The organism is Microbacterium sp. MMO-10 (assembly GCF_037148715.1).
Lineage (GTDB): Bacteria > Actinomycetota > Actinomycetes > Actinomycetales > Microbacteriaceae > Microbacterium.
Map to the genome: position 1 here is coordinate 112,915 of NZ_JBBCSV010000003.1, position 57,671 is coordinate 170,585.

42 protein-coding genes (2 of these 42 only partly in view) are annotated in these 57,671 nt (G+C 71.6%); 27 read left to right on the forward strand and 15 right to left on the reverse strand.

Annotated elements, in window-relative coordinates; genetic code table 11:
* The 3 genes from recQ to WFJ17_RS09345 all read left to right on the forward strand — a co-directional run.
* A protein-coding gene (recQ, locus tag WFJ17_RS09335) for a DNA helicase RecQ (protein ID WP_251447376.1) crosses the window boundary here: on the forward strand, positions 1-1,380 show its 3' portion. The gene continues 666 nt to the left of window position 1, outside the view; only the last 1,380 of its 2,046 coding nucleotides appear in the window; its start codon lies off the left edge, out of view; the stop codon is at positions 1,378-1,380.
* A 210-nt stretch (positions 1,381-1,590) separates the two neighbouring features.
* Complete coding sequence (locus WFJ17_RS09340) at positions 1,591-4,281, forward strand: aminotransferase class I/II-fold pyridoxal phosphate-dependent enzyme (protein WP_251447373.1); 2,691 nt, start codon at positions 1,591-1,593, stop codon at positions 4,279-4,281.
* Positions 4,282-4,448: 167 nt separating this feature from the next.
* A complete protein-coding gene (locus WFJ17_RS09345) occupies positions 4,449-6,512 on the forward strand; it encodes an acyl-CoA dehydrogenase family protein (RefSeq protein ID WP_336648251.1) in 2,064 nt (687 codons plus the stop codon).
* 119 nt (positions 6,513-6,631) lie between these two features.
* Here the strand turns inward: WFJ17_RS09345 and WFJ17_RS09350 are convergent, their stop codons facing one another.
* Both WFJ17_RS09350 and WFJ17_RS09355 read right to left on the reverse strand, forming a co-directional pair.
* A complete protein-coding gene (locus WFJ17_RS09350; protein WP_336648252.1) occupies positions 6,632-7,591 on the reverse strand; it encodes a nucleoside hydrolase in 960 nt (319 codons plus the stop codon).
* Between the two features lie 58 nt (positions 7,592-7,649).
* Positions 7,650-9,038 (reverse strand): MFS transporter, encoded by a 1,389-nt coding sequence (locus WFJ17_RS09355; protein WP_336648253.1) that lies wholly within the window; start codon positions 9,036-9,038, stop codon positions 7,650-7,652.
* A gap of 152 nt (positions 9,039-9,190) precedes the next feature.
* Here WFJ17_RS09355 and WFJ17_RS09360 point away from each other — a divergent pair, with 152 nt between their 5' ends.
* The 3 genes from WFJ17_RS09360 to WFJ17_RS09370 are packed head-to-tail and all read left to right on the forward strand — an operon-like array spanning position 9,191 to position 11,463.
* A complete protein-coding gene (locus WFJ17_RS09360; RefSeq protein ID WP_336648254.1) occupies positions 9,191-9,970 on the forward strand; it encodes a GntR family transcriptional regulator in 780 nt (259 codons plus the stop codon).
* A 40-nt stretch (positions 9,971-10,010) separates the two neighbouring features.
* The gene (locus WFJ17_RS09365) at positions 10,011-10,853 is read left to right on the forward strand and encodes a PfkB family carbohydrate kinase (RefSeq protein ID WP_336648255.1); all 843 of its coding nucleotides are present in this window, start codon (positions 10,011-10,013) and stop codon (positions 10,851-10,853) included.
* A gap of 46 nt (positions 10,854-10,899) precedes the next feature.
* Positions 10,900-11,463 (forward strand): DNA-3-methyladenine glycosylase I, encoded by a 564-nt coding sequence (locus WFJ17_RS09370; protein ID WP_336648256.1) that lies wholly within the window; start codon positions 10,900-10,902, stop codon positions 11,461-11,463.
* 39 nt (positions 11,464-11,502) lie between these two features.
* Here the strand turns inward: WFJ17_RS09370 and WFJ17_RS09375 are convergent, their stop codons facing one another.
* The 4 genes from WFJ17_RS09375 to WFJ17_RS09390 form a co-directional block, all read right to left on the reverse strand.
* Positions 11,503-11,796, reverse strand: a complete 294-nt coding sequence (locus tag WFJ17_RS09375; RefSeq protein WP_251447351.1) for a hypothetical protein — start codon at positions 11,794-11,796, stop codon at positions 11,503-11,505.
* Between the two features lie 2 nt (positions 11,797-11,798).
* A complete protein-coding gene (locus WFJ17_RS09380; RefSeq protein ID WP_336648257.1) occupies positions 11,799-13,256 on the reverse strand; it encodes a TFIIB-type zinc ribbon-containing protein in 1,458 nt (485 codons plus the stop codon).
* 9 nt (positions 13,257-13,265) lie between these two features.
* Complete coding sequence (locus tag WFJ17_RS09385; protein ID WP_292887691.1) at positions 13,266-14,501, reverse strand: SPFH domain-containing protein; 1,236 nt, start codon at positions 14,499-14,501, stop codon at positions 13,266-13,268.
* A 140-nt stretch (positions 14,502-14,641) separates the two neighbouring features.
* Entirely contained in the window at positions 14,642-15,160 is a 519-nt protein-coding gene (locus tag WFJ17_RS09390) for a hypothetical protein (protein WP_336648258.1), read from the reverse strand.
* 435 nt (positions 15,161-15,595) lie between these two features.
* On the opposite strand from WFJ17_RS09390, the gene WFJ17_RS09395 reads away from it, so the two are divergent.
* The 18 genes from WFJ17_RS09395 (at position 15,596) to WFJ17_RS09480 (ending at position 45,373) form a co-directional block, all read left to right on the forward strand.
* Entirely contained in the window at positions 15,596-16,933 is a 1,338-nt protein-coding gene (locus tag WFJ17_RS09395) for an HNH endonuclease (protein ID WP_336648259.1), read from the forward strand.
* A gap of 333 nt (positions 16,934-17,266) precedes the next feature.
* A complete protein-coding gene (locus tag WFJ17_RS09400; protein ID WP_336648260.1) occupies positions 17,267-23,368 on the forward strand; it encodes an Ig-like domain-containing protein in 6,102 nt (2,033 codons plus the stop codon).
* Positions 23,369-23,429: 61 nt separating this feature from the next.
* Entirely contained in the window at positions 23,430-24,398 is a 969-nt protein-coding gene (locus WFJ17_RS09405; RefSeq protein WP_251447336.1) for an AAA family ATPase, read from the forward strand.
* Positions 24,399-24,524: 126 nt separating this feature from the next.
* Positions 24,525-25,793: a DUF58 domain-containing protein gene (locus WFJ17_RS09410; RefSeq protein WP_292887686.1), complete on the forward strand. Its 1,269-nt coding sequence runs from the start codon at positions 24,525-24,527 to the stop codon at positions 25,791-25,793.
* Positions 25,790-28,201 carry a transglutaminase family protein gene (locus WFJ17_RS09415; RefSeq protein WP_336648261.1) on the forward strand — a complete coding sequence of 804 codons (2,412 nt, stop codon included), beginning with the start codon at positions 25,790-25,792 and terminating at the stop codon, positions 28,199-28,201. The genes WFJ17_RS09410 and WFJ17_RS09415 overlap by 4 nt, the downstream gene beginning before the upstream one ends.
* Positions 28,198-29,556, forward strand: coding sequence for an RDD family protein (locus WFJ17_RS09420; protein WP_336648262.1), 1,359 nt, complete (start codon positions 28,198-28,200; stop codon positions 29,554-29,556). The genes WFJ17_RS09415 and WFJ17_RS09420 overlap by 4 nt, the downstream gene beginning before the upstream one ends.
* Positions 29,553-30,392 carry a PP2C family protein-serine/threonine phosphatase gene (locus tag WFJ17_RS09425; RefSeq protein ID WP_336648263.1) on the forward strand — a complete coding sequence of 280 codons (840 nt, stop codon included), beginning with the start codon at positions 29,553-29,555 and terminating at the stop codon, positions 30,390-30,392. The genes WFJ17_RS09420 and WFJ17_RS09425 overlap by 4 nt, the downstream gene beginning before the upstream one ends.
* Complete coding sequence (locus tag WFJ17_RS09430; protein ID WP_336648264.1) at positions 30,392-31,963, forward strand: FHA domain-containing protein; 1,572 nt, start codon at positions 30,392-30,394, stop codon at positions 31,961-31,963. The genes WFJ17_RS09425 and WFJ17_RS09430 overlap by 1 nt, the downstream gene beginning before the upstream one ends.
* Complete coding sequence (locus WFJ17_RS09435) at positions 31,960-33,630, forward strand: serine/threonine-protein kinase (protein ID WP_336648265.1); 1,671 nt, start codon at positions 31,960-31,962, stop codon at positions 33,628-33,630. Before WFJ17_RS09430 ends, WFJ17_RS09435 begins: the two co-directional genes overlap by 4 nt.
* Positions 33,627-34,373: a hypothetical protein gene (locus tag WFJ17_RS09440; protein ID WP_251447316.1), complete on the forward strand. Its 747-nt coding sequence runs from the start codon at positions 33,627-33,629 to the stop codon at positions 34,371-34,373. Before WFJ17_RS09435 ends, WFJ17_RS09440 begins: the two co-directional genes overlap by 4 nt.
* Before the next feature lie 126 nt (positions 34,374-34,499).
* Complete coding sequence (locus tag WFJ17_RS09445; RefSeq protein WP_336648266.1) at positions 34,500-35,960, forward strand: RDD family protein; 1,461 nt, start codon at positions 34,500-34,502, stop codon at positions 35,958-35,960.
* Between the two features lie 58 nt (positions 35,961-36,018).
* Complete coding sequence (locus WFJ17_RS09450) at positions 36,019-40,524, forward strand: FtsK/SpoIIIE domain-containing protein (protein WP_295034832.1); 4,506 nt, start codon at positions 36,019-36,021, stop codon at positions 40,522-40,524.
* A gap of 123 nt (positions 40,525-40,647) precedes the next feature.
* Positions 40,648-40,944: a WXG100 family type VII secretion target gene (locus WFJ17_RS09455; protein WP_251447307.1), complete on the forward strand. Its 297-nt coding sequence runs from the start codon at positions 40,648-40,650 to the stop codon at positions 40,942-40,944.
* A 154-nt stretch (positions 40,945-41,098) separates the two neighbouring features.
* Complete coding sequence (locus WFJ17_RS09460) at positions 41,099-41,326, forward strand: hypothetical protein (protein WP_336648267.1); 228 nt, start codon at positions 41,099-41,101, stop codon at positions 41,324-41,326.
* Positions 41,323-43,062: an ABC transporter substrate-binding protein gene (locus WFJ17_RS09465; protein ID WP_336648268.1), complete on the forward strand. Its 1,740-nt coding sequence runs from the start codon at positions 41,323-41,325 to the stop codon at positions 43,060-43,062. Before WFJ17_RS09460 ends, WFJ17_RS09465 begins: the two co-directional genes overlap by 4 nt.
* A gap of 132 nt (positions 43,063-43,194) precedes the next feature.
* Positions 43,195-43,866 carry a WXG100-like domain-containing protein gene (locus WFJ17_RS09470; RefSeq protein ID WP_336648601.1) on the forward strand — a complete coding sequence of 224 codons (672 nt, stop codon included), beginning with the start codon at positions 43,195-43,197 and terminating at the stop codon, positions 43,864-43,866.
* On the forward strand, positions 43,866-44,477 hold the full coding sequence (locus WFJ17_RS09475) for a hypothetical protein (RefSeq protein ID WP_336648269.1): 612 nt from the start codon (positions 43,866-43,868) through the stop codon (positions 44,475-44,477). The genes WFJ17_RS09470 and WFJ17_RS09475 overlap by 1 nt, the downstream gene beginning before the upstream one ends.
* Positions 44,474-45,373: an SseB family protein gene (locus WFJ17_RS09480; protein WP_336648270.1), complete on the forward strand. Its 900-nt coding sequence runs from the start codon at positions 44,474-44,476 to the stop codon at positions 45,371-45,373. Before WFJ17_RS09475 ends, WFJ17_RS09480 begins: the two co-directional genes overlap by 4 nt.
* Positions 45,374-45,376: 3 nt before the next feature.
* On the opposite strand, the gene WFJ17_RS09485 is transcribed toward WFJ17_RS09480, so the two are convergent.
* A complete protein-coding gene (locus WFJ17_RS09485; RefSeq protein WP_292886814.1) occupies positions 45,377-45,862 on the reverse strand; it encodes a recombinase family protein in 486 nt (161 codons plus the stop codon).
* Between the two features lie 137 nt (positions 45,863-45,999).
* Between WFJ17_RS09485 and WFJ17_RS09490 the strand changes: the two genes are divergently transcribed.
* Positions 46,000-47,040: an NAD(P)-dependent alcohol dehydrogenase gene (locus WFJ17_RS09490; RefSeq protein WP_251439347.1), complete on the forward strand. Its 1,041-nt coding sequence runs from the start codon at positions 46,000-46,002 to the stop codon at positions 47,038-47,040.
* 132 nt (positions 47,041-47,172) lie between these two features.
* On the opposite strand, the gene WFJ17_RS09495 is transcribed toward WFJ17_RS09490, so the two are convergent.
* Positions 47,173-48,165 carry a malate dehydrogenase gene (locus WFJ17_RS09495; RefSeq protein ID WP_336648271.1) on the reverse strand — a complete coding sequence of 331 codons (993 nt, stop codon included), beginning with the start codon at positions 48,163-48,165 and terminating at the stop codon, positions 47,173-47,175.
* Between the two features lie 85 nt (positions 48,166-48,250).
* Here WFJ17_RS09495 and ypfJ point away from each other — a divergent pair, with 85 nt between their 5' ends.
* Positions 48,251-49,141 carry a KPN_02809 family neutral zinc metallopeptidase gene (gene ypfJ, locus WFJ17_RS09500; protein WP_295034082.1) on the forward strand — a complete coding sequence of 297 codons (891 nt, stop codon included), beginning with the start codon at positions 48,251-48,253 and terminating at the stop codon, positions 49,139-49,141.
* A gap of 156 nt (positions 49,142-49,297) precedes the next feature.
* Here ypfJ and WFJ17_RS09505 read toward each other — a convergent pair whose 3' ends face one another.
* The 3 genes from WFJ17_RS09505 to WFJ17_RS09515 form a co-directional block, all read right to left on the reverse strand.
* On the reverse strand, positions 49,298-51,022 hold the full coding sequence (locus tag WFJ17_RS09505; RefSeq protein WP_251439344.1) for an aldehyde dehydrogenase family protein: 1,725 nt from the start codon (positions 51,020-51,022) through the stop codon (positions 49,298-49,300).
* A gap of 26 nt (positions 51,023-51,048) precedes the next feature.
* Positions 51,049-52,446 (reverse strand): MFS transporter, encoded by a 1,398-nt coding sequence (locus WFJ17_RS09510; RefSeq protein WP_336648272.1) that lies wholly within the window; start codon positions 52,444-52,446, stop codon positions 51,049-51,051.
* A gap of 64 nt (positions 52,447-52,510) precedes the next feature.
* On the reverse strand, positions 52,511-52,774 hold the full coding sequence (locus WFJ17_RS09515; protein WP_251439342.1) for a glutaredoxin family protein: 264 nt from the start codon (positions 52,772-52,774) through the stop codon (positions 52,511-52,513).
* A gap of 169 nt (positions 52,775-52,943) precedes the next feature.
* On the opposite strand from WFJ17_RS09515, the gene WFJ17_RS09520 reads away from it, so the two are divergent.
* Positions 52,944-54,113, forward strand: coding sequence for a glycosyltransferase family 2 protein (locus WFJ17_RS09520; protein ID WP_336648273.1), 1,170 nt, complete (start codon positions 52,944-52,946; stop codon positions 54,111-54,113).
* A gap of 84 nt (positions 54,114-54,197) precedes the next feature.
* Here the strand turns inward: WFJ17_RS09520 and WFJ17_RS09525 are convergent, their stop codons facing one another.
* The 4 genes in view from WFJ17_RS09525 to WFJ17_RS09540 are tightly spaced (at most 54 nt apart) and all read right to left on the reverse strand, a layout consistent with a single transcriptional unit that may run on beyond the window.
* Positions 54,198-55,364 (reverse strand): polysaccharide deacetylase family protein, encoded by a 1,167-nt coding sequence (locus WFJ17_RS09525; RefSeq protein WP_295034084.1) that lies wholly within the window; start codon positions 55,362-55,364, stop codon positions 54,198-54,200.
* A 54-nt stretch (positions 55,365-55,418) separates the two neighbouring features.
* Positions 55,419-56,051, reverse strand: coding sequence for a response regulator transcription factor (locus tag WFJ17_RS09530; protein ID WP_336648274.1), 633 nt, complete (start codon positions 56,049-56,051; stop codon positions 55,419-55,421).
* A complete protein-coding gene (locus WFJ17_RS09535; protein ID WP_336648275.1) occupies positions 56,048-57,292 on the reverse strand; it encodes a sensor histidine kinase in 1,245 nt (414 codons plus the stop codon). The genes WFJ17_RS09530 and WFJ17_RS09535 overlap by 4 nt, the downstream gene beginning before the upstream one ends.
* Before the next feature lies 1 nt (position 57,293).
* Positions 57,294-57,671, reverse strand: the final stretch of a protein-coding gene (locus WFJ17_RS09540; protein WP_251439333.1) for an ABC transporter permease. It continues 441 nt past the right edge of the window; only the last 378 of its 819 coding nucleotides appear in the window; its start codon lies off the right edge, out of view; the stop codon is at positions 57,294-57,296.

Below are 57,671 nucleotides of genomic sequence, written 5' to 3' on the forward strand. Positions count from 1 at the left end.
CACGACTTCCGCCCCGACTACCTCGCGCTCGGGGGCCTGGCCGAGCGCTTCCCCGGCGTCCCCCGCATCGCGCTCACGGCGACCGCGACGCGCGAGACGCATCGCGAGATCACCGAGCGGCTGCACCTGCCGCAGGCGAAGCACTTCGTCGCGAGCTTCGACCGGCCCAACATCCAGTACCGGATCGACCCCAAGGTCGACGTCCGCAAGCAGCTCGTCTCCTTCATCCGGAGCCAGCCCGAGGGATCCGCCGGCATCGTCTACGCGCTCAGCCGCTCCTCGGTCGAGCAGACGGCCGAGTACCTCAGCGCGCAGGGGCTCGACGCGATCCCGTACCACGCGGGGCTCGACGCGGGTACGCGCGCGGCGCACCAGTCGCGGTTCCTGCGCGAGGACGGCGTGATCGTGGTCGCCACGATCGCCTTCGGGATGGGCATCGACAAGCCGGACGTGCGCTTCGTGGCGCACGTCGATCTGCCGAAGTCGGTCGAGGGGTACTACCAGGAGACCGGTCGCGCGGGCCGCGACGGCGAGCCCTCGGTCGCGTGGATGGCGTACGGCCTCGGCGACGTGGTGCAGCAGCGCCGCTTCATCCAGCAGGGCGAGGGCGACCGCGCGACCAAGCAGCGGCAGAACCAGCACCTCGACGCGATGCTCGCGCTCTGCGAGACGGTCGACTGCCGTCGGCAGAACCTGCTCGGCTACTTCGGCCAGGCGGCGGAGCCGTGCGGCAACTGCGACACCTGCCTCACCCCTCCGGACAGCTGGGACGGGCTGATCCCCGCGCAGAAGCTCCTCTCCACGATCGTCCGGCTGCAGCGCGAGCGCCGCCAGTCCTTCGGGGCGGGGCACCTCATCGACATCCTCCGCGGCGCATCGACGGAGAAGATCCGCAAGTTCCGGCACGACGAGCTCGCGACCTACGGGATCGGATCCGACCTCACCGACGCGCAGTGGCGCTCGGTCGTGCGGCAGCTGCTCGCCCAGGGACTCATGCAGGCGCAGGGCGAATACGGCACCCTCGCCGTGAGCGAGGCGAGCGGCGGCGTGCTCGCCGGGACGACCCCGGTGAAGCTGCGCCACGATGTCGTCTCCCGCGCGGGTTCGGCCGGGGGAGGGCGCTCCGCCAAGAGGAACGCGGCCGAGGCGCTCGCCGAGGCAGATCGGGGGCTGTTCGAGGCGCTGCGGGCCTGGCGTGCGCAGACCGCGCGCGCACAGGGCGTGCCGGCGTACGTCGTGTTCGGCGATGCGACCCTGCGCGCCCTGGCCGAGCATCGCCCGGCGCAGGCGTCCGACCTGGTGGGCATCAGCGGCATCGGCGAGAAGAAGCGCGAGGCGTACGGCGAGGCCGTGCTCGAGGTCATCGCGGCCGAGGGATGACCCCGCCCGGCGGCGAGGGCCTTCGGGACTCACCGCGGCAACAATCGGCCGTGCGCCCGCGGCGAGGAGGTCGGGCCCGCGCCCGAGGGGACCTCCTGTCGTCACCTCGGTGAAACACACTCGCGAGGGCGTGCGCGACAGTGACACCATAGGGGTCCACCCCGAGCCCGATCGTCCGGCCCGGCGGTGCAGCACAAGGGGGTGCCGCCGATGATCCGCATCGCCGACAAGCAGCGGGAGCCCGGTCCGGGGATGCCGGTCAGCACGTGGCGGCTGCGTGCCGACGCCTGGGAGTTCCTGCGGTTCGCGGTGAAGCGCCTCGCCCTCGAGGGCGAAGCCCGCGACGCCGTCGCGAACGCCGAGGAGATCCGGCGCAACCTGCGGGCGCTCGAGACGATCGAGCTGTACTGGGCGGGTTTCGGACAACGCTACGTGCGCCGCATCGGCGAGCTCATCGAGCAGGGCGACCCGGCGGGCGCCCTCGATCGCATCGGCCGGGTCGTGCACCGCCTGCGCCGCACCTCGGTGCCGGGTGCGACGGAGCCGACCGCCGACGAGATCGAGCTGGCCGAGCAGCAGGACGACCACGATCCGCGGACGCGGTTCGAGGTGCTGCTGATCGACGAGACCACCGAGGCCGACCGCGACGGAGCCCATGCCGAGATGCGGCGGCTGCGCAGCGACGCCGACGACTTCATCTACGACCTGGTGATCGTGCCCTCGGCCGACGACGCGATCGCGGCGCTGCTCACGAACCCCGGCATCCTCGCCTGCATCGTGCGGCCGGGGTTCAGCGACCGCACGCGCCAGCCGCTCAGCCCCGACCTGCACGCGACGGTCGACCTCGCCCACGCGCAGGCCGCGGCAGCCCCCGCCGCGGCGCGCAGCTCGATCCCGTCGGTGCAGCGGGTGCTCCGCCTCGCCGACACCCTGCACGCGCTCCGTCCCGAGGTGGATCTGTACCTCGTCGCGGGCGCCCACATCGAGGATCTGGCGGGCGCGCTCACGCACCGGTTCCGCCGCGTGTTCCGCCGCGAGGACCAGCTCGAGCTGCACCTGTCGCTGCTGCGCCGGGTCTCGCACCTCTACGACGCGCCGTTCTTCGCGGCCATCCAGAACCACGCCCGCCGCCCGGTCGGGGTCTTCCACGCGCTGCCGGTGGGCCGTGGCGGCTCGGTCGTCAGCTCGAAGTGGATCCGGGATCTCGCCGACTTCTACGGCATGAACCTCCTGCTGGCCGAGACCTCGGCGACCTCGGGCGGGCTCGACTCGCTGCTCGCGCCGACCGGGGCCATCAAGAAGGCGCAGGATCTGGCCGCGCGCGCGTTCGGCGCGCAGCGCACCTTCCTCGTCACGAACGGCACCTCGACGGCGAACAAGATCGTCCATCAGGCCCTCGTCGAGCCGGACGACGTGGTGCTCGTGGACCGCAACTGCCACAAGTCGCACCACCACGCGCTCATGCTCACCGGCGGCAGGACGGCCTACCTCGAGGCCTACCCGCTGAACGACTTCGCCTTCTACGGGGCCGTGCCGATCGACCGGATCAAGCAGGTCCTGCTCGACTACCGCGCCGCGGGGCGGCTGCACGAGGTGCACCTGATCACGCTGACCAACTGCACGTTCGACGGCATCGTCTACGACCCGGCCCGGGTGATGGCCGAGTGCCTCGCGATCAAGCCCGACCTGGTGTTCCTCTGGGACGAGGCGTGGTTCGCGTTCGCCGCCTTCCATCCGATCACCCGCCAGCGCACCGCGATGGCGGCGGCGAAGCGCCTCGAGGAGACGCTGCGCTCCGCCGGGCACGCGGCCGCGTATCGGGCGCAGCGGGAGCGTCTGATCGATCCGGCGACGGGGGACCCCCGCGACGACGACGCGTGGAGGAGCGAGCAGCTGATCCCGCCGCCGGACGCGCGCATCCGGGTGTACGCCACGCAGTCGACGCACAAGACCCTCACCGCGCTGCGGCAGGGATCCATGATCCACGTCTACGACCAGGACTGGGCGCTGGAGGCCGAGTATGCCTTCCACGAGGCGTTCATGACGCACACCTCGACATCGCCGAACTACCAGATCCTGGCCTCGCTCGATCTGGGCCGGCGTCAGGTCGAGCTCGAAGGGTACGAGCTCGTGCAGCGCCAGCTCGACCTGGCGACCAGCCTCGCCCAGTCGGTGGCGCGGCATCCGCTGCTGCGGCGCACCTTCCGGGTGCTCACCGCGCGCGACCTCATCCCGCAGCAGTACCGGCAGACGCGGCGGCCGATGCCGCTGCGCGACGGGTTCTCCGAGATGTGGCGCGCGTGGACGCAGGACGAGTTCGTCATCGATCCGAGCCGGGTCACGATCGAGATCACCGGCACGGGCGTCGACGGCGACACCTTCAAGCACACGCACCTGATGGACCAGTACGGCATCCAGGTCAACAAGACCAGTCGCAACACGGTGCTGTTCATGACGAACATCGGCACCTCGCGCAGCGCGATCGCCTACCTCGTCGAGGTGCTCGTCAAGCTGGCGCAGCGGTTCGAGCGCGAGCGCGCCTCGGGGGAGCGTCCGCCCCTCGAGGAGGGACCGGCCATGCCGCCGCTGCCCGACTTCAGCGCTTTCGCGCCGGCGTACGCGGCGGGATCCGGGCTCCCGGACGGCGATCTGCGGGCGGCTTTCTACGACGGGCAGCGCCGCGGCCTGATCGAGTACGCGACCCCGGAGGCGCTGCGCGAGCGGGTGGCGCACGGCGAGCGCCCCGTCTCGGCGGGATTCGTGACGCCGTATCCGCCCGGGTTCCCCGTGCTCGTGCCCGGCCAGATCGTCACCGCCGAGGTGCTCGACTTCATGGCCGCGCTGGACACCCGGGAGATCCACGGCTTCGACCCGGTGCGGGGCTACCGCCTGATCCGCTGAGCCGCCGGGCCGCTCGGGGATCGCCCGCACCGCGATCCTGTGGGGAGCCGACAACCACCCGGATCCTCGTCCGGCTGCTCCGTTGGGGGATCTCCACAGCGGCCTTCGCCTCACGTTGTGTCAGACCTACCATGAAGACATCCCCGAAACCTCACGAGAGGATCCTCATGGTCGACGCCGCCGTTCGGACGAACACCGCGAAAAGCACCCAGGACGACACCGCGACGCGCATCGACGTCGACGCGGTCGGAGACCTGCTGCTCGGCACCTGGGCCGACACCCGCCGTGAGGCCCGCGAGATGATCAAGGATCCGGCGTTCTGGCGCGACGACTCGCTCGGCAAGGACGAGCACCGCGAGCGCGTGCTGAGTCAGATGCACCTCCTCGTGCAGAACAAGGCCGTGCACCGCGCCTTCCCGAAGCGGCTCGGCGGCGAGGAGAACAACGGCGGCAACATCGCCGGGTTCGAGGAGCTCGTGTCCGCCGACCCGAGCCTGCAGATCAAGTCGGGCGTGCAGTGGGGACTGTTCGGATCCGCCGTGCTGCAGCTCGGCACTGCGGAGCACCACGACCGGTGGCTCCCCGGGATCATGAGCCTGGAGATCCCGGGCGCCTTCGCGATGACGGAGATCGGGCACGGCTCCGACGTCGCCTCGATCGGCACCACGGCGACGTACGACCCTGCGACCGAGGAGTTCGTGATCAACACGCCGTTCCGCGCGGCGACCAAGGAGTACCTCGGCAACGCGGCGCTGCACGGCGTCGCGGCGACCGTGTTCGCCCAGCTCATCACCGATGGCGTGAACCACGGCGTGCACTGCTTCTACGTGCCGCTGCGCGGCGAGGACGGCGTCGACCTCCCCGGCATCGGCCGTGAGGACGACGGGCTCAAGGGCGGCCTGAACGGCATCGACAACGGCCGGCTGAGCTTCGACCACGTGCGCGTGCCCCGTACCAACCTGCTCAACCGCTACGGCGACGTCGCGGCCGACGGCACCTACACGAGCGCGATCGACAGCCCCGGACGCCGCTTCTTCACGATGCTCGGCACCCTGGTGCAGGGCCGGGTCTCGCTCGACGGCGCCGCGTCCTGGGCCTCGGCCCTCGGCCTGTACATCGCGATCACCTATGCCACGCAGCGCCGCCAGTTCAACGGCGCGAGCGGCGAGGAGACCACGCTCCTCGACTACGGCAAGCACCAGCGCCGTCTGCTCCCGCGCCTGGCGACCACCTACGCGCAGCTGTTCGCGCACGACGAGTTCCTGCAGAAGTTCGACGGCGTGTTCTCCGGTCGCACCGACACCCCGGACGATCGCGAGGATCTGGAGACGCTCGCGGCGGCGCTCAAGCCGCTCTCGACCTGGCACGCGCTGGACACCCTTCAGGAGTGCCGCGAGGCCTGCGGCGGCGCCGGCTTCATGTTCGAGAACCGTTTCGTGGGCCTGCGGGCGGATCTCGACATCTACGTGACGTTCGAGGGCGACAACAACATCCTGCTCCAGCTGGTCGGCAAGCGGCTGCTCACCGACTACGCGCGTCAGTTCACGGGCGCCGACGCCAAGGCTCTCGCGAAGTTCGCGGTCGAGCAGACCGCGGGACGGGTGTTCCGCGGTGCCGGGCTGCGCCAGTTCGGGCAGGCGGTCGCGGATCTCGGATCCACGGCGCGCTCGGTCGAGAACGGGCTGCGCGCCGAGCAGCAGCACGAGCTGCTGTCCGACCGGGTGCAGCAGATGGTCGCCGACATCGCGGGGCGGCTGCGCGCCGCGGGCAAGGACAAGGAGCTCGGCGAGAAGCTGTTCAACGAGAACCAGGCCGAGCTCATCGAGGCGGCCCGCGCGCACGGCGAGCTGCTGCAGTGGGAGGCGTTCACGGACGCGATCGGCCGCATCGAGGACGAGGACAGCAAGACCGTGCTCACCTGGCTGCGCGACCTGTTCGGCCTGCAGCTCATCGAGAAGCACCTCGCCTGGTACCTCATCAACGGGCGTCTGTCGACGCAGCGCGCGGCGTCGGTCTCGCGCTACATCGACCGGCTCTGCGCGCGTCTGCGTCCGCACGCCCTCGATCTCGTGAACGCGTTCGGCTACGAGCCCGAGCACGTGCGGGCCCCTCTCGCCTCGGGCGCGGAGCAGATCCGCCAGGACGAGGCCCGCGCGTACTACGCCGACCTCAAGGCCTCGGGCGAGGCCCCGGTCGACGAGAAGGCGCTGAAGAAGGCCCGCCAGCTGTAAGCACTTCCCCTCCGGGGTCGTTGAGCGAGCGCAGCGAGACGAAACGCGGTGCCCCGTCGGAGCACCGCGTTTCGTCTCGGTCGCCTGCGGCGTCCTCGCTCAACGACCCCGTCGCGGACTCACTCCCCGGCGACGCGGGCGGTGAGGTGCTCGGCGAGCGGCAGATCGGTGGCGAGCACGACGCGCACGGTCGCGCCGTCGTGGTCGACCGCGCCGAGACGCTGTCCGCGCAGGTCGAACACCGTCTGACCGCGGCCGGGGCCGGAGGTGGTGTCGACCAGGGCGGGCACCGCGGGGGCGACCGTCGGCACCACCGTGCCGACGGCGATCGCCGCGGCGAGCGGGTCGTGCAGGGCGCTGCACCGGCGTCCGTAGGTGGGACGGTAGAAGTCCATGTAGAAGTCGAGCATCCCGGCGACCGAGCGCGCGACGGCGGATCCGGAAGCCGCGAGGCGGTCGCGGTGCGACTCCTCGAACACGTTCTCCATCGTCACGTCCAGCGGCACGACCACGACGGGCCATTCCGCGGCGAAGACCGCGGCCGCGGCCTCGGGGTCGTTGCCGATGTTCGCCTCGGCGAGCGCGGTGATGTTGCCCGGCACGAGCGCGGCCCCGCCCATGAGGGTCACCCGGGAGATCCGGGAGGGGAGCGTCGGATCCTGCGCGAGCGCGGCGGCGAGGTTCGTGAGCGGCCCGACCGCGAGCACCTGCAGCGATCCGGGGTGCTCGTGGGAGAGGCGGATCAGCAGATCGGCCGCGGTGCCCTCCGCGACCGCGCGCGCGGGCTCGGGGAGGGCGACGCCGCCGACGCCGTCGTCGCCGTGCACGTGCGGAGCACCGCCGTCGTACCCGTGGCTGAGGAAGTCGTGCGCGCCGATCGCGACGGGGACGTCATCGCGATCGGCGAGGGCGAGCAGGCCCAGGGTGTTGCGCGCGGCCTGAGCCGCGGTGGTGTTGCCGCTGACCGTGCCGATCCCGGTGAGGACGATCTCGGGCGAGGCCAGCAGGTAGGCGAGCGCGAGCGAGTCGTCGATGCCGGTGTCGCAGTCGAAGTACAGCGCGGTGGGGGTTTCGGTCATCGGATCCTCCTCGGGATGCGGACGGGTCGGGGGCTCGGGGCGGCGTCGGGCGCGCGGGTCAGTCGGTCTTGGGCAGCAGGAACAGGCTCGCTACGAGGGCGAGCACGCTGATCCCCACGGAGATCCACAGTGCCACCCCGAAGCCGCCCGACACGACGAACGGTGCGACGACGGCGATGCCGAGGCTCGCGCCGAAGCCGAACGCGGTGCCGTTCATGCTGGGCAGGACCGCGGGGGCCTCGTTCGGCGACTGCAGCACGCCCAGTCCGTTGGTCGTCGTGAGCACGACGCCGTTGTAGGTGACGCCGAGCAGTGCGAACATCGCGAAGACGGTCCAGGGGCTGAACGGGAACAGCGCGATCACGATGAGCGCGGCGATCGAGAGCGCGAGGCCGATCCGCAGCATGGGGATCCAGCCCACCCGGCCGGCGAGCCAGCCCGACAGCGGGGCGGCGGCGAGGCCGATGAGCGCGGGCGGGGTCAGGTACAGCAGCGCGGACGTCGAGGCGTTCAGGCCGTAGCCGACCGCCTGGTTCTGGCTGAGGATCACGATGGTGAAGTTGATCACCGCGAACACGCTCGACAGGGTCAGCACCGTCACGACGAGCACCGGCCAGACCTGACGCGAGCGCAGGTGCTGCACGGCGACGAGAGGGGTGCGGCGGCGCTTCTCGATCATCACGAAGGCGCCGAAGGACACGGCGGTCCCCGCGAGGAGCAGCAGCGCGGGCGGCGAGAACCAGCCCTGGCCCGACCCGGTCGACACGAAGTAGGTGACGCAGATGAGGCCGATCGACAGTGCGGCCGCGCCCCACCAGTCCATGCGCCCGGACGAGGACGGCTCGCCGTCCCGAGGCACGGCGAACAGGACGGCGACGATGGCGACCACCGCCACGACGAGGATCACGACGAACAGCGAGCGGAAGCCGTAGGCGTCGGCGAGCAGGCCGCCGATCCAGCCGTCGACGCCGCCGACGCCGCCGTTGATCGCGGTGAGCACGCCGAGCACGGTCGGGAAGACCGCGGCGGGCAGGGTCTCGGCGAGGATCACGTAGGAGATCTGGAACGCGGCGCTCGAGGTGCCCTGCAGCACCCGGCCGACGAGCAGCACGGGGAGGTTCGGGGCGACGAGGCACAGCACCGTGCCGAGCGCGATGAGGGCGAGCACGATGAGCAGCGCGCGCTTGCGGCCGATGAAGTCGCTCCAGCGGGCGAGCACGATGCCGCCGACCGCCCCGGCGAGGAAGAAGAGCGACGACACCTGGGAGACCGCGTCCATGGGGGCGCCGAGCTGCTTCGAGATGTCGGGCAGCGCGGGGCTGATCATGCTCGAGTTCAGCTGGAAGGCGACGACCGTGAGGATCAGGGTCGCCACGAGCAGGACGGAGCGGCCGCCGCGGAGAGGCTCGGGCCGGTCGAGCGCGGCAGGGGCGGGGGAGAGCTGCACAGTGACTCCTTCGTCAGAGAGGGGCATCGCCACCTCGGGTTATATGATGTTATACCTCTGAGGTAGAACATCTGCAAAGTGTGATCCCATGCTTGAATGAACGGCGAGCGCGACCCGACGACGGGCCGGCTGTGCGCGGTGGAGGAGATCCGATGACGGGCGTGGAGCAGTTCCTGGGCAGGCCGCTGACCGCGCCCGTCGGCCAGCCGCTCCGCGTCGCGGTGTACTCCCGCCTCGCCGACGGGATCCGCTCGGGCGTCTTCGCCCTGGGATCCGCGCTGCCGAGGGAGACCGAGCTCGGCGTCGCGCTCGGGGTCTCCCGCACCGTCGTCCGCGAAGCGCTCATGCTGTTGGAGGAGGACGGACTGATCCGGACCCGCCGCGGGATCGGGCGCTTCGTCGCCGAGGACCTCCCTCTCGTGGGGCTGGAGGAGCTGCGCCCCCTCGAGGCCGCGCTCGCCGAGGGCGGCGACGACGTCGTCGTGCGCCAGACCGAGTTCGTCGTGCAGCCGACCACCGACTACGTCTCGAGCCACCTGGGCCTCGATGAGGCGGCGAACACCTGGTTCCGGGAGAGCGTGGTCGAGCGGGGCGGCGAGCCGATCGCGATCCTGCAGGAGCACCTGCCCGCGGGGCGCTACCTCACCGACGCGAATCCGCAGATCGCCGCCGTGCTCGAGGAGGCGACCGGCGATCCGAGCAGCCTGATGACGGCGCTCTCCGCCCGTGGCGCCGTGTTCGGCGCGGGGGTGTGCGAGATCACCGCGAACGTCGTCGGCCGCACCCGCGGCGCCCTGCTCGGACTCGCACCGGACTCGCCGGTGCTCATCCTCACGCAGACCGCCTCGTCGGGCGGAGCCCCCGTGTATCTCGCCAAGTGCATCGTCTCCGCGAAGGCGGGCGTCCTCTCGGTCGTGCAGACCGCGCAGTGACCCGCCCGCCCGCCCTCGCCCTGTCTGAACTGGAGTCCCCATGACCGCGCCCCTCGCCCTCGCCGTCGTCGGCAGCATCAACGTCGACCTGACCGCGCGCGCCGCGCGTCTGCCCGGACCGGGCGAGACCGTCGGCGGCGGACGGCTGTCGCGGGAAGCCGGCGGCAAGGGCGCCAACCAGGCCGCAGCCGCCGCGCGTCTCGGCGCCGCCGTGCGGATGGTGGGCGCAGTCGGACCCGATCAGGACGGATCCTGGATGCTCGACGAGCTGGCGACCGCCGGCGTCGACACGGGGGCAGTGCGGCGCGGCACGGAGCCCACCGGAGTGGCGCTCATCGTCGTGGACGCGGCGGGGGAGAACCAGATCGCGGTGTGCGAGGGCGCCAACGGCGAGGTGGGCCTGGACGGCGTCGTCTTCGGATCCGACGAGGCGGTGCTCGCGCAGCTGGAGATCTCGATGGAGGTGATCTCCGCGCTCGCCGCGGCCGCACCGGGCTACTTCGCGGTCAATGCGGCGCCGGCGCTCGACCTGCCCGCCGCGGTGGTCGAGCGGGCGGACCTCATCATCGTCAACGAGACCGAGTACGCCCTGCTGCCCGCGCTGCGCACCGCGCGACGCGTCGCCGTCACCTACGGCGGCGACGGCGCGAAGCTCTTCGAGCACGGGGAGCTCGTCGCGCAGGCGCCCGCGGTGAAGACGAGCGTGGTGAACAGCGTCGGCGCGGGTGACGCGTTCTGCGCCGCACTGACGATCGCGCTCGCCTCGGGTGTCGACGCGCAGCGCGCGCTCTCGGGCGCCTGCGCCGTGGGCGCGGCGGCGGTGGCCGACCCGCGCTCGCAGCCGCGCCTCGCCCGGCTGGAGCAGTACCTGCCGGCCGGATGACCGCACCCCCGCCGGGATGTCGGGGCCCTCGCCTACCCTGGTCGTCATGACGATCCCCGCCGACGACCGCGTGCGCTGCCCCTGGACCGGAGAGGATCCGGAGTACCGCCGCTATCACGACGAGGAGTGGGGCACGCCCCTGCACGGCGATCGCGCGCTGTTCGAGAAGATGTCGCTCGAGGGGTTTCAGGCGGGGCTCAGCTGGATCACGATCCTGCGCAAGCGCCCGCGGTTCCGCGAGGTGTTCGCGGGGTTCGATCCCGCGGTGGTCGCGGAGTTCGGCGAGGACGACATCGCGCGTCTGATGGCCGATGCCGGGATCATCCGCAACCGCGCGAAGATCGAGGCGACGATCGGCAACGCCCGGCTCGTGCGCGAGATGGCCGGCGGAGAGTTCGACGAGCTCATGTGGTCGTTCGCCCCCGCCGCCGCCGAGGTCCGCCCGCGCTCGATGACGGACGTCCCGGCGGTGACGCCGGAGTCGCTGGCGATGAGCAAGGCGCTGCGCAAGCGCGGGTTCCGCTTCGTCGGTCCCACCACGATGTATGCGCTCATGCAGTCCGCGGGCATGGTCGACGACCACCTCGTCGGCTGCTGGCGCGCCGTCTGAGCCCGAGGGCCCTGCGCCGCGCATCGGACGAGGACTCCCTCAGCCGCGCACCTCGCGCTCGTTCGCACCCGCCATGCGGGCCTCGCGGGCGCCGGTCACGCTGCGCACCGGCTGGTCGTAGCCCTGCGGGTTCGCCACCTCCGAGGCCGTCTCGGTCTCGTGGTGGTGCCGCTTGTCGGTGTTGCGGTAGCGCTGGTACTGGAACAGGAAGAACGCGGGGCCGGTGAGCAGGAACAGCAGCGGAACCCAGCTCCCGTCGCTCGAGGAGCCCGACGAGGCGTGCACGATCATCGTGGGCAGCGCCCCGGAGAACAGCAGGCCGGAGAGATCCATCGTCACCTCCAGAAGATGAAGCCGGTCAGGACGGTGCCGATGATCCCGAACACCTCGGCGATGCCGGAGAAGATCCACAACCGGGTCGTGTTGATCGGCACCGAGCCCATCGTCTCGCCCGTGCGCCCGTTGACGGCGATGTAGTGCAGCAGCTGGCGGCCGTTGCCCTTCGTCTCCAGATAGCTGTACAGCCAGACCGGCAGATAGGCCGAGATCCAACGGTCGCCGACGACGTGGATGTCCTGCTGCTCCCAGCGCACCCCGCGGTCGTAGAAGCCGACGGTCTCCGCGGCCCGGAACCGGCCGATGTCCTCCGCCTGCTCCTGCGCGGGGGCGAACAGTGTGGTGAGGTCGAGGTCGCGGCGCTGCGAGGTGAAGCCGGAGAGGTAGTTGGCGTCGTAGCGCACCGCGTTCTTGGTGTCGAAGGGCATGATCGCGTTGATGATGTTGTTCGTGTTGCGGCTCGCCTCGAAGTCCCGCTTGTCGGCGGCGGACTCGATCGTCAGGTCGTCGACGTAGAGCGAGAACGTGCGGCCCACCTGGTACACGTCGTAGTCGTAGCGGGTCTCGCGGTCGTCGCCCTGACCGACCGTGTACTTGCGCGTCGTGTGCTCGCCGGTGCCGGCGAACTGCACGTTCGCGTTGAAGTCGACGACCAGGTAGGGCAGGTACACGCCCATCACGTTCTCGGGGGCGAACTGGGCCGTGAACCGGCGGTTCGCGAAGAACCGCCGCTTCTTCACGAACTCCGCGATGCGCGCGACAGCCTCGTCCTTGGGCAGCGAGAACGGGAGCACCACGTCGGGCACCGCGCCGTTGTCGATCTGCTGATTCACCGAGAGCGTGTTGCGGCACCAGTGGCATCGCGCCTGCATCGCGTGCGCGGTGTCGATCGCGATCTCGGCGCCGCAGGCCTGGCACTTGAACGTGACGACCTCGTCCACTCCCGGAACGATGGATCCGGATCCGGATCCGATGTGCCGGCCGCGCAGCTCGCTGATCGGGGTGTCCAGCCCGAACGCGGCGACCGCGTTCTCCTGCGCCCAGCGATGCCGGCAGAAGCGGCAGAACAGCATGCCGGAGGCGATGTCGAAGCCGATGTCGGTGGATCCGCACTTGGGGCACTTGTCGAGCCCGTCGCCCTTGTCGGATCCGGTGCGGATCACCTGGGGCCCGTCGTGCTCGTCGTAGGTGATCTGCGGCGCCTCGCCGGGCGCGTACCCTGCGTTCGCCTCCTGCTCGCGCACGTTCTTCACGTCGTCCCAGGTGGCGTCCTTCATCGCGTCGGCCGGCGTCTCCTCGGTCGCCTGCTCGCGGGGGATGTCCCCGTCCGGGGGTGCGTACGCCGAGGGGCCCGCGCCCTCGGGGAGGGGAGCGGCAGGCGGAGGCGGTGGGGGTGGCGGGGGCGGCGGGGGCGGCGTCCCGGGGGTGGATCCACCCGGGCGAGACGGGTCGGACATCGGGGGAGGCTACAGTCCGAGAGCCTTGGCCTTGGCGGCGTCGTAGTCCGCCTGGGTGATGAGCCCCTGATCCAGCATCGCCTTGTACTGGGTGAGCTTGGCGAGCGGGTCATCGGCGGCGGGCGCCGCAGCCGCGGGCGCGGCTTCGGGCGCAGGGGCCTGCGCGGCCGGGGGCTGCGGCGTGGGGACCTGCTGGTAGGCCGGGGTGACGCCCTGTTGCTGGAGCCCTCCCATCGCGCCGCCCGCGGCGTTCAGCCCCATGCCCATCATCGCGATGTTGGTCGCGCCGCCGCCGCTCTCGCCGGCGGCCTGCATGCCCCGGGCCACCGACTGCTGCAGGAAGGAGTTGCCGCGGGCGCCGCCCAGGGCGTCGGCCTTCTGCACGTCGGCGAGCAGGGCGCGCGTGGTCTCGTCGTATTCGATGGCCTGCAGCGCGACGCTCACGATCGTGATCCCGCGGGCGCTCGTCCAGCGATAGCCGTTCTCCACCGCGGCGGACAGCGACTGAGCGAAGCCCATCGAGTCGGCCTGGATCTTCGCCATCCGATTGCCCTTGGCGGGATCGTTCGTGTACAGCGAGAACGCCGGGGCGAGCGAGGAGACGACCTCGTTGAACAGCTGCGTCGCCGCGTCGTTGTCCATGTCGGTGAAGTCGAACACGCCGCCGCCGGGCTGCAGGTAGGTGAGCGGCACGAACTGCGACGCGAACAGGATCGGATCCACGATGCGCATCGTGTAGGTGCCGCGCGTGATCGCGCCGACCTGGGTGCCCAGGTAGGCGTCGTCCCAGTAGATCTCCGACTGCGTGCCGAAGCGGTTGTTGGGGAGCTCCCGCAGGTTCACGTAGAACACCAGCTGCTGGCTGCCCGGCTGCCCGCCGAACTTGAACCGCTCCCACGACTGGGTGATGAGCGGGCTCACGAACCCGTCTCCGGCGAAGATCGACTTCGAGTTCGGGTCGGAGCTTTGCCACTCGTAGCCGCCGGGCTGCGCGATGAAACCGGTGATGTGGCCGTCCTGGAAGGTGAGCACCCCGGTGCCCTCGGGGACGATGATCTTGGATCCGTTCGTGATGATGTTCTCGGATCCGCGCACGTTCGACCCGCGCCCGGCGTTCTGGCCCTGGGCGACGGCGGGGAAGATCGCGGCCGTCGGCGCGAGCCCCTGCGGCGGAACCAGGAAGTCCTTCCACTGGTCGGCGAGCGTGCCGCCGAGTGCACCGACGAATGCCTGGATGAATCCCATGATCGCGTCCCCTGACGTCGGGACGCCCCTGGCGGGGCGTCTGGGTCCGGCAGGAGGCCGGCGCCCCCTATCCACGCTCTTCCTACCACAGCGGCGTTCCGAGGGGGAGAGCGAACTGTCGGCCCGTGCGGCGGGAGGGGTCAGGCGGTCTCCGGCCTGCGGAACGCCTGACGCATGTGATCGCTGGTGAGGAAGTCGGCGACGCCGATCATGATGAGACTGAAGACGATCTGCTCGGTCACCATCCAGGCGGGATACAGCCCGGGGATGGCCGCCATCACGAGCGTGATGACGGGGAAGATCTGGGCGAACAGGCGCAGTCGCTGGTACGCCCAGCGCCAGCCCAGGGCGGCGCGCCACGCGAAGTAGAAGAGGGTGACGGTCATCGCGAGCACGATGAGCGCGCGCATCCACACCGCGAACGGCACCGCGGCGATGCTCCCCGCCTGCACCGCGATCACGACGGCCACGACGACCGCGGCGATCCCGATCACGAGCTCGACGGCGAGCAGCCAGAACACCCAGCGGAAAGCGCGGACGGTGCGGTGATGATCGCGATCGGCTTCGGCGATCTTCTCGTGGGCGTTGCGGCCGCCGGCGATGCGGTCCACGCGCAGCAGCAGCGGCTCCACGCGCCGCAGCACAGGGTCGAGGAACATGCTCCGAGCGTACGGCTCCGCCCTATGCCGAGCGCGCGGATCCTGGCCCGCCGGCGGGAAATCGATCGAAGGGTGGAGGGGCGGATAGGGGCGCACGTCAGCGGTGTCGGCCGTTCCTTCGGGGTCGTAGCGAGGACGCCGGAGGCGACCGTCCCTTGGGATCGTTGAGCGAGGGCGCCGGAGGCGACCGTCCTCTGGGGTCGTTGAGCGAGGGCGCCGGAGCCGCCCGTCCTCTGGGGTCGTTGAGCGAGGACGGCGGAGCCGCCCGTCCCCTGGGGTCGTTGAGCGAGGACGCCGGAGCTGCCCGTCCCCTGGGGTCGTTGAGCGAGGACGCCGGAGGCGCCCGAGACGAAACGCGGGTCTGCTTCGGTTCGCGGAAGGATCCGCCTGTGGATAACTGCCGAACATTATTTCGATTCTCGATAGGCTCGGGGTATGTCCAGCACCCTTGATCCGCTCCTGGAGGCCACTCGGCTTCTGGTGGAGGCGTGGGGCGAAGCGGGGTCTGGTGCGGGATTGTCGCGGGCGCGGCTGGTGGCGGTGAATGAGGCGATCGGGCGGGTGAAGCGCACCGCGGATGGGGTGCATGCGGAGGTGGCTGCCCGGTTGGCGGAGGAGTCCCGGCCGGAGCTGGGGCCGGGGTCGTTGGCGAGGCAGCAGGGGTTTCGGAACACGGCCCAGTTGATCGCGACGACCACCGGGGCGTCCACGGGTGATGCGGCCCGGCTGGTGAAGGTCGGGGAGGCGACGGCGCCGCGGGCGAACCTGGTCGGGGAGGTGTTGCCGGCGAAGTTCCCGGCCGTGCGGGAGGCGCTGGTCGCGGGGCGGATCGGGGCGGCGGCGGCGGGGGTGATCGTGGGGTTTCTGGACCGGATGATCGTGAAGGTGGGGCGGGAGAAGACCGCGGAGGCGGAGGAGTTCCTCACCGGGAAGGCGCCCGGGTTGTCGCACGATGAGGTGCGGCGGATGCTCACCCGGTGGGAAGCACACCTGGATCCGGACGGTGTCGCCCCGCGGGAGGAGGAGCTGCGGGCCCGGGCGTCGGTGACCCTGTTCGAGCGGGAGGGGATGCTGTATGTGACCGCGGTCCTGGATCCTGCCCGGGGTGCGGCGGTGAAGACCGCGATCGGAGGGTTCGTGTCGGCCGAGTTCGCCGCGAAACGCGACGGCCGCGACCCGAACGCGCCGGACGCGGACCGGCGCACCGTCCCGCAGATCCAGGCCGACGCGCTCACCCACCTCGCCGAGCACGCCCTGACCTGTGAGGGCAAGGGGACCCTGAACGGGGCGACGGTGATCGTCCGCGTGAACGCGACCGACCTGGAGGCAGGGACCGGGTCCGGGCTCATCGACGGGCTCGACCAGCCCGTCAGCATCGACACGGTCCGCCGCATGGCCGGCGGGGGCGGGGTGAGCCGGTGGGTATGCGGGCAAGACGGGGAGATCCTGCACTGGGGGCGGGATCGGCGGTTGTTCAGTCGCGCCCAGCGCCTCGCCCTGGTCGAACGCGATGGTGGGTGCGCGTTCTGCGGACTTCCACCCGGGGTGACGAAAGCGCACCACATCGCGTGGTGGGCCCGCGACCACGGCGAAACCGACCTCAACAACGGGGTCCTGCTCTGCGAGACCTGCCACCACCTCGTCCACGACAACGACTGGACCATCCGCGTCGACGGCACCGGCATCCACGCGAAGGTCTGGTTCCTGCCCCCACCCGGCACCAGTGCCCCACCCCGCCCCGGCGGCAGAGCACGCACCGAAAAACTCGCCTGAGTGCCTGACGGGCGACACCCGTGCCTATCACGGTCGCCGAGCGACGATGCCCTGGTCCGCGCCCTCCCGGGGTCGTTGGGCAAGACGGCGGAGGCGGCCGAGACGAAACGGGGTGCCCTTGCCGGGTGACCGCGTTTCGTCTCGCCCTCGCTGCGCTCGGCGCTCGCTCAACGACCCCGGGGTGGCGTGCACCGCGAGCCGGAAAAGCGCGTCGGGCGTGGATCCGGATGGGGAGTTCTCCCCATCGCCGTTCCCAGGAAGCCGACATACACTCTTACAGTCCCCTGACAATTGCGCATGGGACAGCTGTGCTGCACGGTCGGGGGGAAATTCGTGGTGAAGTCGTTCGCGTGGTTGCGGATGCGACCGAAGACCCTCGCTTCTGCGGCCGGAGTGACCGCCGCGGCCCTCGCCGTCACCGGCATGGCGTTCGCCTATCAGGGCAACCCCACCGCCGAGGTCGACCTGCACGACGGCGGCGTGTGGCTCACCAAGACCTCGAGCCTGCTCGTCGGACACTTCAACAATCAGTCCCGGGTGCTCGACGGCGGACTGCGCACCGGCGGCGAGAACTACGACGTGCTCCAGTCGGGGGGCACCGTGCTGGTCGCCGACCGCTCCGCCTCGACCCTCACCGCCGTCGACCCGGCGCGCGTGGTGCTCAGCGACGCCGTGCTGGTGCCGGGCGGCGCCAAGTCGGCCCTCGGCGGCACGACCGTCGCCATCCTCGACCCCAAGGAGGGCAAGCTCTGGGTGCGCCAGGCCTCGTCGCTGAGCGGGTTCAAGGCCGCCGGAACGAAGCCCTCGGCGACCCTCGGGGCCGGTGCCGACATCGCGGTCGGCACGGACGGCACGGTCTACGGCGTCTCCGCCAAGGACCGCACCATCGTCACCGTGCACGTCGACGAGCAGGGGGATCCGCAGCCGCCGTCCACCGAGAAGATCGAGCTCGCCGACGACGCGAAGCCCACGATCACCGTCGTCGGCGACACCCCCGTGGTGCTCGATGCGGACGCCAAGACCGTCTTCGCCGGGGGACACCGCACGCAGCTCGACGGCGCGGAGGTGAAGAACCTCGATGCCGCGGTGCTGCAGCAGCCTTCGGCGGAGAACACCTCGGCGGTGCTGGCCACGGCCGACGCGCTGATCACCGTGCCCCTCGACGGCTCCGCGGCTTCGGCCCGGGACATCGGCGGCACCGGCGCCCCCGCGGCCCCCGTGTTCCTCAACGGGTGCACCTACGGCGCGTGGGGCGGATCCGCCAAGTTCCTCCGCGACTGCATCGGCTCCGCGGACGACCTCGCGACTTCGATCGAGGGCGCGGAGAGCAGCTCCACCCTGGTGTTCCGCGTCAACCGCGACGTGGTGGTGCTCAACGACACCGCGAGCGGGGCCGCCTGGATGGCCACCGACAACCTGCAGCGCGTCGACAACTGGCAGGACATCGTGCCGCCGGAGGGCAGCTCCGAGCAGCAGGACGAGACCACCGACGACCAGGTCGAGACCACCCTGCCCAAGCGCACGCCCGAGAACACGCCGCCGGTCGCGCACGACGACGAGTTCGGCGTCCGTCCGGGCCGCACCACGATGCTGCCCGTGCTCGACAACGACACCGACGCCGACGGGGACGTGCTGGTCGCCTCCCTCGCCCAGGAGCAGCCTCCGATCGGCGAGGTGCAGCCGATCAACAACGGCGGGGCGCTGCAGATCGCGGTGCCGGAGGACGCGACCGGATCCGCGTCGTTCCAGTATCAGGCCGATGACGGCCGGGGCGGCAAGGCCACCGCGAACGCGTCGATCAGCGTGCACGACTGGAGCGTGAACGCCGCCCCGAAGCAGCGGCGCACTCCCGGTCTGCTCGTCGAGGCCGGCGGGACCGTGACGTACAACGCCCTGCCCGACTGGATCGATCCGGACGGCGACGACGTGTACCTCAAGGATGTCGAGGCCGCGCCCGGCGACGAGGTCGACTACACGCCGGACGGGCAGCTCACCTACCGGGCCGTGGCGAGTCTGCCCGGCCGCAAGGAGATCCGGATCCAGGTCGCCGACGCGATGGGCGAGCTGACCAGCGGCACGATCCGACTCGACATCCGCCCTGCCGGCACCACGACCCCGAAGACGAACGCCGATCACTACGTCACCCGCGCGGGTGAGCAGGTCACGGCCGACCCCCTGCTGAACGACACGAGCTCGGGCAAGGAGCAGCTCCGCCTCACCCGCGTCGACGAGACGCCGGGCGCCGTGATCACCCCGAACTTCGCCGAGGGCACGTTCACGTTCCGCGCCGAGCTTCCCGGCACCTACTACATGCAGTACCTCGTCAGCGCCGGTCCCAATGCGGTGCCGGGGCTGGTCCGCGTGGACGTGCTCGACAAGACGGCCGAGGCGGCGCCGCCGACCGCGGTGCGCGACGTGGCGCTGCTGCCCAGCGGCGGCGACGTGCTCGTCGGGGTGCTGAACAACGACATCGACCCGGCCGGCGGGATCCTCGTCGTGCAGTCGGTCACCGTGCCCCCGCACAGCGGCGTGGGCGTGTCGGTGCTGAACCACGAGACCCTGCGGGTCACCGATCAGGGCAACCTCGACAAGGAGGTGCGGATCAGCTACCGCATCTCGAACGGATCCCAGACCGCGGACGGCGACGTCATCGTGATCCCGATCCCCGCGCCCGCCAAGCTCGACCCTCCGACCGCGAACGACGACACGGCCGTGGTGCGCGCGGGCGACGTGGTGACGATCCCGGTGCTCGCGAACGACAAGCACGCGCCCGGCACGACGCTGCACGTGGCGCCGAACCTCGTCGAGCCGCTCGTCGATCCGAAGTACGGCGAGGCGTTCGTGTCCCAGGACACCGTGCGCTTCCGCGCCGGCGACACCCCGCGCACGGTCTACGCGACCTATGAGGCGGTGGACTCCAACGGGCAGAAGGCCGCCGGGTACATCACGATCCAGATCCTGCCGGTCGACGAGAAGGCCAACACCGCGCCGCGCCCGCACGATCTCACCGTGCGGGCCCTGAGCGGCACCAGCGTGCGCATCCCTGTCCCGCTGGACGGGCTCGACGCCGAGGGCGACTCCGTGGAGCTCGTGGGCCTGGACTCCGCGCCGAAGCAGGGGCAGGTCACCGAGGTCGGCTCGAACTACCTCACCTACACGGCCTTCGACAAGACGAGCGGCATCGACACCTTCACCTACAAGGTGCGCGACCGCCTCGGCAAGGAGGCGACCGCCACGATCCGCGTCGGCATCGCCCCGGGCGCCAACATCAACCAGGCGCCCTACGCGGTCAAGGACTCGATCGTGATGCGGCCGGGCCGCACCGTCGCGGTCGCCGTGCTGACGAACGACTCGGATCCGGACGGCGACACGATCGGCCTGGTCAAGAACGGCATCGAGACCGCCGCGGGCGTGGACGGGCTCCAGGCCCGGGTGTCCGGCGACCGCGTGCTCATCACCGCGCCCGACCGCCCCGTGCAGACCTCGGTGCAGTACACCGTCGCCGACGCGCACGGCGCCACCGCCACGGCGCCGGTGCAGATCACGGTCGCCGAGGACGTCCCCCTCGTCGCACCGGTCGCCAGGGACGACCGCATCCAGGCATCCGATGTGAAGGGCGAGGCCCTGACGGTCGAGGTGCCGGTGCTGGACAACGACGAGGATCCGGACGGCACGATCGACGCGCTCAAGCTCAGCGTCGGCGACCCCACGGCGAAGGTGCTGCCGAACCGGAAGATCCAGGTCACCGTCACGGACCAGCGGCAGCTGGTGCAGTACTCCGTCACCGACCAGGACGAGCAGACCGCGTCCGCGTTCATCTTCGTCCCCGCCCTGTCCGAGCTCGCGCCGACCCTCCGCTCGACCAAGCCGGTCGAGGTCAAGAGCGGCGAGACCATCGAACTCCCGCTGTCGAAGTACGTCGCCGTGGCGGGCGGCGGCGACGTGCGCATCACCGAGGCCGGCAAGGTCAGCGCCGTCAACGGCAACGGCGCGTCGCTGCTGAAGGACGAGCACACCCTCGTCTACACCTCCAAGCAGGGCTACTTCGGCGACGACGCGCTCACCTTCGAGGTGACCGACGGCACCGGACCCGACGATCCGAAGGGGCGCAAGTCCACTCTGAGCCTGCCGATCACCGTGCTCCCGCCGGACAACCAGCCGCCCGCGTTCACGAACGCGCAGGTGTCGGTCGCGCCCGGCGAGGACGCGCAGAAGGTCGACCTCGCGGCGCTGACGAAGGATCCGGATCCGGGCGATGCGAAGAAGATCAGCTACAAGATCACCGGACAGCCCGACCACGGCATCACGGCGAGCCTGGACGGCTCGACGCTGAGGGTGCAGGCCGACTCCCAGACGCCGAAGGGCTCCGGCTCGACCGTGCAGCTGAGCATCACCGACGGCACCACGGAGCCGGTCACCGGCACCGTCGCCGTGACGGTCGCCGCCTCCACGCGGCCGCTCGCCGTCGCCAACGAGGACACGGTGCCGCAGGCCGACCAGGGCAAGGCGGTCACGATCCCGGTGCTGCAGAACGACGTCAACCCGTTCCCGGACAAGCCGCTGAAGATCCGCTCCGTGAGCGTGCAGACCGGCGACGCCGACGGCGCGTCGGTGCAGGGCGACAAGGTCGTGATCACGCCCAGCAAGGCGTTCGTCGGCCAGATCGTGGCGACCTACCGGGTGCAGGACGCGACGAAGGATCCCGACCGCGAGGTGGACGGCCGCATCGTCGTCACGGTGCAGGGCGTTCCCGATGCGCCGGGCGCCCCGCAGGTGACGAGCGTGCAGGACCGCACGGTGGTGCTGAACTGGTCGCCGCCGTCGAACAACGGCGCCGAGATCACCGGCTACACCGTGCGCGCCACGAGCGGCGGCAGCTACTCCAAGCCGTGCACGTCGACCACGTGCACCCTGGACGGGCTGACGAACAACGTCGAGTACACGTTCGCGGTGACCGCCACGAACCGCGTGGGCGAGGGCAAGCCGTCGCCGACCTCGGCCGTGGCGCGCCCGGATGCGCGGCCGGACACCCCGAACCCGCCGACCCTGAAGTTCGGCGACAAGTCGCTGGACGTCTCGTGGACCACGCCGACGACCCCGGGATCCCCGGTGACCTCGTACAACCTCGAGATCTCCCCGGCGCCGCCGAGCGGCACCGCGACGAAGACCGGCGTGACCGGCACGTCGGTGAAGTGGGACGGCCTGGAGAACGGCGCGAACTACCAGGTGCGCGTGCAGGCGGTGAACCGCGCCCCCGAGCCCTCGAGCTGGTCGGGCTGGTCGGCGTCGGAGGTTCCGGCGGGTCCGCCGACGGCCCCCGGCACCCCGCAGGCGCAGAGCGCGCCGTCCGTGGGCAACCAGTCGCAGATGACCGTGAGCTGGACCCCGGCCGGCGCCAACGGCGACCCGATCTCCAGCTACGAGCTGCAGGTCATGCAGGGCGGATCCGTGGTGCGCACGATCACCGTCCCCGGCAGCTTGACGAGCCAGGCCGTGACGGTGGGCAACTCGACCGCCGACTACACGTTCCAGGTGCGCGGCAAGAACAAGTCGCCCTCGCCGGGCGCCTGGTCCGCGCCGTCCAGCCCGCGGCGCGCCTTCGGGCAGCCGGGGGCGACGACCCTCACCAAGGTGGTGGAGGGCGACAACAACATCGCCGTCGAGTACACGCTGGCGGACGCCAACGGGGCCAGCGGATCCGAGATCCACTACGAGTACTCGACCGGGGGCAACTGGAACCGTAACTGGGATGGGCGCAACATCCCGGCCACGAACAACAACAGCTACACGGTGTCGGTGCGCGCCTACTCGGTCGTCGGCGGGCAGGAGTCCCAGCCCGGTGACGCAGGCTCGAAGGGCAATGTCCGCCCGTACGGTCCGATCGGGAAGCCGGACGTCAGCGCGACCAACAACGGCCAGAGCATCACGCTCGCCTGGAACGCGCCGGCGCCGAACGGGCGCCCGGTCACCATGAAGGTGCGCATCGACGGCGGCGGATGGCAGTCGGTGGCGAACAACGGATCGACCGTGGTCGGCAACGGCTATGACCAGACGCACACGATCGACGCGCAGGCCTTCGTGAACGACGGCGGGGTCAGCCAGCAGTCCAGCGTGGTCTCCGCCTCGCGCAAGACCAACAGCCCGCCGCCGCCCCGCGTGTGGGTCACCCAGGGCGCCGCCGCCGGCAGCGGGTGCGTCAACGGATGCCGCCTGATGGTCGTGAACTGGCAGAACCTGAAGATCGGCAACTACACGGTGACCTGCCACTCCAGCGTGGACGGCCAGATCGGCGGCAACCACACCGTGAACTTCGACGGCTCCGGCAGCCAGCAGCTCTCCTGCTGGAAGGGCCGCGACGGCGTCGACGTCTGGGTCGACATCGTCGGCTGGGGCGGCGGAGTGGACACCGAGAAGAGCTTCTGGGCGAGACCGTAGCCGGGCGAGGACCGGCCCGCGCAGCACAGCAGACGAACGACGAGCAAGAGGAACCACAGACATGACGATGACCCCCGAGCAGGCGACCTGGTTCCAGGGCACCTTCAGCCGCCTGGCCGACAACGTCGACCGTGCCCTGCAGGGCAAGCGCGACGTGGTGAGCCTCGTGATCGCGTCGATGCTGGCCGAGGGGCACGTGCTCCTGGAGGACGCCCCCGGCACGGGCAAGACGAGCCTCGCGAAGGCGCTCGCCGCGACCGTGCAGGGCACCAGCAGCCGGATCCAGTTCACGCCCGACCTGCTGCCGTCGGACGTGACCGGCGTCACGATCTACGACCAGAACACCCACACGTTCGAGTTCCACCGCGGCCCGGTGTTCGCCTCGATCGTGCTCGCCGACGAGATCAACCGCGCCTCGCCCAAGACGCAGTCGGCCCTCCTCGAGGTGATGGAGGAGTCGCGGGTGACCGTCGACGGCGTCGCCCACGAGGCCGGCCGTCCGTTCCTCGTGATCGCGACGCAGAACCCCATCGAGCAGGCGGGCACCTACAAGCTGCCCGAGGCGCAGCTCGACCGCTTCCTCATCAAGACCTCGATCGGCTACCCCGACCTCGATGTCACGGCGTCGATCCTCGCGGGCGCCGCGGAGCGCAACCCGTCCGCGAAGCTCGCCCCGGTCATCACCACGAGCGCGGTCGCCGACATGGCCGACCTCGCCGCCGCCGTGCACGTCGAGCCCGCGGTGCTGCGCTACATCGCCGAGCTCGTCGAGGCGACCCGGGCCGACACCGCGATCCGCCTCGGCGTCTCGGTGCGCGGGGCGCTCGCCATGGTCCGCATCGCCAAGGTGTGGGCCGCCGCGCACGGTCGTCACTACGTGCTGCCCGACGACGTGAAGGCGCTCGCCCGGCCGGTGTGGCTGCACCGCCTGCTGCTCGACCCGGAGGCGGAGTTCGCCGGCACCACCGCCGAGACCGTCATCGCCCGCGTGGTCGAGAAGGTCGCCGCCCCCCAGGCCCGCGCCGCCTGATCCGGCGCCGGTCCGTCCCCGCACGGCGGTCCGCCACCCCGGCCCCTGCCCCGCAACGCCGGTCCCTGAGCCGCAACCCCGGTCCCTGAGCTTCGTCGAAGGGACATCCGAAGACAGAGAGCACGCATGACCACGACCGCCCCGGCGCGCAGCACCGATCGCCCGGCCGGATCCGACCGCGAGGCCGGCTGGCGCGACATCCTCGCGCTCGTGCTCGCGCGCGGGGGGACGCGGCTCCGCTTGATCGCCGGCGCGGTGCGCCCGCTGGCCTGGGTGCTCGCGGGTGCGGCCCTGGGATGCCTCCTGATCGCGCTGCCGCTCGGCTGGATCGAACTGGCCGTGATCGCGCTCGTGCTCGCCGTCGTGCTCGTGCTGTGCACGCTGTTCCTCATCGGGCGCACCGCCTACGACATCACCCTCGACCTGGCGCGCACCCGCGTCGTCGTCGGAGAGCGGGCGGTGGGGGCGCTGACCCTGGCCAACCGCGGCAGCAGGGCGATCCTGCCCTCGCGCGTCGTGCTGCCGGTCGGCGCCGGCCGCGGCGAGTTCGGCATCAAGCGGCTCGCCCCCGGGGAGGAGGCGGAGGAGCTCTTCGCCATCCCCACCCACCGGCGCGGCGTCGTGTCGGTCGGCCCGGTCAGCGTCGTCCGCGGCGACCCGCTCGGGCTGTTCGAGCGGGCGCACCGGCGCGACGATCCGATCGATCTCTTCGTGCACCCGCGCACGATCGCCTTCGACGGGCAGTCGCTCGGCTTCCTGCGCGACCTCGAGGGGCTGCCGGCGTCGGATCTGTCCCGCGACGACGTCTCCTTCCATGCGCTCAACGAGTATCAGCCGGGCGACGACCTGCGTCGGGTGCACTGGCGCTCCTCGGCACGCACCGGGGTGCTCATGGTGCGGCAGTACGAGGAGACGCGGCGCTCGCACTTCGTCATCGGCCTGAGCCGCGCGAGCTCCGAGTACGCCGAGGCGGAGGAGTTCGAGCTCGCGATCTCCCTGGCCGGATCCGTGGGTCTGCGTGCGATCCGCGATGCGCAGCACGTCGAGCTGCGCGTGCAGGGCCGGGCGCTGGCGTCCGGCACGGGCAAGCAGCTCCTCGACTCGCTCGCGGGCGTCGAGGAGGGCCGCGCGAAGGACGGCGGGCTGGCGGCGCTGGCCGGCACCGTCGCCGCGCACATGCCGCTGTCCAGCGTCGTGGTGCTCGTCGGCGGCAGCCGCACCTCGCCGGAGGAGCTGCGCGCCGCCTGCGCCCGCCTGCCCTTCGGGTCGCGCGTGCTCGCCATCGTCGCCGATCTCGGCGAGGCCCCGTCGCTGCGCCGCATCGGCGAGGCCGATGTGATCACGGTGGGCGCGCTCGAGCAGCTGCCGCTCGCCCTCGGGAAGGTGCTCGCATGATGGCCCGTCGCCTCACCGACCTCGTCGCGGTGGCCCTGCTCATGGGCGCCGGCATCGCCGGATGGTGGCCCTCGTTCGCGGGCGGATCCTTCCTGCCCGCCGCGCTCGGCGGCCTCGTGCTGGGTCTCGGTGTCGCCCTGCTCTGCGCCTGGCGCGGCTGGGGGATCCTGCCGACCGCCGGACTCACCGTGCTCGCCTACTTCGTCTTCGGTGGGGCGCTGGCCCTGCCGCAGACGACGCTGTTCGGCTTCGTGCCCACCGGCCAGACCCTGGGCGCGCTGTCGGCCGGCGCCGTCACCAGCTGGAAGGCGATGCTCACCACGGTCGCGCCGGTGGCGGTGGGGGACGGCTACGCGCTGGTCCCGTTCCTGTCCGCCCTCGTGTTCGGGGTGCTGACCGCCGCGCTCGCGCTGCGGCTGCGCCGGGTCGCGTGGGCGCTGATCCCCGCGGCGGCGCACCTCATGCTGGTGATCGCCATGGGCGTCCCGGATCCGGCGGCCCCGATCGCGCAGGGCGTCGTCTTCGCTCTCGTCTCGGTGGCCTGGCTCGCGCTGCGCGGCCTCGGCGGCGAGAGCGCGGACGCCGCGGTCCCGGTCGCGGCCGACGGGTCCCGCTCCTCCGCCTTGCGCCGTCGCCGCATCCTCGCCGGGGCGGCCGTGCTGGTCGTCGCCGGCCTCGCCGGCACGGGCGTCGCGGCCGCGACGACGCTCGCCGAGCCGCGGCACGTGTTCCGCGACGTGGTGCTGCCGCCGTTCGACGTGCACCAGTACGCGAGCCCGCTGCAGTCGTACCGCGGGTACGTGAAGGACCACCGCAAGGACACCCTGTTCACCGTGAAGGGGCTGCCCGAGGGCGCCCGCATCCGGGTCGGCACGATGGACGCCTACAACGGCGTCGTCTACGACGTGTCGGACAAGGGCGTCGGGTCGTCGGGGGCGTTCAGTCCCATCCGCGACAACATGTCGGCCGGAGCCACCGGCTCCGCGGCCACGCTCGACGTCACGATGGACGCGTACACGGGCGTGTGGCTGCCCGACGCCGGCGCCGTCAGCCGGATCACGTTCGGCGGATCCGACGCCGATGCGCTGCGGCGTGGCACCTATTACAACGACTCGACCGGCACGGCGGTCGCCACCTCGAAGCTGCGCAAGGGCGACACGTACACCCTGGACACCACGATCCCCCGCACCTGGACGGACAAGCAGCTCGACGGCCTCGCCTTCGGATCCGTCGCGATGCCGAAGTCGGCCGAGGTGCCAGAGAAGCTGGCTTCGCTCGCCTCCGACACGGTCGCCGACGCGAAGACGCCCATCGCGCAGGTGCGGGCGCTGGTGAAGAAGTTCTCCGAGGAGGGCTTCTTCAGCCACGGCCTGGAGGGCGAGGCCCTCAGCCGCGCCGGGCACACCGAGGAGCGGATCTCCACGCTGATCGACGGGCAGCAGATGATCGGCGACGACGAGCAGTACGCCGTCGCGATGGCGCTCGCGGCCCGCTCCCTGGGGATCCCCGTCCGGGTCGTGATGGGCTTCTACCCGGAGAAGGGCCAGAAGGGCACGTTCTCCGCCAACGGCGACAACCTGCACGCCTGGGTCGAGGTCAACTTCGAGAAGGCCGGATGGGTGGCCTTCGACCCGACCCCGCCGAAGGACAAGGTCCCGCAGGACCAGATCACCAAGCCCAAGGTCGTCCCCAAGCCGCAGGTGCTGCAGCCGCCGCCCCCGCCGCAGGAGCCGGTCGAGCTTCCGCCCAGCGTGCCCGACCAGCGCGGCAACCAGGACGGCCCGGACAACCTGTGGGGCATCCTCGGCACGATCCTCGCGATCGGCGGCAGCGTGCTGCTGGTGCTCGCGATCCTCGCCGCGCCGTTCATCGTGATCGGCGCCTGGAAGGCGGCCCGCCGGCGCCGGCGACGCGTCGCGGCGCTCGCCGCCGACCGCATCAGCGGCGGCTGGGACGAGCTCACCGACCGCGCCGTGGACTACGGGGCCCGCCTGCCCTCCGGCGCCACCCGGGCCGAGGAGGCCCGCACCGTGGCCACCGCGCTCACGGTCCCCGCGGTGACCGCGCTCGCCGACCACGCGGACGCCCAGGTGTTCGGCCCGTCCGAGCCGACCGCAGAGGACGTCGATGCGTTCTGGCTCGAGGTCGACGGCATCGTGGCCGGGATGGGCAAGGAGGCGAGCTGGCGGCGCCGGATGATCGCGCGCCTCAGCCTGCGCTCGCTGCTCGGCGGCTCCCGTCTCTCGGCCGGGTTCCAGGGGCTGCGCGACGCCGCGACCGAACGCGTCCGCCGGCCCGGGTCCGGCTCTGGCGCGAGTTCGGGCGCACCTGGCACGATCGAGAGCACACCAGCCACGCAGCGCGGCACCCGAGCCGCACGCCGCGGATCCGAGAGCGAGACCTCATGACGAACGCCCCGAGCAGCGCCGGCGCGACGACGCCTCCGGTCGCGCCGACGTCTCCGGCCGCCCCGATCGCGCCGCTCCCGCGCCGCGTGGCCGCCTACCTCATCGACGCGGCGATCGCGTCGCTGCCCGCGATCATCGGATCGGCGGTCGCCTTCGCGATGGCCGGCGCGGCGAGCGGCGGGGGAGCGACGGCCGTCGCCTCGGCGCTCCTCACCGGGATGGGCATCACGAGCCTCGTGATGCTCGCCTGGTTCCTCGTCTACAGCTTCCTGCAGGGATCCGGCGGATCCATCGGCATGCGCATCCTGCGGCTGCGGCTCGTGCGGGACGGCAGCGAGGCGCCGCTGGGCTTCGGACGTGCGCTGCTGCGCAACGTCGTGTTCGGTCTCAGCGCCGCGATCGTCGTCGGCTACTTCACGCCGCTGTTCGACGGCTCCGGCCGGTTCCAGGGCTGGCACGACCGGGCGGCAGGCGCGATCATGCGCGATGCGCGCACCGCCTCGGGACCGACGGCCGCGCCCGCGGGCGCCGGCGTCATCGCCGAGCCCTCCGCTCCCGCGCCGACGCTCGCGACCGTGCCCGGCGCGCCGCAGCCCGCGGCCGGCCCTCCGGCGCCGTTCGTCCTGACGACGCCGGACCCGCCCCTGCTCCAGGCCGCCCCCGCCGCGTCGTTCGCCCCGCCGGCGGGTGCACCCGCCGCGTCCACGGGGCACACCCTGCCGAACGCCCCGAGCGCCGGCGGGCCCGTCGCGGACCCCGCGGCCGAGGCCGACCCGCACGATGCGACGGTGCTGTCGGCCGCCGCGCAGGCCGCCGCCGACGCCGCGCACGCGATGATCACGGTCGTCCCCGGGGTGAGCCCGTCGGTGCCGGCCCCCGCCGCTCCCGTGGTCTCGGGGCCGGAGACCGTGGCGCCGGCGCGACCGCCCGTGCCGGCGGCCGCGCCCGCCACCGTCGCGGACGCCCTGGCCCTGACCCCCGTGGTGCATCCCGACGAGGAGGACCTGGAGGAGACGCGGATCTCGATCCCGGGGCACCGGCTGCAGTTCGTCTGGGACGACGGCGCACGCGCCACCGTCTCCGGGCGCACGCTGTTCGGTCGCAATCCGGCGCCCGAGGCCGGCGCGACGGTCGTCGTCGTCCGCGACGAGACCCTGTCGCTGTCCAAGACCCACTTCGAGGCCGCGGCCGAGGCCGCCGGCGGCTGGGTGATGGACCGGCACTCGACCAACGGCATGACGATCGTGCGCGACGGGGTGCGGATCGCCTGCCCGCCCGGCGAGCGCGTGCGGATCCGTCTCGGCGACGCCATCGAGATCGGCGACCGGATCGTCACCGTGGGCGGCTACGCATGACGCCGGCGATCGTCGCGCGGTCGGGCGCTGCCACGCACACCGGGCTGCGCCGTGCGCTCAACGAGGATGCGCTGCTCGCTCAGGCGCCGCTGTTCCTCGTCGCCGACGGCATGGGCGGGCATCAGGCCGGCGACGTCGCCAGCACGACCGTGATCGAGGGCTTCGCGCAGCTGCGGGGCCGGCCGGTGCTCACCATCGACGACGTCAGCTTCACCCTGGCCCGCGTGCGCGCGGCGGTCGACGCGATCGGCGGCACCACGGCTCCGGCGGACGGGGGCTCGATGGCCGGCACCACGCTCAGCGGCGTGACGATCGCCGCCGTCGACGGCGTCGGCTACTGGCTGGCGATCAACATCGGCGACTCGCGCACCTACCGGCTCTCCGGCGGCGTGCTGGAGCAGATCTCGGTCGACCACTCCGTGGTGCAGGAGCTCATCGACGCGGGCGAGCTGCGCGCGGCGGACGCCCCCCGGGACCGCCGCCGCAACATCATCACGCGGGCGATCGGCGCGGGCAGCACCGGCGAGGCCGACTACTGGATGATCCCGGCCCGCGTCGGCGATCGGATCCTGGTCTGCTCCGACGGTCTGAGCAGCGAGGTGGACGACGAGGAGATCCGGGCCCTGCTCGCGATGCACGAGGATCCGCAGGCCGCCGCGGAGCGCCTGATCGACCGCGCCCTCGAGCACGGCGGGCGCGACAACGTGACCGCGGTCGTCGTGGACGCGCTCCACGTGAGCACGCGTCCGGGGCGCGACGGCGCAGCCGGCTTCGACGACGAGGACATCGACTCCGACACGCGACCGCGTGCCGAGGCCATGGGAGGGATGCGCTGATGAACACCGTCTACCGCGCAGGGTCGTGGTTCGCGCTGATCGGCCCCGGGGCCGTGATCGCACTGCCTCCGGATGCGGACGCCGCGCTCGTCGCGAGGCTGTGGGAGCGGGTCGCCGCCGACGAGGCCTCCTTCGCCGAGGTGGTCGATGCGCTGACGGCCGCGGGCGGCGGGTCGTTCGCCGCGATCCCGCCGTTCGCCGCCGTGGTGCGCGAGGGCGAGCACGCCCGGATCGCGGTGCGTGGGCGGGTGCGGGCGCGCGTGGTCGCCGCGGGCGACGAGCGCGAGATCACCGGGGCGGAGGTCACCACCTGGAGCGAGCGGTTCGTGCCCGGCATGACCGGCATCGAGATCCGGGTCGAGGACGGCGCGGAGGATCCGGCGCTGCCGATCGTCGCGGGCGTCGTGCGCGCCGGTGTGATCATCGCCGGCACCGCGCTCCTTCCCGAGCCGTCGGCCGAGGCTGCGCCCGAGGTCCGCGCGTCATCCGACGGCGACCCCGCTGTCCCGGCTCCGGGCTCGTCTGACGAGGAGCTCGCCCCGTCGCCAGCGTCGTCTGATGAGGCCCCCGTCCCGTCGCCCTCGTCGTCTGATGATGACGTCGTCTCGTCGCCCGCGTCGTCTGATGATGACGTCGTCCCGTCTCCGGGGTCGTCTGATGAGGACGACGTCCCGGCTCCGGGGCCGTCGAGCGAGGACGCCGCAGGCGACCGAGACGAGACGCCGTCCCCCGCGGATGAGCCCGATCCCGAGCCCGTCGAGGGGACCACCACACAGGATCCCGAGCCGGAACACGATCCCGCGCCGCTCGTCCCGGCCGCGGACGAGGACGACCTCGGCGACACGGTGATCAGTGCTCCGGCGCCGGTGGAGACGATCCTCCCCCCGGCCGACACCATCGCGGCGCCGCTGGGCGGGCACACCCTCGACTTCCGCCCGGCACCGACCGCCCCGGTGCAGGCCGGCCCTGCGCAGGCCGCCCCGGCGCAGGCCGCCCCGACGGCGCCGCAGACCGGGAGCGCCCCGGACGACGGCGACCACGACGGCGCGACCATCTCCCTCGCTCAGGCGCGGGCCCTGCGCGGCGACCTCCCCGTCGCGCCGACCGTCGCGGGCGCGGTTCCCACGCCCGCCGAGCCGGTGCCCGCGCCCGTGTCCGCCGTGCCCGGGATCACGCTGGAGCCCGCGCGCCCCGGTGCCGCGAACCCCGCCCCCGCTGCAGCCGTGACCACCGGCCCTCGGGTGCGGCTGTCCTCCGGGCAGGTCGTCGCGCTCGACCGCACGGTCGTGATCGGACGCCGCCCGCGGGCCACGCGTTCCAGCGGTGCCACCCTGCCGCACCTCGTGGCGGTCGACAGCCCGCAGCAGGACATCTCGCGCAGCCACCTCGAGATCCGCCCCGAGGCCGACGCGGTCGTCGTGCTCGACCTGCACACCACGAACGGATCCACGCTGCTGCGCCCCGGCGCCGAGCCGGTGCGGCTGCACCCCGGCGAGCAGACCATCGTGGTCACCGGGGACGTGATCGATCTCGGCGACGGGATCACCGTCGCGTTCGAGGATCTGCCGTGAGTCGTCCGCCGTCCCCGCCGCCGCAGCTGGAGGGGTTCGACTACGTCGAGCCGCTGGGCACCGGCGGGTTCGCCGACGTCTTCCTCTACGAGCAGCAGCAGCCGCGTCGCCGCGTGGCGGTCAAGGTGCTCCTCGCCGACCGGCTCGCGTCGGGCGCCGCCCAGGAGTTCGCCGACGAGGCGAACGTCATGGCGATGCTGTCCACGCATCCCGCGATCGTCACGATCTATCAGACCGGCGTCGCCGCCGACGGACGCCCGTACCTCGTCATGGAGTACTGCCCGCGGCCGAACCTGCAGCAGCGCGCCCGCAAGGAGCCGTTCAGCGTGGCCGAGGCGCTGCGCGTCGGCGTCCAGGTCGCCGGAGCCGTGGAGACCGCGCACCGCGCCGGGGTGCTGCACCGCGACATCAAGCCCGCGAACATCCTCGTCACGGCCTACAACCGGCCCGCCCTCACCGACTTCGGCATCGCCTCGACCACGGGCGCGGTGAGCGAGGCCGCGGGCATGTCGATCCCCTGGTCGCCGCCGGAGTCGTTCGGCGACCCGCCGCAGGGCGGGGTGCGCTCGGACGTCTACGCGCTCGCCGCCACCCTCTACACGCTGCTCACCGGGCGCAGCCCGTTCGAGAAGCCGGGGCAGCGCAACAGCGGCGCCGATCTGATCGCGCGGATCGAGGGCGAGCCGCTGCCGCCGCTGGGGCGCGCCGATGTGCCGGAGAGCCTCGCCCGCGTCCTCGAGCGCGGCATGGCGAAGAATCCCGCCGACCGCTTCGGCAGCGCCGTGGCGTTCGCCCGGGCGCTGCAGAAGGTGCAGATCGAGCTCTCGCACTCGGTGACCCCGATCGACATCGTCGACGACCATCAGCCGGAGCGCGAGCACGACGATGACGACGACGGCCTGACCCGGGTGCGCGAGGTCGTCAGCATCGACCCGAGTCACACCGCCACCCGGCCGTCGGCGACGACGAGCCCCGTACAGGCCCCCGTCGTCCCCGCGGCGCCCGGCCCGCGGTTCGACCCCGCCGGAGCAGCCGAGGACGAGACCTCCGCACGCACGATGATCCGGGTGCCCGCGGCAGCCGCGCCGGCGCCGCCGGTCGCCCCCGCCGCGCCGGTCGACGCCGGCGACGATGCGCCGACCGTGCTGCGCCCGCCGCGTACGGTGAGCCCGGACGCCGGCGCCGTCGCGCCGGAGAGGGCACCGGCCCCCGCCGCTCCCGCACCGACGGACCGCTCCGTCGCCCCGGCGTCCCGCCGGGGTCTGATCTGGGGCCTGGTCGCGGCGGCGGCGGTGGTCGTGCTCGCCGGCGGATCGGTGCTCGCGGTGAACCTGCTCAACGCGAACCCGCCGAAGCCCAAGCCGACCGCCGCGGAGAGCGCGGATCCGCAGGATCCTCTCGGCGACATGACGGCGACGCCGAAGGACGTCGTCGGCACGCCCGACGGTGCAGGCTCCGTGCGCTTCACCTGGACCAACCCGAGCCCGCAGAAGGGCGACTCCTACCTCGTCACGGTGGTGACGCTCGCGGGAGACGGCGACATGACCAAGGTCGACGCGCCGGAGATCACGGTCCCGGCGCAGCCCGGCGGCACGACCTGCATCGATGTCGTGCTGCGCCGGGAGAACGGCTCCGGTTCGTCGACGGTGAGAGGATGCACCTCATGACCATGGACCCCGAGGTCACGCAGGATCCGACCCGTGCGCGGGTGACGGTGGAGTTCGCGGGGGAGTACTTCCCGATCGAGGCCGGAGGCCGGTTCGTGGTGGGGCGCGAGGGCGACCTCGCCATCGACGACAACCTCTTCCTGCATCGGCACTTCCTCGAGATCGCCGAGTCGGCCGGCCTGTGGTGGCTCGCGAACATCGGCGCGCGCCTGCAGGCGACGGTGACCGATGCGACCGGCGGAGTGCAGGCCTGGCTCGCGCCCGGCGCCCGGCTCCCCCTGGTGTTCGCGACCACGAGCGTCGTGTTCTCCGCGGGGCCCACCACGTACGAGTTCACGATCCACGCCTCCGAGCCGACCTTCCGGGAGACCCGGCGCGAGCGCGAGTTCGACGGCGATTCGACGATCGGCGACGTGCCGTTGACGCTCAGCCAGAAGCAGCTTCTGGTGGCCCTCGCCGAACCGCTGCTGCGCCGCGACGGCACGGGCATGAGCGCCCTGCCGTCCAGCGCCGACGCCGCGGCGCGCCTGGGCTGGACCGTCACCCGCTTCAACCGCAAGCTCGACAACGTGTGCGACAAGTTCGACCGCATCGGCGTGCCCGGCATGCGCGGCGGGGTGGGCGGATCCGCGACCAACCGGCGGGCGCGCCTCGTCGAGCACGTGATCGCCTCGCGCCTCGTCGGCAAGGCCGATCTGCCGCTGCTCGACGTGAAGGATGCGGATCCCGGCGACGCGGAGTGACCGGATCCGACCGGACGACGGATGGGGAGTCGTCCCCATCGACGGCCCCGTCGGATCTTCCGTAGGCTGGACGAATGCTGCGGGTCGGGCTCTCCGATCCGGACGATCTCGGAGGGGTAGCTGGGCATGCCGGAGGTGAAGGCGGGCCGCTCGAACGCGCCTCAGGACATGATCTGGGAGGTCGAGGAGCACAAGCCGGTGATCGAGGGCCTCGACGCCGCAGGCCGCCCCGACCCCGCGTACGCCGCAGCCCTGGGTCTCGTGCGCGCGCCGTTCGGGCGCCGCGCGGCGTCGGCGGTGATCGACGCCGCGATCTGGTTCGTCGTCCAGCTGCCGCTGTGGTTCGGCGCGGTGCCCTTGCTGCTCAAGTTCGCCGCGGGGACGATCTCGCTGTACGGATTCGTGAACCACCCGGACTTCCGGCTCTCGGTGATCATGGCCGCGGTGACCGTCGTGCTCAGCCTCGCCTTCGCGGTGGTGCAGCTCGTGCTGCAGGGAGTCCGGGGGCTCACGATCGGGAAGGCGATCACCGGCCTGCGCCTCGTGAGCGTGCGCACGCTGGAGCGCGCGGGCGTCGGTGCCGTGCTGCTGCGCTTCCTCGTCCTGGTGGGTACGAGCCTCGTGCCCCTGCTGGGGGTCGTGTTCCTCCTCTCGCCGCTGTTCGACCCGGAGGGGCGCGGCCGCGGATGGCATGACAGGGCGTCCCGGGTCTGGCTCGTCGACGTGCGCAACGGCCTGAACCCGCTCGACGAGAAGCGGATGCGCCTGGCCAGGAAGATGGTGAAGGCGGATCCGGTGCCGGAGCGCTCCGCGCTGCCGTCGCTCGCCACGCCGGTGGGGCCGACCGCGGCTCCCGCCTACCGCCCCGGCAGCCGCATCAGCGCCGGGGTGCTCGGCGTCGCCCGACCGCATGCCGCGCCCGGCGGCCTCGAGGCGCCGGCGACCCCGACGATGACGCCGCTCGCGCCGGTGGCGGTGCCCGACCCGACGCCCGTGCCCACGGCCGCCCCGCAGCAGACGCCCGTCACGCCGGTCGCCTCGCCGGCACCGGCGGCTCCGCCGCAGACGCCGGTCGCCCCGCCTGCTCCCGCGTCGCAGCCGACCGTCGCACCTCAGCCGACCGTCGCACCTCAGCCGACCGTCGCGCCTCAGCCGACCGTCGCGCCGCAGCCCGCGCAGCCCCCGGCCGCGCCTCAGCCGACCGTCGCGCCTCAGCCCGCGCAGCCCCCGGCCGTGCCGCAGACCCCGTCCGCGGCGCCGGTCGCGCGCTACGCGCTGCGGCTCGACACGGGGGAGAGCATCCCGGTCGTCGAGGCCGTGCTGCTCGGGCGGAACCCGGATGCCTCGGGCCACCCGGACGCGCGCCCGCTGCCGCTCGCGGATGCCAGCAAGTCGCTGTCGAAGACCCATCTGCTCGTGCGGCCGGTGGCGGCCGGATTCGAGATCACCGACTGCGGGTCGACCAACGGATCAGGACTGATCCGCGACGGGATCGAGTACGCCGCGCCCGCCGGAGCCCCGGTTCCGGTGCGCGACGGCGACACCATCCGCATGGGTGACCGCCTGGCGACCGTGGTGGCGCTGTGAGCGGATCGGGAGGGCCGAACGCGCACGGCGTTCGGCCGAGGGGGGATGAAGGACACGCATGAGGCTGAAGCTGACGCTGCACCGGCCGGTGGGCGAACCCGCCGACATCGTGATCACGACGGACTCGACCGCGACGGCCGGTGATGTGGCGCGGCACGTCGCCGCCGCCGATCCGACGCGCGCCACCCCCGTCGCGGAGGGGGACGTCGTGACCCTCGCGGTCGCGCCGCCGAACGGCAAGCGGCTGATCCCGCTCGAGCCGGATGTGCCCATCGGCGAGGCGGGGATCGGCTCGGGGTTCGCGGCATCGATCGTCAACTACGGCCCGGAGTACGCGGCCTCGGGACGCAACGACATCGTCGGCATGCTCGTGGGGACGGCCGGCGCGCTCGCCGGACAGGAGTTCCCGATCCGGTCGGGGCACGTGATCCTGGGACGCGACGCGGCGAGCGATGTGGTCATCGCCGACCCCATGGCGTCCAAGCGGCATGCACGGCTCGAGGTCGGCGCGTACATCGAGGTCGTCGACCTGAACTCCGCGAACGGCGTGCTCGTCGACGGCGTCGCGGTGCAGCGTGTCCGCATCGAGGAGGGCGAGCCGTTCGTCATCGGCAGCACCACGTTCGTGCTCCGCCTGGTCCGGTCCTTCGACGGCTCCGCCACAGAGGAGCCGATCATCGAGCGCGGCGGCGGGCTGCTCTTCAACCGGAGCCCCCGCGTCGAGGTGCGCTACCCGGGCACGCGGTTCACCCTTCCGCGCATCCCGACCGAGCGGATCGGCAAGCTCTTCCCCTGGCCGATCATGGTGACGCCGATCCTGATGGGCGCGGCGCTGTACATGATGAACGGCAACCCGCGATCCCTGCTCATGATCGTGATGACGCCGCTCATGGCGTTCGGCAACATCATCAACCAGTCGGTGCAGAGCAAGAAGACCGAGGGGCACGAGATCGGGGTCTTCGAGCGGCAGTTCGAGCAGCTCGAGGAGGACTTCTACCGCGGCAAGCCCGAGGAGGAGAAGGCGCGCAACGCCGAGGCACCGCCGGTCGCCGAGATCTTCGACCACGCCCTGCGCCTCGGGCCGATGCTGTGGACGAGACGGCCGGAGCACTGGAACTTCCTCGGGCTCAGGCTCGGCAGCCGGCAGCTGCCGGCCCGCAACGACGTCGACGAGGAGGACAGCCCCGAGGGCCTGCCCGAGTACGTCGATCGCATCGATCGGCTCCGTGCCCGCTACGAGCACGTCGACGACGTCCCCGTGTTCGACCTGCTCAGCGACGCCGGCTCGATCGGCATCGCCGGGCACCAGGGGCCGGCCGCCGATACGATGCGCGGCGTCGCCGTGCAGCTGCTGGGGCTGCACGCGCCCAACGACGTGGTGGCCGTCGCCTTCGCCGATTCCGCCTGGACGCCCGAGCTCGACTGGCTGAAGTGGATGCCGCACACGTCCAGCGAGCGGTCGCCGTTCCGCGACATCGCGCTCGCCGACTCCGCCCCGACCTCGGCGGCGCTGCTGAACCAGCTCGAGGAGCATGTGCGCCGGGCGGCCGGCGAGGGGCTGGACTCGGAGCCGCGGGGTCCGTTCAAGGAGGACTGGAACCCGCTGCTGTACGGCTCCGACGTCGCCCGTGCGGCGACCGAGCACAAGAAGACGCCGCCGGTCTCGGTGATCGTCTTCGTCAGCGGGGACGCGCCCGTCGACCGCGGCCGCCTCACGGACGTCCTGGAGCGCGGCGCCGACCACGGCGTGCACGCGGTGTTCGTCGCCCCGACCGTGGAATCCCTGCCCGCGGCGTGCCGGAGCTACATCGACGTCACCGCCGGACTCGAGTCCGCCACGGTGGGCCTGGTCCGCAACGGCGAGAGCTTCGACGACGTCCGCGTCGAGGGCGTGTCGAACGACTACATGAACATGCTGGCCCGGCGGCTGGCGCCCGTGGTCGATGCGAGCACCGTCGTGCACGACGCCTCGGACATCCCGGGATCGGTCATGTTCCTCCAGCTCGTCGATCCGCAGATCGCCGAGGACCCGCAGGTCGTGATCGAGCGGTGGCGGCAGAACAACACGATCGTGGACCGCTCGCCCAACCCTCGGCCGCGGCTGAAGAAGGCGGGCACTCTCCGCGCGATCATCGGCCAGGGCGCGAGCGATGCCATGACCCTCGACCTGCGCACCCAGGGCCCGCACGCCCTCGTCGGCGGCACGACCGGCGCCGGCAAGAGCGAGTTCCTGCAGGCCTGGGTGCTCGGCATGGCGGCGGCGCACAGCCCCGACCGGGTCACCTTCCTGTTCGTCGATTACAAGGGCGGATCCGCCTTCGCCGACTGCGTGGAGCTTCCGCACTGCGTCGGACTGGTCACCGACCTCAGCCCGCATCTGGTGCGGCGCGCGCTCACCAGCCTCCGCGCCGAGCTGCAGCACCGCGAGCACCTGCTGAACCGCAAGAAGGCCAAGGACCTTCTCGAACTCGAGAAGCGCCAGGATCCGGAGTGCCCGCCGGCGCTGGTGCTCGTCATCGACGAGTTCGCGGCTCTGGCCTCCGAGATGCCCGAGTTCGTCGACGGCGTGGTGGACATCGCGCAGCGCGGCCGGTCGCTGGGCATCCACCTGATCATGGCGACGCAGCGCCCCGCCGGCGTCATCAAGGACAACCTGCGGGCGAACACGAACCTGCGCGTCGCGCTGCGCATGGCCGACGAGGCCGACTCCCGCGACGTCGTGGACGACCCCATCGCCGCGACGTTCTCGCCGACCATCCCCGGCCGCGCGATCGCCAAGACGGGACCGGGCCGGCTCGTGCCGTTCCAGTCGGCGTACGCGGGCGGCTGGACCGGTGCCGACGAAGCGGCCGTCGCCGACGTGCGCGTGGCCGAGCTGCGCTTCGGCGCGACCGCCGAATGGGAACCCGATCGTCCGGCCGATTCCGACGCGCACGAGGAGGACCTCGGCCCGAACGATCAGAAGCGGATCGTGTCGACCCTCATCCACGCCGCGGACGTCGCGGGGCTCCCGCGGCCCCGGCGTCCGTGGCTCGACGACCTGCCGCTGCTCGTGGATCTGAACGACCTGCCCAACGACGGCGACACCCGGATCCCGCTGGCGCTCCTGGACGTGCCGGAGAAGCAGCTCCAGGAGGCGGCCGTGTTCGTCCCCGACCGCGACGGCTCGCTCGTGGTCTACGGCACGTCGGGTTCGGGCAAGTCGACCCTGCTCAAGAGCATCGCCACCGCGGCCGGCATGCGCCCCGATCGGGGGCGCGTGCAGGTCTACTGCCTCGACTTCGCCTCCGGGGCGCTCGGTTCGCTGAACACCCTGCCGCATGTCGGGTCGGTCGTGGACGGCGGCGACGTGGAGCGCATCCAGCGGCTGCTCCGCACGCTCGACAGCGAGATGGATCGCCGGTCGGCCCTGTTCTCCGCCGCCAGCGCGGCCTCCGTGCAGGAGTACCGCGAGCTCGCGGATCCGAACATGCCCCGCATCCTGCTGCTCGTCGACAACTACCCCGAGTTCAAGAAGGACTGGGAGGTGACGGCAGGACGGGGTCCGTTCTACCGGATCTTCATGCGGATCCTCGGCGAGGGACGCACGCTGGGCGTGCACACCGTGATCACCGCCGACCGCGGCAACGCTGTGCCCAGCGCGGTGGCGGCGAACATCTCCCGTCGCGTCGTGCTGCGCATGGGGGACCCGACGCAGTACATGCTGCTGGGCGCCCCGCGCGACGTCCTCGATGAGCAGTCGGCTCCGGGCCGCGCCGTCGTCGACGGGCACGAGGCGCAGATCGCGGTGCTGGGCGGCACGATGAACGTCGTGGAGCAGACCAAGGCGCTCGGCGCCCTCGGAGAGCGCCTGCGTGCGCAGGGGGTGCGCGACCTTCCCGAGATCGGCGCGCTGCCCACGCTCGTGCCCGCCTCGGAGATGCCGGCGCAGGTCGACGGGCTGCCGGTCTTCGGCGTCGCGGACGACACTCTCGCGCCGTACGGCTTCGAACCCGTCGGATCCTTCGTGATCGCCGGTCCCCCGGCGTCGGGCAGGACCAACGCCCTCAAGGCGCTCGTCGTGGCCATGGAGCGGTTCAACCCGCGGATCCAGATGTACCACTTCGGCACCCGGCGCTCCGAGCTCAAGGACTTCCGCCCCTGGACGCGCAGCGCGATCCGCCCGGAGGACGAGAAGGATCTGGCGACCGAGCTCGCGGAGCTGGTCGTCAGCGACGCCCCGGGAGGCCGGATCCTCATCGTCATCGAGGACATCCCGCACCTCGCGGACGGTCCCGCGGATCGTCCCATGCGCGCCCTGCTGCAGGCCATGAACAACAGCGATCACATGCTGATCGCCGATGCGGAGATCAGCCGCGCGAGCGGCAGCATCGGCGTCCTCGGCGAGTGGAAGGCGGGGCGCCAGGGCATCGTGCTGAAGCCCGACACCTACGACGGCGACACGATCTTCAAGACGCCGTTCGGCCGGGTCAAGCGCAGCGACTTCCCCGTCGGCCGCGGCATCTTCGTACAGGCCGGCCGGGCCGTCACGATGCAGATCCCCTTCGTCCCCGAGGCGCCTTGAGCGCCCGGGAATCGGGGATCGGCCGATGGGTAGTTCTCCCCATGTGCGGTCGGCGGATCGTTGGTTAGCCTGGGGGCAATGGGCTGAGCAGCCTGATTGAGAGACAGACCTGGAGGGGTTCGCATGGCCGGACACGATTTTGGCGCAACGTACAGCGAGATGGAAGGCGCGGCGTCGCGTCTGCGTGACGGACGCAGCAGCGTCACCGACACGCTGAAGGAGCTGCAGGGCGTCATCGACGACCTGGTGCAGGACGGCTTCAAGACGGAGAACGCGTCCGACGCGTACTCGTCGGCGTACGAGGAGCTCACCACCTCCCTCGACGACGCCGCAGAGGCCGTGAACGACATGGCGCAGGCGCTGGAGCGCATGGCGGACCAGATCCGCGACACCGACTCCAGCATGGCCGGTGGTGCCTGAGCCAACCCGCTGCCCGGGGTCGTGATGTCGAGAGGATCGACGTCACGACCCCTTGCTGTGTGCGCGCCCGGTTCGTGCGCGCACACAGCGGCGTCTGCGCCTGCCGGCGGGCGCCGCATAGAATCGCCACGAGCACGATCGGAGCGCTGGACGGATGAGCGGAACGCAGAGCTACTACTGGTACACGTTGTCGACCCAGATGGTCGTCCAGGCGGACGAGCGGCCCACGGAGGACTCGATCGGGCCCTTCAGCAGCGCCGCCGAGGCGGAGGACTCGCCCGCCCTGCTGATCGAGCACGCGCGCGCCTGGCTCGGGAGCGAGGAGAGCGAGCCGTTCCGCGAGATGGCCGCCGAAGCCGACGAGAGCGCCGACTACGCGTGACGACCCGGTCGAGCGCCGGGGTGCGCCGTCACGAGATCCGCAGGCGGCTCCTCGCGGCGGTGCTCGTGCTCCTGCTCGCCGCGGGGCTCGCCGCCTGCACCAAGGCGCGGTCGGGGAAGGCCTCGGCGGGGCCGGTGGCCGGCACGAAGGTGGTCGTCGGATGGGCGGGGGCATTCACCTCCGCGAACGCGGCGCAGTCGCCCACCGCGGGCAACGTCGACATCGCCGCGGCGACGCGCGGTCGGTTCGGTGACGTCGTCGATGGGCAGTTCGTGCCCGACACCGGGTTCGGCACGGTGAAGATCGTCTCCGAGTCGCCCTTCACGGTGCGCTACGACCTGGCCCAGCCGGCCTGGTCGGACGGCATCCCCGTCGACGCCGCCGACCTGCTGCTGGGATGGGCCGGCGCGTCCGGCCGCCTCGACCCGGCTCCCGGAGCGGACGCGCAGGAGGATGCGGATTCGGTCCCCCGGATCGACGAGTTCGCGCGATCGATCGACGTCACGTTCCCGCACCCGAGGATCGACTGGCAGAGCGCGGTCGGCGCTCCCGTGCCCGCCCATGTCGTCGGGCGCCTCGCCTTCGGGCTGGACGATCCGATGGAGGCCAAGCAGGCCGTCATCTCGGCGATCCGGAAGGGCGATACCACCGCGCTCGCCGAGATCGCCGAGGTGTGGAAGAAGGGGTTCGATCTCCCGAAGAAGGGGGCCGTCCCGGACCGGCTCCTGCTCTCCAGCGGTCCGTTCCGGGTCGATCGGGTCGAAGGCGCCCCGGGCGGGCAGAGCGTGCGACTGGTCGCGAACGCGGGATACGCCGGTGCGCCGAAGCCGAAGGTCGCCCGCATCGATCTCGTTCCTCCGGGCGCGCAGCCGGTGGCCGAGGCGGGCGCCGGGCTGGACATCGTCCAGGTGGCTCCCACGGCCGAGAACCGCGCGCCGATCCACGAGCTGGAGCTCAAGGACTTCACCGTCACGACCACCAACGACGGAACGCTGTGGACGATGATCCTCAACCCGGCCGGGGTGTTCGCGTCTCCGCAGGCCCGTACCGCGTTCTTCCACGCGGCACCCGCGAACGCGATGATCCAGGGCGGCGGAGGCGAGTGGGCATCGGCCTACGCCGGCACGTCGTCGATGGTCACCTCACCCGATTCCGCGGCCTACAAGGTCGTGGACGAGGGCTCGGGGTTCGCCTCGGCACTCGGCACGCCGGGCGACGATCCGGCGCTGCAGCGCCGGACGGCGGGAGTCGACGACGGCGCGCGGGTGTGCGTGCTGTACGACCGCGGCAGCGAGTTCGCGCGCGGGGCCTTCGCCGCGCTGCAGGCCGCGGCGGGCAAGGAGGGGTGGGGCGTCGCCGACTGCGGCAGCGACGATGTCGCCGCAGCCCTGCCGCAGCGCGCCTGGGATGCCGTGATCACCCGGGTGCCGCTTCCGCAGACGCCCGACCAGATCGCCGCGCAGTGGGGGGCAGGAGGGTCGGCCGCCCTCACGCCGTTCGCGGATCCGTCCCGTGATCAGCTGATCGCGCAGCTCGCGAAGACCACGGACGTGTATCAGGCGCGGGACCTGCTCGCCCAGATCGAGGCATCGATCGTGCGGTCCGCCGTGGCCCTCCCGATCGCGACGAACCCCCGGCTCACCGTCGCCGATCGCGGCACCGGGGGCGTGTCCGTGCGCAACGGAGAGGCCCCCTCCCTGCTGGGCGGCGCGGCCGCCTGGACCTCCGCGCGCTGAGCGGCGATGGGGAGTTCTCCCCATCGCGTCGTCGGGGGACGCTCTCGTAGGGTCGAGGGGAGGGGTCTTGGAAGGTCAGCGTCCGGAGGTGCTGTCGTGGGAATGATGTTGCCGAATGAGCTTGTCTGGGTGATGGAGAAGCTGGGTTTTGATTGGCCTGATATCGATGAGGATGAGGTCAGTAAGGGTGCGACTCTGGTGCGGAATCTGGGGTCGGATCTGGAGTCGGTGATCCAGTCGGTTGATCGGAAGGTCAATGGGGATATCGCGGGGGCGATGCGGGGGCAGACGGGTCCGGCGACGTTGAGTGCGTGGAATGCGAATCGGTCGCAGAATCTGCAGAAGCTGATCGATATCATGCCGCCGGCGGCGACGGCGATGGATATCGGTGCGGCGGCGATCACGGGGTTGAAGGTCAAGGTGATCGTGGATGTGACGTCGACGTTGGTGACGTTGGTGGCGATGTTGACGAATCCGGTGACGGCTCTGGGGGCGGGGCCGATGTTGTTGATCAAGAAGAAGCTGTTGAACGCGGCGGTGGACATCGTGGTGGAGCAGTTGATGAATCAGTTGGCTCCGATGGCGATCGAGCCGTTGGCGGAGCAGTTGCCGGCGGTGATCGATGCGGTGCTGGATGCGCCGATGGTGGAGGCGTCGGTGGGGGATTCGGATGAGTTCTTCGCGGATCTGCAGGCGTTGGAGGATGCGCAGGCGGAGATGAAGGTGCATGGGGCGGATATTCAGTCGATCACGTCGACGTTCTTCGCGGAGTTCTCGGCTTTGGATTTCGGGGGTGATGACTGATGAGTTCGGTGAAGCCGATCATCCGGGAGTTGAAGCAGGCGGCGTTGAAGGGGTTCGCGCATGCGGATCACAAGCTGCACCAGTTGACGGCGAACATGGACGGGCATCTCGACGACGTCATCCGTCAGGTCCGTGGCCGCGACCACTACGACGGCAAGGTCGACACCACGCGGACGAACCCCACGGCGATCGACGGGAGTGTGAGAGCCGCGCCGCGACAGGAGCTTCCGCCGAGTCTCGCGGCGACCTTCGAGGACGGCGCCTATCGCACGGTGGAGACGACGGAGGCGGTGACCCTGTTCCGCGTCTACGGGCACTCCGCCGAACAGGGCGGAGGCTTTGCGACGACGTCGACGTCCGGCAACCGGATCAATGCGGCGATGGAGAGCGCCCTTCTTCCCGAGTGGAAGAACTCGCGTGAGTTCGAGGCCACGATCGAGGTGCCGGCGGGCCAGGTGCTCAACATCGGCACCGTGGCGCCGCAGACGACCATGTCCGGAGCGATCCTGCCGGGCGGAGCGGATCAGATCCTCTTGCCCCGTGATTGGCCGAGTTCCTGGGTTCAGAATGTCGACAGGCTGCCGGTAGGTTTTCAGGGGAGGATCCCATGACGACGAAATACGAGGAGGCGCTCCTCGCCGCCCTGCAGGCGCTGGAGTCGGCTTCGGCGGATGGTGCATTCCCGGCGTCCTTGAGTTCGTCGCTGCGCGGCCAGCTGCAGGAGGAACTTCAGACCGTCCGCGCGGGGCACCTGTCGCCTCGCTCGCTCGCCACCGCCCTGAGCCACCAGATGGTCGACTCCGGACACATCGACGACCGTTTCTCGGCCGCCTTGGACGGCATGCTCGCCGCGGAGGGGAGCGCGCAGGGCGAGCCGTCGCTTCTTCCGCGGGTGACCGTGCGTCAGCTGGGGGAGAGGGGCGTGCGGACCCTGGCTGCGGCCGAGCATCTCCTCGGGCGTTACGGTCTGCTCCTGCCGGTGATGAACGCGCAGGACGGCACCCGGCTGATCACGATCGAGGTCGAGGGAGGCAGAGCTCTCCCGGCGTTCTCGTCGCGTGAACTGTTCGACGAGTGGGCGAGCGGCGCACCCGAGGGTGCGAGTCCCGCGCTCGTCCCCGCGGGCGGCGTCGGCCGGCTCGCCCCCGGAGTCGACGTCGTGATCAATCCGCTCAACGAACGACTCATGCTGGCGAACGAGAGAACGATCCCGGCCGGCACGGTGAGCTTCGGGCGCCCGGGGCACGTGGATCCGCGCGTCCTGACCGCGGTTCGCGCTGCGAGCGACAGTGCGGGCATCGCCCGGGTGTCACTGGCACAGGTGGTCGCCGACGGACAGTCGGCCCTCACTGCTGTCCCGACGGGTGATTCCGCTTCCCTCAGGGCTTTCGCCGCAGCGCTGGGGGGAGCTCTGCCGGCGGGAGTCGGCCTCGACATCCTCCCGAGCGACACCCAGCTGGGTGCGGCCGTCGCCGCGGAGATCCCGCCGCTCTTCGAACGACCCTGACGGTCAGCGCCCGGCGTCGGCCAGGTGGCGCGCGTCGTGGCTGAGCACCTTCACCATCACGCCGTGCCGGCGAAGGGCGGCGACGGTGCGGGCCTCCTCGTCGAGATCGCGGCCGAGCGCGTGGATGTTGGCGACGACGAGCACGTCGCCCGCCCGCAGGGTGTCGATGAGGCGGCCGATCCGATCCGTCCAGCTCTCCAGGATGTCGGGCGCCGGGTGGCGGAAGCCCTCGATCGGCACGCCGAAGCGGGTGAGGTCGTCGCGCTGCTGCACCACGGAGGGCATGCCGTCGCGCGCCACCACCAGACCGACGAGGCGGGATCCGTCGGGCTTGGCCGACCACCAGTCGCGGTTCTGCTGCAGCTCGGTGAAGCACTTGGGGCACTCGGCCGCCGCGTGCGGAAGGTGCAGCGGGCTGGTGAGGGCGGCGTCGAGGGAGGCCTCGGTCGTGCCTTCGGCATCGCCCTGCGTGTGCGTGGTCGCTTCCATGTCATCCGCCTCCACGACTATTGTGCCTTCTCCCGCCGACACCGGCGTGCCGAGCCCCGCAGATCGCGACCGGGCGCGCTCCCACAGCGGCGCGGGGTACTCTCGCACATGTCCGCCACGGAGCCCGAGGAGTCCGCATGCCTGTCGTCGCCGCCTATGCCGCACCGAGCGAGGGCGCGCCCCTCGCACCGACCACGATCGAGCGGCGCGAACCGGGTCCGCACGACGTCGTGATCGACATCGCCTACGCCGGGATCTGCCACTCCGACATCCACACCGTGCGGGGCGACTGGGGGCCGCAGCGGTATCCGCTCGCACCCGGCCACGAGATCGCCGGCACGGTCGCGGCGATCGGATCCGAGGTCACGCGCTTCGCCGTCGGAGACCGGGTCGGCGTCGGCTGCCTCGTGAACTCCTGCCGTGAGTGCCCCGCCTGCCTGCGCGGCGAGGAGCAGTACTGCACCGGCGGCTCCGTCGGCACCTATGGCGCGATCGACCGCGACGGCACCGTCACCCAGGGCGGCTATTCGCGCCAGGTCGTCGTCACCGAGGGCTTCGTCCTGCGGATCCCCGACGCCATCCCGCTCGACCGCGCGGCACCGCTGCTGTGCGCGGGCATCACCACCTACTCGCCGCTGCGCCACTGGAAGGTCGGCCCCGGTTCGCGCGTCGCCGTCATCGGACTCGGCGGCCTCGGCCACATGGCCGTCCAGATCGCGCACGCGCTGGGCGCCGAGGTCACCGTGCTCTCGCAGTCGCTGCGCAAGAAGGACGAGGGGATCCGGCTCGGCGCCGACCGCTACCTCGCCACCTCGGAGCCGGAGACGTTCTCGGGCAACCGACGCGCGTTCGACCTGATCCTGAACACCGTGAGCGCCCCGCTGCCGCTGGACGACTACCTGCGCCTGCTCGACACCAACGGAACCCTCGTGTGCGTGGGCGCCCCGCCGGAGCCGATGTCGGTCTCGATCAACCAGCTGCTCGGATTCCGCAGGTCGCTGGCCGGATCCGCGATCGGCGGGATCGCCGAGACGCAGGAGATGCTCGACTTCTGCGCCGAGCACGGCCTTGCGGCGGAGATCGAGCTCATCGACGCGGCCGGCATCAACGACGCCTACGAGCGCGTGCTCGCGAGCGACGTGAGGTTCCGCTTCGTGATCGACGCCGCGACGATCTGACGCCCACCCGCTCAGGACCGCGTCTCGTCTCTCGGTCGCCTGCGGCGTCCTCGCTCGACGACCCCGGGATCGGTCGTCGAACGAGCCCCGAGCGGAGCGAGGCGCGAGACGGAGCGCGGCGGTCTCGCCGGGTCAGATCAGCCCGAGTGCGCGCACGGCGTCCCGCTCCTCGACGAGCTCGGCGACCGAGCGGTCGATGCGCTCCCGCGCCCAGTCGTCCGGGTCCAGACCCTCGACGATCTGCCACGCGCCGTCGACCGCGCGCACCGGGAAGGAGCTGATCAGCCCCTCCGGGACGCCGTACTCGCCGTGCGAGACGACGGCGGCGCTCGTGCGGCGTTCGCCGGTGCCGAGCGCACCGTCGCGCACGTGGTCGATCGTCGCGTTCGCCGCCGACGCCACCGAGGACGATCCCCGCACCTGGATGATCTCGGCGCCGCGCTTCGCGACGCGCGGGATGAACGTGCTGTCGAGCCAGGCGCGCACGTCGCCGGTCTGCTCGGCCAGGGCGTCCCAGACCGGGCGTCCGGCGACCGTGGCGTGCGCGACGTCGGGGAACTGCGTCGCGGAGTGGTTGCCCCAGATGGTGACCCCGGCGATGTCGGCCACGGGGGCGTTCAGAGCCGCGGCGAGCTGACCGCGCGCGCGGTTCTCGTCGAGGCGGGTGAGCGCGCTGAACCGCTCCGCGGGCACGCCGTCGGCGGCCGCCGCGGCGATGAGGGCGTTGGTGTTGGCGGGGTTGCCCACGACCGTGACGCGCACCCCGGGTGCGGCGTGCGCGGCGATCGCCGCGCCCTGCGGGCCGAAGATCGATCCGTTGGCGGCGAGCAGATCGCCGCGCTCCATGCCCGGGCCCCGCGGGCGCGCCCCCACGAGCAGCGCGTGGTCGGCGCCGTCGAAGCCCACGGCCGGGTCGTCGGTCACCTCGACGTGCTCGAGCAGACCGAAAGCGCCGTCCTGCAGCTCGAGGGCCGCGCCCTCCGCGGCGGCGATCCCCGCGGGGATCTCCAGCAGCCGCAGCCGCACCTTCTCGTCCGGGCCGAGCATGTCGCCCGCCGCGATCCGGAACAGCAGCGCGTAGCCGATCTGCCCGCCGGCCCCGGTCAGAGTCACCGTGGTGGTCACTTTCGGCTCCCTTCGGTCGCTGGCGCGACGCTCAGTGCGAGCCTATGCCTCGCCGTCGGGCCATGGACCGTGGAAAACTGTGCTCATGACGTTCAACCCGGATGCCGATGTCTCGGACAACAAGGTCAAGCGGCGCAGCGGCGGCCGCACGGCCGCGATCGCCGGCGGCGGCGTGGTCGGGCTCGGCGCCGTCGTGGTGCTGCTCATCAGCGCCTTCACCGGGGTCGACCTCTCCGGCCTCCTCGGGGGCGCGACCGGAACCTCGCAGAGCCAGCAGCAGGGGGACGGATCCACCGAGGGATCGGTGCAGAGCTGCAACACCGGCACCGACGCCAACAACAGCGTCGACTGCCGTGTCGCCGCAGTGTCGCTGGTGCTCAACGACTACTGGGCGAAGCACGTCAAGGGCTACGTCGAGCCGGGGCAGGTCAACGTCGAGGGCTCGACGTCCACCCCCTGCGGCACCGCCTCCAACGACGTCGGCCCGTTCTACTGCCCGTCGGATCAGACCGTCTACATCGACCCCACGTTCTTCCAGCTGCTCAAGCAGCAGTTCGGCGCGGAGGCCGGCGACCTCGCCCAGGTCTACGTCGTGGCGCACGAGTACGGGCATCACATCCAGAACATCACCGGCACGATGGACAAGTACCCGAACAACGGCACGGGGCCCACGAGCAACGGGGTGCGCACCGAGCTGCAGGCCGACTGCTATGCGGGCGCTTTCATCGCCGACATGACGCAGGAGAAGGACAAGAACGGCGTCGCGTACATGAAGACGCCGACCGATGCGCAGATCAAGGACGCGCTGAACGCGGCCGCGGCGGTCGGCGACGATCACATCCAGCAGCAGTCCGCGGGCTACACCAACCCGGAGAGCTGGACGCACGGATCCAGCGACCAGCGGGACAAGTGGTTCGCGACCGGCTACAAGTACGGTCTCGGCAAGTGCGACACCTTCGCGGTGGCCACGCCGTAGCCGCGAATCCTGTCGTTCCTTCTCTCTTCCGGGGTCGTTGAGCGAGCGCAGCGAGACGAAACGCGGCGCTCTCGCGAGGTCACCGCGTTTCGTCTCGGTCGCGCTGCGCGCGTCCTCACTCAACGTCCATGGGGAGAGAGGCGGGGCCTCCTCGCGCTACGCGCGCATCGCCTGGACGAGCGTGCGCACGAGTGCGAGCACGCCGCCCTGCGCGCGGAACCGGGTCAGCCCCTCGCTGACCTCGGCGGCCGTGCGCGACGAGGCAAACCACGGCGGCTTCGGCAGGATCGTGAACCGGCCGCCGTCGCGCACGATCGACGCCGACCGCGGGAAAGGCCGGAACGGGCCGCGCACCACGGAGCGCTCCACGTCGGCGAGCAGCAGGGCGTTGTGCACGACGCCGATCCCGCTGCCGACGTCCGCGATCGTGTTGCCGGGGAACGCGCCCCAGGTCACGGTCGGGGTGATGAAGCCGAAGGCGGTCCACGTGTTGATCGCGATGGAGCCGTAGTGCAGCGCCGTGATCGCCCGCTCGAAGCCCGCGCCGAGCGATGCCTCGGTGGCCGGATCGATCAGCACGTTCGCGCCGAGGGTGCCCTGCAGCTTCTCGTTCGCATGCGCGACGGCGGCATCCAGGAACGCCTGTCCGGTGCCGGGCAGCTGCTCCACCCCCAGCACCGGGGCGAAGTACTCGGTCTGCTCCAGTGCGGTGGCGTCGTCGCCGTCTCCGATCTCGACCAGGAGACGGTCGGCGAGCACGAGCGCGTCGGGATACGACTGCTCCGCCTGAGCCATGCGCTCGTCCGAGCGCGGGTACCAGATCGGCCGCTCGGGGGCGATCGCATACGCGCGGCGCAGCTCGATGAGGAACTGATCCTTCTGCGCCCAGTCGCGGGAGAGGAGCACGACCTGACCGGCGATGCAGTTGTGCCCGGCGTTCTGCAGCCGCATCGTCGCGACGTGCTCGGCCTGGAAGCGCAGGTCCTCGTCGCTCCAGTCGCCCGGCACGACGATGATCGGCGAGACCCCGCCGAGCTCGGCGGTGATCGGCTTCTTCAGCCGCGGCCGGTTCTCGCGCCTGCGGCGCTTGCCCTGGGCGCCCGTGCCCCACACGATCGCGTCGAAGGTCGGCGCGGATCCGGTGATGTGCACGTGCGCGAACGCGTCGTTTGCGGTGAGGTACGTCCCGACGTCGGCGCCGCCGCGCACGATCCGGAGGAAGCCGGGGGCGATCAGCGGCGCGAGCGCCCTCTCGAAGACCGGCACCAGGGCGTCCTGCGTGGGGTTGACCTTGAGCAGCACGACGCGGTCGTGCGCCAGCAGCTCGTACAGCACGTCGAGCACCGGGATCGAGGTGATGTTGCCGGCGCCGAGCACGAGGCCGATGCCGCCGTCCGTGGCCTCGGGCGAGCGCTGGGCGAGGCCGGCGCGGGACCGGGCGTCCCCCGGCGTGACGCCGGGGGCGAGCCACACCTCGCCCGTGAAGCCCGAGAGCAGCAGCTTGTCGATGCCTTCGAGCGGGAAGGAGTGCACGCGGGTCTGACCGCTCGCCGTCCGGTCGACGGTGAGGCCGTCCAGCGGGTTGCGGCCGGTCGCGATGCGGTCGAGCGTCTCGATGTACGCGTCCACCGCGCCGAGCGTCGCATACGGACCGCTCAGCCACTCCTCGCCGCGGAGCGGATGATCGTCCGTCAGCTGCTTCGAGCGCACCGCGGTGCGGGCCCAGGTGCGCGCGGTCGCCGCGACGGTGCGGCGCACGCCGCGCAGCAGCGTCACGCGCTGGCTCACGGTCAGGGCGGACCAGGCCGCGGATCCCTTGCGCAGGGCCGCGATGTCCTCCTCGATCGGGGCGCGGACGTCGTCGGCGAGGGTGTCGGGCATCGGATCTCCTTCGGCGCGGTCTGGTCTCAGGGTACGCGCTCGGCGTGAGACGGAGTCTCACCGTCGATGTCCCCGCGACGCAGCCCGTACCGGGCCAGGGTGAACAGGCTCAGCAGCATCAGCGCCGCCGGCACGATGCTGAAGATCACGACGATGCCGGCGACCGCGCTCGCCGGCTGGGCGAGGGCGGATGCGTCGCCGGCTGTGCGCGAGACGTAGCCGGTGATCGCGAGGACGACCGAGACGATCGTCGTCCCGAGCGCGAAGCCGACCGTCTCCGAGGCGGTCCACATCCCCGTGAACGTGCCCGCGTGGCCCGGTCCGCTGTCGCGCTCGTCGTGCGAGATCACGTCGGGGAGCATCGCCATCGGGAGCGCCTGCATTCCCGCATAGGCGATGCCCGCGACGGCGACCGAGAGGTAGATCCAGGATCCGGGAGCCCACAGGGCGAGGACGATCGACGCCGACGCGACGAGGAACATCAGCGAGGCGATCCGGAAGGCGCGCTCCTTGCCGATCCGGCGCGACACCCGCTCCCACACCGGCGTCGCGATGACGGCCGGGGCGACGAGGGCGACGAACAGGAGCGTCACCGCGCTCTCGGAGCGCATCACCCAGGTCGCCACGTACTGGGCGCCCGCGAGCATCGTGCCCGTGGCGAGGGCCTGCAGCAGATAGGTGCCGAGCAGGGCGCGGAACGGCTGCGAGCGGCGCACCGCGGCGAACCCCGCGGCGTACTGGGCGCGAATGCCGACGTGCTCGACCGCGGCGGGGGCGGCCACCGCGTCGTCCGCCGTGCGCGCGGCGATGAGCATTCCGACGCCGATCACGACGCCGGCGACGATCCCCATCACGAGATAGCCCGTGACGGGGTCGCCGGTGAGGCGGCGCAGTTCGGGGCCGCCGCCGCCGAAGAGCAGGATCGTGACGGTGAGCGCGATCACCCGCCAGCTGAGCAGCCGGGTGCGTTCGTCGTAGCTCGACGTGAGCTCGGCGGGCAGGGCGATGTACGGCACCTGGAACAGGCTGAACGCGGTGGCGGTCGCCAGGAAGGCGATCAGCACGCAGATGACGCCGGCGACGGGGCCGAACACCGGCGGCACCGCGAAGGTGAGCGCGAAGAACACCGGCAGGGTGAAGGCGCCGATGAGCATGAAGCGCTTGCGGCTGCCCGTGCGGATGAGACTGCGGTCGGACCAGGCGCCGATCACCGGGTCGATCACGACGTCCCAGATCTTCGCGAGGGTCACGATCGTGCCGGCGAGGATCGCCGCCACGCCGAGGTTGTCGGTGAGGAAGTAGGCGAGCACCAGGCCGGGCAGCGTCGCGAACCCGCCCGTTCCCAGGGAGCCCGCGGCATAGCGGGCGACGGTGCGGGCGGGAAGGCGCGTGGGGGCTCGTTCGGCGCGAGCGGCGATGCTCATGCGCGTCAGTGTATCGGCGCGCGCGGCGGCCGGATCAGGCCCGCTCCGCGTGCACCGGAGGGAGTCAGATCAGGGACAGCTCGCGCAGCTTCGCCTCGACGTCGGCGTTGGACGGCTCGACGTGATGCGAGGAGTCGGGGTACACGACCACCGGGATGTTGGTGCGGCCGGAGATCTCCTTGGCGACGTCCGCGGCCGCAGGATCCTCGACGAGATCGACGTAGGTGTACTCGATGCCGAGCTCGTCGAGCTGCTTCTTCGTGCGGATGCAGTCACGGCACCAGTCGGCGCCGAACAGGGTGATCGTGTCAGAGACGGGGGCGGTCATGATTCCAGGGTACGGCGGATCCGGGGATGAGGGCTCGGCCGGGAGGATCGCCGAGACGGGGGACTTCACCTCCCGTTAGCCTGGAGCGGGCAGGGTGGCTGACGGGAAACGCGCAGGTTCTGCATGGTTTCCCGTGGGATCATGGCGAGTCAGCGATCGGAGGAGGGGCATGGGCGACATGTCGGCAGGGGAGCGCATCCCCGGTGCCACGGTCATCATTCCGACCTACAACGAGCGCGACAACATCGCGGCCCTCGTCTCCCGCGTCTCCGCCGCCGTCTCGGACCGCGACGTCGAGATCCTGTTCGTGGACGACAGCTCGGACGACACCCCTGACGTGATCCGCCGGATCGCCGTCGACGCTCCCGTTCCCGTGCGGCTCCTGCACCGGGAGAAGCCCGTGGGCGGTCTCGGCGGCGCCGTGGTGGAGGGCATCTCCGCGGCCGCCTACGACGTGTGCATCGTCATGGACGGCGATCTGCAGCATCCGCCGGAGCTCCTGCCCGACATGATCGACCGCTTCGAGGACGGGGATGCGGACGTCGTGGTCGCCTCCCGCTACGTCGGCGGCGGCGACAACGGCGGTCTCGCCGGAGCGGTGCGCGTCGGCGTCTCCCGCGGCGCGACCCTGCTCACCAAGGCGATGTTCCCGATCCGGCTGTCCGGCGCCTCGGATCCGATGACGGGATACTTCCTCGTGGACCGTCGCCGCATCGACCCGGTGGCGCTGCGCCCCAACGGCTTCAAGATCCTGCTGGAGATCCTGGTGCGCTCCGACGTGCGCATCGCCGAGGTGCCGATGGAGTTCGGCGAGCGGCTGCACGGGCAGTCCAAGGCGTCGTTCGTCCAGGGCATGGAGTTCCTCAAGCACCTGGCCCGGTTGCGCTTCGGCAAGATGTCGCTGTTCGCGATCATCGGCGGTGTGGGCGCCCTCGCCAACCTCGTCATCATGTGGGCGCTCACCCACCTCGGCGTGGAGTACGTCTGGGCGGCGATCATCGCGGCCGAGGTGACGATCATCGGCAACTTCATCCTGCAGGAGCGCTACGTCTTCAACGACATGCGCGGCGACGCCTCCGCCATCGGCGTGCGCTTCGCCCAGTCGTTCACGTTCAACAACGTCGAGGCGGCCGTGCGGATCCCGGTGCTGGCGCTCATGGTCGAGACCTGGCACATCTCCAGCATCCTCGCGGCGGCGATCACGCTGATCGCGGCGTTCTTCGTGCGCTTCCTGTTCCACTCCCTCGTGGTCTACGCACCGCGCCGGTCGGTGCGCCAGGAGCGCAAGGCCGAGGAGCGCCGGCGCGTGCGCCTCGAGGCCGAGGCCGCCGCGGACTGATCCTGGATCCGGTGGCCCCCGTTCGGGGCGCCGCCGGGCGAGCCGCCTCGGATCCCGCCCCCTCGGATCCGCCCCCTCGGGGCGTCAGCCGATGTTGTCCTTGAGACCCTGGACGGTGTCGCCGTAGTTGATGCGGACCACCGGGAGCTCGAGCTTGTTCGTGCCGATCTTCACGTAGCCGAACTCGATGGTGCGGGCGAGCAGGAACCCTGCCTTGGTGACGCCCTCCTCCGCGGTCGCGTTGTAGTGACCGTAGGGGTAGGCGATGACCTCCTTGGCGCCGAGCACCTTCGCCGACTCCTCCAGATCCGCCGCGACCTCGTCGGCGGACAGGTTCACCATCCGGCCCTTGCCGTTGTCGCCGGCGCGGTGCATGTCGTTCGTGTGCGAGCGCTGCAGCACGTAGGGCGACGGCGAGCCGTCCTTGCGCTCGCCGGTGATCACGAACGACGTGGTCAGCAGCTTCCGCTCGGTGACGACCGGGACGGCGAGCTGAAGCCAGGTCGGATCCGCGTCGTCGTCGGTGATGACGAGCGAGTGCTGGGGCAGGAAGAGCTTGCCGTCGATGAACGCGTTCAGCTCATCCCAGGTCGGCAGATAGAACCTCTGCGACGCGACGTAGTCCATCTGCGCCTTGAAGTCCTCGATGTAGACGTAGTTGTTGCGCAGCCAGTTGTCCTCGCCCTCGGGCTTGGTCGTGAACTGGTGGTACATCAGGATCGGGATCTTCGCCGCGGTCGCGGTGTTCTGGTCGGGCGTGGTCCAGGCGGCGTGCAGCGTGAGCTGATGATCGGTGCACGCGGTCAGCTGCGACCCGTTCACACGGTCGGTCTGCACCTGCGTCTGGGCGGTCTCCGGAGTCGGGTACCAGCCGGCGAACACCGCGCCGGGACGCTCCGGGATCGGCAGGCCGGTGTACAGCACGCCCTCCGTCTGCAGCATCGGGGGCTGCGTGATGCCTTCGCCCGCGAACGACACCGCGCACGCGGTGGCGGGGTCGGCGGCGGTCTTCAGCAGCTGCTGGGCCGGTGTGAGCGGCGTGGACGTCGGCTTCGGCGTCGGCGTGGACGCGGTGCCGGCGGCCTCGGCCTTCGGGCCGCCCCCGGAGAACGCCCGCACGGAGATCGTCGCGAGGACCGCGACGAGCGCGATCGCGAGCACGGCGATGAGTCCGACGATCAGGCGGCGTCGGCGGATCACCGCGGGCGAAGGGCGCGCAGAGCGCGACGAAGTGGGGGAGCCTCCGGACATGGTGCCGAGTGTAGGGGATCCCCGGGTCCGGAACCTGAAGCGGCGTCGGGAGCGTCAGAGCAGCCAGCCGCGCTCCTGCGCGATCCGCGCGGCATCGGCACGGGTGCGCGCCTCGAGCTTCTGCATCGCCGAGGACAGATGGTTCCTCGTCGTGCCCTCGGACAGGTGCAGGGTGCGGGCCACGTCGGAGATGGTCCCGCCGTCCCGGGCGGCGGCGAGCACCTCGGCCTCGCGCGGGGTCAGCGGCGACGGCCCGGCCGTCAGCGCGTCCGTCGCGAGGGCGGCGTCGATGACCGTCTCCCCGCGCATCACCCGGCGCACGACCGCGGCCAGCTCGGAGGCCGGCGTGTCCTTGACGACGTAGCCGCTGACGCCGGCGGAGAGGGCGCGGGACAGGTACCCCGCGCGGCCGAAGGTCGTGACGATCACGATCCGCACGTCGGGCAGCGCCTGCCGCAGCTGCGCGGCGGCGGTGAGCCCGTCGATGCCCGGCATCTCCACGTCGAGCAGGGCGATGTCGGGGCGGTGCTGCTGCGCGGCCGCCAGCACCTCGTCGCCGCGCCCCACCTGCGCGATCACCTCGAGGTCGTCCTCGAGGCCGAGCAGCGTCGCGAGCGCTCCGCGCACGAGAGCCTGATCGTCGGCGAGCAGGATCCGGATCGCCGGAGCGTTCGCGTCGTGCGTCATGCGGTGACCTCCAGGAGGAACCCGCCGTGGCGGGAGCGGCCGATCCTCAGGGCGCCGCCGGCGTCGGCGGCCCGCTCGGCGAGACCGTGCAGCCCCGTGCCGCCCGGATCGGCCGGCGAGTGCGCACCGGGACCGACCCCGTCATCCTCGACCGTGATGCGTCCGGGGGCGAGCGCGACCCAGCAGTGGGCGGCTCCGGCGTGGCGGATCACGTTCGTCGCGGCCTCGCGCAGCGCCCAGCCGAACAGCTCGCGGTTGCGCTCCGGAACCTCGTCGGTGGTGGTCGGCAGGTGCGCGGTGATCACCGCGGCGGGCAGGAGCGTGCGCAGCGACGCGAGCTCGCTCGCGATCCGCACCTGGCGGTACCCGGAGACCACGGCGCGCATGTCGCTCAGCGTGGCCCTGGCCAGGGTCTGCACCTCGCGGATCTCCGCCGACGCGGCGGCGGGATCCCGTTCCGAGAGCGTGGCGGCGAGGTCGGCCTTCAGCGCGATGGCCGACAGCGAGTGGCCGAGGATGTCGTGCATGTCGCGCGCGACGCGGTTGCGCTCCTCCTCCACGGCGACGGTGGCGAGCTCCTTCTGCGTGCGCCGCAGCTCGGCGAGCGTCTGCAGGTTGCGGGTGAACGCCGCCATCAGCGTTCCGATGGAGAGGATGACGAGCGGCATCGTCCACGGCGGCGTGCTCGAGGGCTGGAGGGCCCCGTCGACGAGGTTGAGCACGAACGCGGCCGCCGCCAGCGCGACGACGGCCAGGAGCGCGCGGCGATCGCCGCCGAAGCACATCGCCGCGGAGACCGCGACGTAGGTCCACAGCCCCGAGAGGTCGGGTCCGAGCACGAGGAGGAACGGGAGCGACAGCAGCAGCAGCACGGCGGGCGGCACCCACCGCCAGGGGCTCGGCAGCGCCATCGCCGCCGGGAAGGAGACGGTGAACAGCGCACCGTAGACCAGCACCCCGAGGCCCCAGAGCCAGGACGCCGGGGCCGGGAGCTGGGTGAGCAGGGGCACCAGGATGAACCCGATGATGAACAGCTGGCTGATGAGCGCCCCGGGGTACCACCGCTTCGCGCCGGGGGCGCCGAGGGTCAGCCGCAGCCGGGGCCACCCTGTGGCGCCGTCGAGCGAGGGCGCATCCAGGAAGCCGCCCTGGCCGATGCCGAGGCGCAGCGGGAAACCGTGACGAGCAGGGCGCCCGGCCGAGGCCGTGGCGTCCTGCTCGTCGCAGACGTCGTCCGTCACGTCAGACGCGCTTGGTGTCCCGGCGGAACATCAGCACCGCGAGGCCCGTGAAGACGAGGAACCAGACGATGAGGTTCGGCACCGACCAGCCGTCGGGGGCGACGCCGATCACGGCCGACTGCGACAGGTTCGCGATGCCCCACAGCGGCGTGAACTTCGCGCCGATCTGCACGGCCTCGGGCATGATCGCGAGAGGTACGAACAGCCCGCCCATGAAGCTCAGGATCGGCAGGATCGGGCCGAGGTAGCGCATCGCGTTCTGCGCGGGGAAGGCGTAGCCGACGGCGAGGCCGAGGCTGGTCAGCATGAGCGAGCTCAGCCAGGCCAGCGCGCCGGCGGCGATCAGGTTCCCGAGCGGAGCGGTGATGCCGAGCACGGC

Coding starts and splice junctions, on each gene's coding strand:
- WFJ17_RS09340 (WP_251447373.1), top strand. CDS start 1,591: ATGATCCGCATCGCCGACAAGCAGCGGGAGCCCGGTCCGGGGATGCCG.
- WFJ17_RS09345 (WP_336648251.1), top strand. CDS start 4,449: ATGGTCGACGCCGCCGTTCGGACGAACACCGCGAAAAGCACCCAGGAC.
- WFJ17_RS09350 (WP_336648252.1), bottom strand. CDS start 7,591: ATGACCGAAACCCCCACCGCGCTGTACTTCGACTGCGACACCGGCATC.
- WFJ17_RS09360 (WP_336648254.1), top strand. CDS start 9,191: ATGACGGGCGTGGAGCAGTTCCTGGGCAGGCCGCTGACCGCGCCCGTC.
- WFJ17_RS09365 (WP_336648255.1), top strand. CDS start 10,011: ATGACCGCGCCCCTCGCCCTCGCCGTCGTCGGCAGCATCAACGTCGAC.
- WFJ17_RS09370 (WP_336648256.1), top strand. CDS start 10,900: ATGACGATCCCCGCCGACGACCGCGTGCGCTGCCCCTGGACCGGAGAG.
- WFJ17_RS09375 (WP_251447351.1), bottom strand. CDS start 11,796: ATGGATCTCTCCGGCCTGCTGTTCTCCGGGGCGCTGCCCACGATGATC.
- WFJ17_RS09380 (WP_336648257.1), bottom strand. CDS start 13,256: ATGTCCGACCCGTCTCGCCCGGGTGGATCCACCCCCGGGACGCCGCCC.
- WFJ17_RS09385 (WP_292887691.1), bottom strand. CDS start 14,501: ATGGGATTCATCCAGGCATTCGTCGGTGCACTCGGCGGCACGCTCGCC.
- WFJ17_RS09390 (WP_336648258.1), bottom strand. CDS start 15,160: ATGTTCCTCGACCCTGTGCTGCGGCGCGTGGAGCCGCTGCTGCTGCGC.
- WFJ17_RS09395 (WP_336648259.1), top strand. CDS start 15,596: ATGTCCAGCACCCTTGATCCGCTCCTGGAGGCCACTCGGCTTCTGGTG.
- WFJ17_RS09405 (WP_251447336.1), top strand. CDS start 23,430: ATGACGATGACCCCCGAGCAGGCGACCTGGTTCCAGGGCACCTTCAGC.
- WFJ17_RS09410 (WP_292887686.1), top strand. CDS start 24,525: ATGACCACGACCGCCCCGGCGCGCAGCACCGATCGCCCGGCCGGATCC.
- WFJ17_RS09415 (WP_336648261.1), top strand. CDS start 25,790: ATGATGGCCCGTCGCCTCACCGACCTCGTCGCGGTGGCCCTGCTCATG.
- WFJ17_RS09420 (WP_336648262.1), top strand. CDS start 28,198: ATGACGAACGCCCCGAGCAGCGCCGGCGCGACGACGCCTCCGGTCGCG.
- WFJ17_RS09425 (WP_336648263.1), top strand. CDS start 29,553: ATGACGCCGGCGATCGTCGCGCGGTCGGGCGCTGCCACGCACACCGGG.
- WFJ17_RS09430 (WP_336648264.1), top strand. CDS start 30,392: ATGAACACCGTCTACCGCGCAGGGTCGTGGTTCGCGCTGATCGGCCCC.
- WFJ17_RS09440 (WP_251447316.1), top strand. CDS start 33,627: ATGACCATGGACCCCGAGGTCACGCAGGATCCGACCCGTGCGCGGGTG.
- WFJ17_RS09445 (WP_336648266.1), top strand. CDS start 34,500: ATGCCGGAGGTGAAGGCGGGCCGCTCGAACGCGCCTCAGGACATGATC.
- WFJ17_RS09450 (WP_295034832.1), top strand. CDS start 36,019: ATGAGGCTGAAGCTGACGCTGCACCGGCCGGTGGGCGAACCCGCCGAC.
- WFJ17_RS09455 (WP_251447307.1), top strand. CDS start 40,648: ATGGCCGGACACGATTTTGGCGCAACGTACAGCGAGATGGAAGGCGCG.
- WFJ17_RS09460 (WP_336648267.1), top strand. CDS start 41,099: ATGAGCGGAACGCAGAGCTACTACTGGTACACGTTGTCGACCCAGATG.
- WFJ17_RS09470 (WP_336648601.1), top strand. CDS start 43,195: ATGGAGAAGCTGGGTTTTGATTGGCCTGATATCGATGAGGATGAGGTC.
- WFJ17_RS09475 (WP_336648269.1), top strand. CDS start 43,866: ATGAGTTCGGTGAAGCCGATCATCCGGGAGTTGAAGCAGGCGGCGTTG.
- WFJ17_RS09480 (WP_336648270.1), top strand. CDS start 44,474: ATGACGACGAAATACGAGGAGGCGCTCCTCGCCGCCCTGCAGGCGCTG.
- WFJ17_RS09485 (WP_292886814.1), bottom strand. CDS start 45,862: ATGGAAGCGACCACGCACACGCAGGGCGATGCCGAAGGCACGACCGAG.
- WFJ17_RS09490 (WP_251439347.1), top strand. CDS start 46,000: ATGCCTGTCGTCGCCGCCTATGCCGCACCGAGCGAGGGCGCGCCCCTC.
- ypfJ (WP_295034082.1), top strand. CDS start 48,251: ATGACGTTCAACCCGGATGCCGATGTCTCGGACAACAAGGTCAAGCGG.
- WFJ17_RS09505 (WP_251439344.1), bottom strand. CDS start 51,022: ATGCCCGACACCCTCGCCGACGACGTCCGCGCCCCGATCGAGGAGGAC.
- WFJ17_RS09510 (WP_336648272.1), bottom strand. CDS start 52,446: ATGAGCATCGCCGCTCGCGCCGAACGAGCCCCCACGCGCCTTCCCGCC.
- WFJ17_RS09515 (WP_251439342.1), bottom strand. CDS start 52,774: ATGACCGCCCCCGTCTCTGACACGATCACCCTGTTCGGCGCCGACTGG.
- WFJ17_RS09520 (WP_336648273.1), top strand. CDS start 52,944: ATGGGCGACATGTCGGCAGGGGAGCGCATCCCCGGTGCCACGGTCATC.
- WFJ17_RS09525 (WP_295034084.1), bottom strand. CDS start 55,364: ATGTCCGGAGGCTCCCCCACTTCGTCGCGCTCTGCGCGCCCTTCGCCC.
- WFJ17_RS09530 (WP_336648274.1), bottom strand. CDS start 56,051: ATGACGCACGACGCGAACGCTCCGGCGATCCGGATCCTGCTCGCCGAC.